Here is a 57,671-nt window from a genome sequence, read left to right as displayed (position 1 = left end):
GGCGACCCAGACCGCGGTGTCCACACCCTCGCGGCCGGCCTGCACCGCGGCGTCGGCGGCGTGCTCGACGGTGTCCGCCGGTGCGATATCGGCGAGCATCGGTACCGATGCCGCGTCCGCCGTCACCGGCAGCACGACGATATGCGGCTGATCGGCGCGCATCGCGAGATCCAGTGCGCGCATGGCGTCGTCGGCGCCGACGGTGCCCATCCCGAGCGCGCCGAGTTGGGCGGCGACGAAGCTGGAGGTCGATCCCATCCCGAGCCCGCGCCAGGCCGTCCAGGCCACGGCGGTGGTGCGGTCACCGAGGCCGCGACGGTGCTGGGCGAACGCATCCAGATATGCGTTGGCGCAGGCGTAGGCGCCCTGGCCGGGGAAGCCGGCCAGATAACCGCACGACGAGAACAGCACCAGCCAGTCCAGCTCACCCGGCGGGAACATCTCGTGCAGGGTCTGGGTGCCGTCCACCTTCGGGCGCATGGCGGTGGCGAAATCCTCGGCCGTGGTGCCGGCCAACAGGGCGCCGGCCTCGACCCCGGCGGCGTGCACCACACCACGCACCGGCGGCAGATCCCGCAGCGCTGCGCGCAGATCCTCGGCGGCGCCCGGGGCGGCGATGTCGACCGCGGCAACCCGGACCGACACCCCGCGTTCCTCCAACGCCAGGATGGTGCGCGCCGGTTCGGCGTCGACATCCCAGGACGCCCGGTCGCCGACCCCGCGCCGCGACAGCAGCACGAGGCGGCGCGCGCCGAGATCGGCCAGCCGTGTCGCCACCCGCGCGCCGAGGGCGCCGGTGCCGCCGGTGATCAGATAGGTACCGGCCGGCGAACAGGTCAACGCCGGACCACGATTGGATTCGGCATGCGTCAGCCGGGCGGTCAGCGCGATGTCGTCGCGGACGACGACGACCCCGTGACCGGCCAGCGATGACAGCACGCCGACGGGCAGGTGATCATCGGCGACGTCGATGACACCGCCCCACAGGCCGGGATGTTCGGCGGCGGCGATCCTGGCGAAACCCCACAGCGGTGAGCCGCTGATATCGCTGCCCTCGTACACACCGCGGGTCAGCGCCCACAGCGCAGCCTGTGCATTGCGTTCCAACAGCGTCATCAGTGTGTGGTGCACGCGGCCCACACCGTCGGCCGGGGACTCGCCGGACTGCGGCAGCACCAGCACGATCGCACCCGCGGCCAGCGCGGTGGGAATCTCATCTGGAGTGCGGCACAACCGATGTGCGATATCGGCAGCGGCGAGATCGCGCATGCACCACGCCAGCATCTCGGCATCACCGCCGACGAGGACCACCTGGCCGGGCACGGCATCGGCGCGCCACGGCGTGGGATGCCAGGCCAGTTGCTGGACCATTCGGGAGACGTCGTTGCCGCCAGGGTTCTCCAGCTCGTCGAAGTACATGCCGCCGATGGATCCCACCGGCACGCCGGCCGGATCGGCGATCGTCACATCCGCCACTGTCCCGGTGCCGCGGCGGATGTGCAGTACCGCCGTCCCGATCGGATTGCCGCGCAGCGACAACCGGTCGATGCGGGCCGGCATCCGCAGCCGCAGCGGGGATTCGAAGACGATCGAAGCGACCGATGTCGCGGCATCGAGCAGTCCCGCCCACGTCGCGGGCGTCGACCCGTCGGGTTCGACGCGCACCACGGCCAGCATCTCGTCGTCGCCGCGGCGCAGTTCGGTCACCTCCCAGGGAAAGCCCATCGCGGCCACCCCGAGACCGGCCAGGGTGTCCACCACGTGCCCGTCGGGCAGCAATTCGGGGCAGCGGTCGCGTACGGCGGCCACATCGACATCGACATCGGCCGGTCGGGGCGCCGGGTCGGCGACGCCGGCCGTGCAGTGGGTCAACCAGCTGTCGCCCTCACCCTCGGCCAGGCGCGACGCCAGGGTCAGTGAACGGTCCTGCAGCACCACCTGGATATCGCGGGCGCGCCCGGGCGCCACCGGGGTGCGCAAACGGACGTCCACGATGTCGCCGCCAGCGGCGGCACGAAAGGTGTTGAGCAGCACCGCCGCCGGGATGATCTCGGTGTCCTTGACCGGATGGTCACCCGGGTAGGGGCGGGTGACCATGTCCAGCTGGGTCTGCCACACCTTGGCCGGTACCGCCGCGGTGACCTCCAGGCGCCCGCCGAGCAGGGTGTTGCTGTCCCGGTCGTGGACGGCGCCGCCGCCGGGCGGGGTGGCCGGGGTGCGCCAGAAGTTCCGGTGCTGCCATTGATTGCCCGGCAGGTCGTGCGCCCAGCCGGTGTGCGCCGGCGCGAGCGTGACGGGCGCCCCGTGACAGTGCAGGGCGGCCATGGCGGTGGTGACCGATCGCACCTCCGGCATGTTGCGGCGATGCAGCGGCAGCACACCATAGGTTTCGATTCCATTGTGCGACAACGTATCCACGATGGAGTGCGAGACGACCGGGTGTGCGGAGATCTCCAGGAACAGCCGGTGGCCGTCCTCGGCGGCCGCGGTCACGGCCTCGGCGAACCGCACCCGCCCACGCAGATTGGCCACCCAGTAGTCGGGACCGCGCACCGCGGTCGAGCGCGGATCGGCCAGCGCGGTGCTGTACAGCGGGATGGTCGGGGCCTGCGGGTGCAACGTGGCGGTCAACCGCGCCAGCTCCGCGGTCAATGCGTCCATCGCCGGGCTGTGAAAGGCGACATCGGTGTTCACCTGGCGGGTGACGATGCCCAACGCCGTCCAGTCCTCGAGCACCCGGCGCACGCCGGCGGTGGTGCCCGAGATGACGGTGGATTCGGGGGAGGCGCTGATGGCGGCCACCACGTCCGGGTTGTCGCGCAGTCGTGCCTCGGCATCGGCGAAGGACACCGACGCCAGCGCCATCGCACCCTGGCCCGCGACCGCACGGAACCCACGGGCCCGGTAGCACGCGACCTTGGCGCCCTCGGTGAGATCGAACACGCCGGTGATGACGCAGGCCGCGACCTCACCGACGGAATGCCCGATGACGGCGGCCGGCGCTGCGCCGCGGGACCGCAGCACGGCGGCCAGGCCGACCTGCATGGCGAAGGTCAGTGCCTGCACCTGATCGGTGCCACCGTGCTCACCGGTGGTCAGGGCGTGGCGGGCCGAGAATCCGAGTTCGGCGGCGAACACCGGCTCGATGGCATCGATCACCGCGCCGAAGGCCGGCTCGTCGCGCAGCAGCTCGGCGCCCATCCCGATCCAATGCGAGCCGTGACCCGAGCACACCCATACCGCGCCGTTCTCGGCACCGGGCAGCACCGAACCGGTCGCCACCGAGAAGTGCCGCTCACCGGCGGCGAGCGCATCGAGCCCGACGATCAGCTCCTTGTGGTCCTCGGCGATGATCGCGGCGCGCACCGGTTCATGGGAGCGCCGCGCCCACAGGGTGGCGGCGACCGCGCCGACCGGATCGTGGGCCGCGCGCAGATGATCGGCCAGCGCGCCGGCGTTGGCCGACAACCGCTTCTTCGACCGGCCGGTCACCGGAATGACCTGCAGCGCAGGAGATTCCCATTCCGGCTCGGGAGTGGTCAGGGGTGCCTCTTCGAGCAGCACATGCGCGATGGTGCCGCCGTACCCATAGCTGCACACCGCGGCTCGGCGCGGCTGGGAGGCCCGCGGCCACGGCTGCGTCTCGGTGTTGACCCGCAACCCGTTGGTGCTCCAGTCGACGGCGGTGGTCGGCGTGCGCACACCGGCGGTCGGGGGCACCTGCTCGTGGTGCAGGGCCAGCGTGGCCTTCACCAGGCCCACCACGCCGGCGCCACCCTCGAGGTGGCCGGTGTTGGGTTTGACCGAACCCACCAGGCACGGTCGGTCCGTCGGCCGGCCGGCGCCGTAGACGGCCGCCAGCGCCGTCAGTTCGGTCGGGTCGCCGGTCGGTGTACCGGTGCCGTGCGCCTCCACGTAGCCGATGGTCGCGGGGTCGATACCGGCGCTGTCGCAGGTGCGGCGGAACATGTCCTCCTGGGCGGCGCCATTGGGCGACATGATGCCCACGGTCCTGCCGTCCTGGGCCACCGCACCGCCGCGCACGATCGCGAGCACCCGGTCGTTGTCGCGCTGGGCGTCGGCCAGTCGCTTGAGCACCACCACCGCGGCGCCCTCGCCGCGGCCGTACCCGTCGGCGGAGTCGTCGAAGGACTTGCACTGCCCGTCCGGGGCCGTCGCGCCGGCGACGTCGAGCACCCGGGTCAGGCCGGGACCGATCAGCGCGCTGACACCACCGGCCAGGGCCAGCGAGGTCTCACCGGCGCGCAGCAACTGACACGCTTGATGCACCGCCACCAGCGAGGCGGCACAGGCGGCGTCCAGCGCCACGCTGGGACCGCGCAGGTCCAGCAGGTGCGACACCCGGTTGGCGATACCGCACAGCGCGGTGCCGATGCCGGTCCAGGCCTCGATTCCGGGCAGGTCCTCCATGACGAGCTTGCCGTAGTCGTCGGAGTTGACGCCCATCAGGACGGCGGTGTCGCTGCCGGCCAGGGAGCGCGGCGGCACCCCGGCGTGTTCCAGCGCCTCCCAGCTGACCTCCAGGGCCAGCCGCTGCTGTGGGTCCATCAGTTCGGCCTCGCGCGGGGACACGCCGAAGAACTCGGCGTCGAAGGCCGGCAGGTCGGACAGGAAGCTGCCCCATGGGGTGGTGGCCTTGAGGATGGCGGAATTGCGGGGGTCGCGGCGCAGATAGGGCTCCCAGCGCTCGGCCGGTACCTCACCGACCGCGCTGGCGCCGTCGAGCAGGAACCGCCAGAACTCGGCCGGGGTGCGCACATCGCCGGCCAGCCGACAGCCGATCCCGACGATGGCGATCGGTTCCAGCGGCCCGTCGATGGCGGCGTCATTCGTCACGGCTGCGGATCCTCTTCTCACGATGTCGTCGCGGCCGGCGATGCCGCTGCGGTTGCGTTTACACAGATCGTGGCACGCACCGACCGGCGGCGGAGGGCTACCTCATGTGCTGCGCAGCACACCCGCGCACGAGATTCGAAGTGGACGAACGCATTAGCGGTCACGACGACCTCAAGGTGGCGATGATCTGCTTCTTGTCCACCTTGCCGACTGCGGTCTTGGGCAGCGTCGGCAGCGCAGCGAGCATGTCGGGTTTCGTGTGCGCGGAGACCCCACGCTCGTCGAGGAAGCTGTTCAGTTCGGCCAGTGTGATCGGCTTACCGGAGAAAACGACTGCGGCGCAGATCTTTTCACCCAGATACTCGTCGGGCATGGCGACCGCCGCGGCGGCATAGATGCCCGGGTGGGCGAACAGATGCTCTTCGAGGTCGGAGGCGGACACCGTCTCTCCGCCGCGATGGATCACATCTTTGATCCGCCCGGTCACCTCGACATAACCGGCCTTCGGACCGTCGGTGAAGATCCGGACCCGGTCCCCGGAACGGTAGAAGCCGTCCGGGCTGAAGGAGCGCGCGTTGGCCTCCTCGGCCCGGTAGTAGCCGTTGATGGTGTAAGGGCCGCGTACCAGCAACTCGCCCTCGTCACCGGGGGCGACGTCGGCGCCGAACTCGTCGACGACGCGCATCTCGTCATGCGGGGACATCGGCCGGCCCTGGGTGTGCAGCAGCACCTCGACCGGGTCACCGGGGCGGGTGAAGTTCAGCATGCCCTCGGCCATGCCGAAGATCTGGCTGAGGCCCGGTGTCAGGTTGTCCAGGATGAACTTGGCCTCCTCGGCCGTCATCCGCGATCCGCCCACCTGCACCGCCCGCAGCGACGTCGGCAGTACCGGCTCCCAGTCACATGCCTGCGCCCACACCTTGGCCAGCGCGTTGACCAGCCCCGTCACCGTCACCTGGTGCTTGTCGATGAGCGCGAACGCGTTCTCCGGGCTCGGATCGGTGGTGAAGACCGTGGTGGCGCCCACGGTCATGGCCCCCAGCAGCCCGGGGCAGCCCAGCGGGAAGTTGTGCCCGGCCGGCAGGGCCACCAGATAGGTGTCCGCGCTGGTCATCGAATAGGCCTGCGCCGAGGCCACGGCGGTATAGACGTAGTCGTCGTGGGTCCGCGCGATCAGCTTCGGCAGCCCGGTGGTCCCACCGGATACCAGCAGCAGCGCCGGTCGGCTCGGATCGAAGTCCGACCGGGGTGTGGGCCGCAGACCCGGCTCCGGGGCGCTCAACTGCGCCCAGGACAGATAGGGGCCGGGCTCGCCGTCGACGATCACATGCCGCAGCGCCGGATGTTCGGCCTGCAGTTGGGCGGCCATCTCACGGAAGTCGAATCCGGCTGCCGTGTCAGGGATCACCAATCCCACCGCCCCGCTGATCGCGGCGAAGTGGCTGAGTTCGGCGGCGCGGTGCCCGGACAGACACATCACCGGCACGACCCCCGCGCGCAGCAGGCCGAACAGCGCGACGGCGAACTGGGTGGTGTTGAGTAACTGCAGCAGCACCCGATCACCGGCGCGCAGGCCCAACTCGGCCAGTCTCACGGCGACCACATCGGCGACGGCATCCAGTTCGGCGAAGGTGTAACTGCGCTGCGAATCGACGACCGCGGTGGCATCGGGCCAGGCGGCGGCGCCGTTGCTGAGAATCGAATCCAGTGGCGCACCCGTCCAATAGCCGGCCTGCCGGTAGGTGGCAGCACGATCGGCCGGAAAAGCGACGAAACCGTCGGTCAGATCGTCGTGTTCCTGCGGAAAAACCGTGCTCATCCTGGAAAAACCGTCTCTCTGGGTAGGTGCGTTGCCGATACGAATATAGGGTAGCCTCACTCCAGTTAGGGCAGCCTGTACTAAATCTTCGGAGGAATAGCGTGGCCGTCGCTGCGACGACATCAGAAACCGTTCGGGCCGAGGTGGCCGAACTGCTCGGCGTCACCGCGGATGCGCTGGACCCGAACGCTGATCTCATCGCCTCCGGTCTCGACTCCATCCGGATGATGTCGCTGTCGGGTCGCTGGCGTAAGCAGGGCATCGAGGTCGGTTTCGCGGCACTGGCCGCCAACCCGACCGTGGCGGCCTGGCAGGAACTGGTCGCCGAGCACGCCCCCGCCGCGCCGGTCGTCGAATCGACCGCCTCGGCCGCCGAGGATCCCGACGCACCGTTCCCGCTGGCTCCCATCGCGCACGCGATGTGGGTGGGGCGGCACGGCGAGCAGGAACTCGGCGGTGTCGCGGCACATCTGTACGTCGAGTTCGACGGTGCCGGGGTGGATCCCGAACGCCTGCAGCGGGCCGCGACCAAACTCGTTGCGCGCCATCCGATGTTGCGTCAGGAGATCCTGCCCGACGGCACCCAGCGGATCGCCGAGCGCGGCCTGCCGGTCACCATCTTCGATCTGCGCGACGCCGCCGATGCCGAGGAGCAGCTGGAGCGGATCCGCGATGCCAAGTCACATCAGTTGTTGGACAACGAAGTTCTGCAGATATCACTGTCGCTGCTGGCAGACGGACGCACGCGTCTGCATGTCGACATGGACATGCAGGCCGCCGACGCCGTCAGCTACCGCAACTTCATGGCCGACCTCGCTGCGTTCTATCGTGGTGCCGATCTGCCCCCACTCGGCTACACCTACCGCGAGTACCGCAACCGGTTGACCTCCTCGACCCCGCCGCCGTCGGCGACCGACCGACAGTGGTGGGCCGAGCGGGTCCCGGAGCTGCCCGAACCTCCTGCGCTGCCGCTTGTTCCGCGCGATCAGCAGGCAAACCCGTTGCGCAACATCAGGTTGTGGCACATCTTCGATGTCGAGACCCGCGACGCGCTGTATGCCGCCGCGCACCGTCGGGGCATCACCCCGGCCATGGCCGTTGCCGCCGCCTACTCGAACGCGCTGGCCCGCTGGTCGACCGACTCGCGGTTCCTGCTGAACCTGCCGATGTTCGGTCGTGAGCCCTACCATCCCGACGTCGACAAACTGGTGGGCTGCTTCACGTCCTCGCTGATGCTCGATATCGACCTGACCGAGACCGCCACGCCGGCGGCCCGGGCGCGCGCCGTCCAGGAGGTGCTGCACCAGACCGCCGCGCACGCGTCGGTGACCGGTCTGGACGTGCTGCGCGATATGAGCCGCCATCGCGGCACCCAGACGCTGGCAACCATCGTGTACACCAGCGCTCTCGGCCTCGGCGACCTGTTCGCCGGTGACGTCACCGACCAGTTCGGTGAGCCGGTGTGGACCATCTCGCAGGGCCCGCAGGTGCTCATCGATGCGCAGGCCACCCCGCTGGTCAACGGTCTGATGATCAACTGGGATGTCCGCGTCGAGGCCTTCCCACCAGGTGTGCCGGAGGCGATGTTCGCCTACGAGGTGGCCGAACTCCAGCGGCTGGCCACCGATGATTCGGCCTGGGACACCCCCGATCCGCCGGCGCTGACGGCGCAGTCGCGTGCCGTCCGCGCCGCGGTCAATGCGACGACGGCGACGCCCAGCGGTGACAACCTGGTCGACGGGTTCTTCCGCCACGCCGCGGCCGAGCCCGACGCGATCGCGCTGATCGCCTCCGGCGGCACACTGACCTACGGCGAGCTCAGGGACCGGGTGCACGCCGTGGCCGGTGCGCTGCAAGCCCGTGGCGTCGGCCGCGGCGATATCGTCGCCGTGCTGGGACCCAAGGGTGCCGAACAGGTTCCGGCGCTGCTGGGCATTCTGGCCGCCGGTGCGGCGTACCTGCCGATCGGCGTCGATCAGCCCACCGACCGGGCCACCCGCATCCTGGACACCGCGGGCGTGAAGTTCGCGCTGATCTGCGGTACCGAAACGCCGGACGTTCTCGCCGCGGCCGGTGTGCCTTCCCTGCGCGTCGCCGAGGCGCAAAGTGAAGCAACGCCTTTCACCACGGTTGCCGGCACGCTCGACGACCTGGCCTACGTGCTGTTCACCTCGGGTTCCACCGGTGAGCCCAAGGGCGTGGAACTCACCCACGATGCGGTGATGAACACCCTGGAGTTCCTGTACCGGCACTTCGACATCGGCGCCGATGCCCGCGCGCTGGCCCTGTCGCACCTGGAATCGGACATGTCGGTGCCCGATGTGTTCGGCACGCTGCGCGTCGGCGGCGCCATCGTGATGGTCGATGAGGCGCACCGGCGCGATCCGGACACCTGGGCCCGCCTGATCGCCGAGCACAAGGTTTCGGTGGTGAACTTCCTGCCGGGCTGGCTGCAGATGCTGACCGAGGTCCCCGGCGACCTGTCCTCGTTGCGGGTGATCCTCACCGGTGGCGACTGGGTGCGCCCCGACCTGGTGCGGGCGCTGCGCGCGCGGGCCCCGCAGATGCGGTTCGCCGGTCTCGGCGGCGCCACCGAAACCGCGGTGCACGGGACGATCTTCGAGATCGGCCCCGACTTCGACCTGCCGGCGCACTGGCCGTCGGTGCCCTATGGTGTGCCGTTCACCAACAACGCGTGCCGGGTCGTCAGCCCGACCGGCGAGGACTGCCCGGACTGGGTGCCCGGCGAACTGTGGTTCTCCGGTCGCGGTATCGCCCGCGGTTACCGCGGACGCCCGGACCTGACCGCCGAGAAGTTCGTCGAACACGACGGGCGAACCTGGTACCGGACCGGTGATCTGGCGCGGTACTGGCCCGACGGCACCCTGGAGTTCATCGGTCGCACCGATCACCGGGTCAAGCTGTCCGGTTACCGCATCGAACTCGGCGAGGTCGAGGCCGCGCTGGCCCGCGTGTCGGGCGTGGGTGCCGCGGTGGCCGCGGTGATCAACGTCGACGGCTCCCGCGATGTGCTGGGCGCCTTGGTGCGCACCGAGGGCGCGGAGGTCGACGCCGACGCCGTCACGGCGGCGTTGGCCGATCTCGTGCCCGCGCACATGATCCCGCAGCTCATCGTCACGTGCGAGCGCATCCCGTTCACCCTCGGCGGCAAGATCGATCGCAAGGCCGTGGCGCTGCGCCTGGCCGAGGCCGAACTGCCCGCCGAACGCGGGTACCGCGCACCCGTGAACGCGCTGGAGACCGCGCTGGCCCGCATCATGGCAGATCTTTTGGGGCGCGACGGAATCGGCGTCGACGACGACTTCTTCGGTCTTGGCGGCGATTCGGTGATGGCAACCCAGGTGGTGGCCCATGTCCGGGACTGGCTGGACACCCCGACCATCATGGTTCCCGACGTCTTCGCCACCCGGACCGTCGCGGCGCTGGCCCAGCGACTGATCGAGCGCGAGACCGACGCCGGGCGTCTGGAGTTGGTGGCCGAGCTCTACCTGGAGGTCGCCGGCATGGACGAGGCCGCCGTCGAATCCGAGCTGCAGACCGCGGGTCCGTCGTGAGCCTGCAACCCTGGATCAAGCGTTACCCCGGAACGGATCCCGACGCCGCGGCCACGCTGGTGTTCCCGCACGCCGGCGGTGCGGCGCTGGCCTACCGCAACTTCGGCACCGCGCTGGCCGCCGCCGGCTCCGACGCCTACGTCATGCAGTACCCGCAGCGCGGTGACCGGCTGACCCAACCGGCGCCGCAGACCGTGGGGGAGTTGGCGGCCGACCTGTTCGACGCGGGCAACTGGGCCGATCTGGCTCCGTTGCGGCTCTTCGGGCACTGCATGGGCGCGGTGGTGGCGTTCGAGTTCGCCAGGGTCGCCGAGCGCCACGGCGTGCAGGTCGGTGCGCTGTGGGTGTCGGCCAGCGAGGCGCCGTCGACGGTGGCCGGCGCGCCGGACCTGCCGATGGCCGAGAGCGAGATCCTCGCGGAGATGGTGGATCTGGGTGGCACCGATCCCCAACTGCTCGCCGACGACGACTTCGTGGAATTGCTGCTGATGGCGGTGCGGGCCGATTACGCCGCGTTCAACCGCTATGCGTGCGGTGAGGACATCCGCATCGATGCCGACATCCACACCTTGGGTGGGGAACGCGATCACCGTATCGACGAGAAGATGTTGCGGCGCTGGGAAACCCACACCAGCGGTGCGTTCACGCTCTCGATGTTCGACGGCGGCCATTTCTACATCAACGACCACACCGCAGATGTGGCGGAGCTGGTCAATGCACTCTGAGGACGTCGATCCGGTCGTGATCGTCGGGATGGCACTGGAGGCGCCCGGCGGCGTCGACTCCGCCGACAGCTACTGGGATCTGCTGGCCGGCCGACGCGAGGCGCTCGGTCCCTTTCCCGATGACCGTGGCTGGTCCATCGCCGAACTGCTGGACGGTTCGCGCCGCGACGGTTTCAAGAAGATCCACGATCTCGGCGGATTCCTCACCGGCGCGGCGATGTTCGATCCGGCGTTCTTCGGCATCTCGCCGCGCGAGGCCACCGCGATGGACCCGCAGCAGCGGGTCGCACTTCGGTTGGCCTGGCGCGCATTCGAGCACAGCGGGATCAACCCCGACGATCTCGCCGGCCACGATGTCGGCTGCTACGTCGGTGCATCGGCGTTGGAGTACGGTCCGGAGCTGTCCGAGTATTCCGGCCACAGCGGCCATCTGATCACCGGCACATCGCTGGGTGTCATCTCCGGCCGGATCGCCTACACCCTGGATTTGGCCGGTCCGGCGCTGACGGTGGACACGTCCTGCTCCTCGGCGCTGGCGGCACTGCACACCGCCGTCGGGGCGATCCGCGCCGGCGACTGCGACATGGCACTGACCGGTGGGGTCTGCGTGATGGGCACCCCGGGCTACTTCGTCGAATTCTCAAAACAACACGCGCTGTCCGATGACGGCCACTGCCGGCCCTACAGCACGGCGGCCAGTGGCACCGTATGGGCCGAAGGCGCCGCGATGTTCGTCTTGCAGCGCCGGTCGGCGGCGCGGCGCGACGGCCGGCGCATCCTGGCCGAGGTGCTGGCCACCGGGGTCAACTCCGACGGCCGCACGGTCGGGCTGACCGCCCCCAGCGGGGCTGCGCAGCAACGTCTGTTCGCCCGCACGATGCAACGCGCCGGCGTGGTCCCCGAGGACATCGGCGTCATCGAAGGACACGGCACGGCAACCCGGCTCGGTGACCGCACCGAACTGCGGGCGTTGGCCACGACCTACGGCGCCACGCAGCGGCCCGGTACCGGCGCCCTGCTGGGATCGGTGAAGTCCAACATCGGGCACACCCAGGCCGCCGCAGGTGCGCTGGGGCTGGCCAAGGTCATCATCGCCGCGCAGCGCGGCGCGGTGCCCCCGAGCCTGCACATCGATCAGGCCAGTCGCGAGATCGATTGGGCCGCACAAGGCATACGGCCCGCGACCGAACTGACCGACTGGCCCGCCCGCACCGGCCGACGGCTGGCCGCGATATCGGCATTCGGCATGAGCGGTACCAACACCCACGCCATCGTGTCCGTCCCGGAGTCCGGGGAGGCCGCCTGATGACCGCACGATCACTGCCCGACAACCGGATTCCGGTGCTGCTGAGCGCGCACGCCGAGGACCTGATCGCTGCCGACGCCGCGACGATCGGCGACCATCTGCGCCGCCATCCGGCGGCCGGCGGTGTGACGCGGGTGGCCGCCACGCTGGCGCGCACCCGCCGGGTCCGCAAACATCGCGCGCTGATCCGGGCCGCCGATGCGGGCGAACTCACCGACGCGCTGCGGGCCGTGGCCGTCGGTGACGAACACCCGCTGGTCACCCGATGTGCCCCGAGCAGCGCCGCGCGCATCGCGTTCGTGTTCCCCGGTCAGGGCAGCCAGTGGCCGTCGATGGGCGTCGAAGCCTACGCCCAGTTACCCGTGTACGCCGCCGAGGTCGACCGCTGCGCCGCCGCTTTCGACGAGGCCGGATACGCCTCACCGCTGGCCTACCTGATGGCCGCACCGGACGCGCACACCAACGACTTCACCCAGGTGCAGATCCAAGGTGCACAGTTCGTGCACAGTGTCGCGCTGGCCCGGGTATGGCAGTCCCACGGCATCACCCCCGATATCACCGTCGGGCACAGCCTGGGAGAGATCGGCGCCGCCCATATCGCCGGTGCCATCGGCCTGTCCGACGCGGTCGCGATCGTGCACGCCCGCGCCACCCTGCTGGACCGGCTGACCGGTCCCTACCGGGTTGCCGTACTCGGTATGAGCCCGCAGCAGGCCCAGACCGAGATCGCGGCGACGCCGGGCTGGCTGGAACTTTCGGTGGTCAACTCGGGTTCGTCGGTCGCGGTGTCCGGCGACACCGAGGCGATCGCCGCGGTGGTGCGCCGAGTGGCCCGGGCCGGCGGGTTCGCCCGCGAGATCGAGATGTGGTTCCCCGCGCACACCACGAAACTCGATCCGTTGCGCGCCGAACTCGAAAACCTGCTCCCGCAAGGCACATTCGAGTCCGGCTCGGTGCAGTTCATCGGATCGGCGACCGCGCAGCCCGTGCCGGGCGGGACCGATTTCGCCGACTACTGGTACGCCAACCTGCGCAGTACCGTGCGGTTCGACCGGGCTGTCCGGGCCGCCGTGCAGGCCGGGGCGGAAACCTTCGTCGAGATGTCGGCGCACCCGGCGCTGCTGTACGCGATGGGCGATGTCCTCGACGATCTGCCGCAGACACCACTGGTGGTCGGCTCCGGCCGCCGCGACGAACCGCTCGTCGACCGGCTGTCGGCCAATATCGCCGCAGTGGCGGTCAGCGACCCGGCATATCGCTGGGCGGACTTCCTGGACGGCACCGAGAGGCTGCTGCCCGACTTCCCGTTCGCCCCGATGTTGTCCCAACACCATTGGGCCGCGCCCGATCCGCTGCCGGCGGTGCCCGGGTTGAAGGTGCAGTCCGAGACGTGGGAGCCGGTCACGGCGCACCCGGGCGCCGCCCGACGCGCCGCCGTCGTGGACCTCGGTGACGCCGCGGCGCTGGTGGACACCCTGCACGCGCACCTGCAGAGGGTCGACCCCGCCGAGGCCGACCTGTTGGTCGTCATCGCTCCGGCCACCGACCGGTTCGATGCGACCGACGCCGCCGCGGAACTGGCCGCCCGGATCGACACCGGGTTGCTGCGCTACGTCGATGCCCTCGGCGCACAGGCGCGCGAGGTCTGGCTGATCACCGTCGGTGGCGAGCAGGTGCGCGACGGCGAGCCCGGCCCGCTGCCCGCGCACGCCGCGCTGGCCGCGATGCACCGCAGCATCGGACTGGAGCATCCCGACCACGACTTCGGCCATCTGGATCTGCCGTCGTGGCAGCTCGACGACACGACCGCGGCCCTCGCGGTGGCGGCGCTGCAGGGCCCGGCCGCCGAACTCGCCGTGCGCGATACCGAAACCGGTCCGGTACTGCTGCGGCGCGGCACCCGCGACGCGGACGCCCGCGTCGCCGCGTGGTCCGCCGACATCCTCGACGAGGTCGTCGTGACGGGCGGATCGGGGGCCGTCGGTACCCATTTCGTCCGTCAGCTGGCTGCGCGTGGCGCCCGGCGCATCGTGCTCCTGGGCCGCGGTTCGGTGCAGGTCCCGCAGTTCGACGGTGTCGAGATCGTCGCTCCGCGCTGCGATATCACCGATCTGGCCGGGCTGATCGCCACCGCCGCCGAATTCGGCGGTAGGGGAGCGTCATTGGTCATTCACGCGGCGGCGACGGCCAGTATCACCGGCCACCGCGAACTGAGCGGGCAGGGTCTGGCCGACGCCGTGTCGGCCAAGGTCGGCGGTCTGGCCAACATGGCCAAGGCATGGCCGCTGCGGCCCGAGGCCCGGATGATCGTGTGCTCCTCGGTATCCGGGCTGTGGGGCGGAGCCGGACACGTCGCCTACGCGGCGGCCAACCGGCTGGCCGACGTACAGGCCGCCGTGCTGCGGGCCGAGGGCAGGCACTGCACCGCGGTTCGGTGGGGGCTGTGGCCGGGCGACGGCATCATCGACGCCGACGAGGTGACCCGCGTCCAACGTTCGGGTCTGCGTCCGCTGGACCCGGAACGGGCCGTCGAGGCCTGCCTGCGTGACCTGGCCGGGGACCCGCTGATCTTCACCGCGGACGCGGCACGGCTCGCGCAGTTCCTCGGCACCGCACCGGCGCAACCCGGCACCGCCACCGAGACCCCTGACACGTCACCGGCGGACCTGGACGCCGCCGGCGTGCTGCGGGTGGCGCTGGCAGCGGTGCTGAAGTCGCCCGACGACAGCGCACCGGAACCGTCGGCATCGCTGCTCGACCTCGGTGTCGACTCGCTGTTGGCGCTCGACCTCCGCAAGAAGCTCAAGAAGGCCACCGGCGCCAACGTGCCCCTGGCCCGCATCCTCGGCGGCGCGACCGTCGCCGAGGTCACCGAGCACATCGAACGAACAAGAAGAGAAGAAGGCACGCTTTCGTGACTGACACGACCACCACCACCCCGTCGCTGCGCTCGCCCCAGCCAGACGCCAACCCACGCCTGGAACTGATGCGGCGCAAGCTGGCCGAGCGCGGGCTGGCGGCCACCCTGGCCGAGCCCGTGGGGCAGACCGGTCTGTCCGACGGGCAGCGCCGGATGTGGTTCGTGCAGGCCTTCGATCCCACCGGCGTGCTGCTGAACATCAGTCTGTCCTACCGGCTCACCGGTGCTCTGGACGCCGAGCGTCTGCACACCGCGCTGCAGGCCGTCGCCCGCCGACACCCGTTGCTGCGCACCACTTATGCCGCCGACGAGAACGGTGAACCGCAGGAGACGGTGCACGAGGATCTGCAGCCGGCCTGGGCGTTCCACGACCTGTCGGCAATGTCCGAGCGGGCCCGCGGTCTGCGCCTGGAGGTGCTGGCCCAGCGCGAGTTCGGCACCGCCTTCGATCTGAGCGCCGATGCACCGTTGCGCATCACCCTGGTCCGGCTGACCGCCGATGAGCACATGATGCTGCTGGTCGCCCACCACATCGCCTGGGACGACGGCTGCTGGCGGATCTTCTTCGACGACCTGACCCGTGCCTACGGCGGCGCCGACCTCGGACCGACGCCGCCCGTACCGGTCGTGCCCGCCGATACCGGTGACGAGGAACTTGCGCACTGGCGGGCCGTGATGACGGATCCGCCGGAGCCGCTGGAACTCCCGGGACCGACCGGCTCGGCGGTGCCGACGACGTTCCGCTCCCAGCGCAGCACGCTGACCCTGGCGCCGGACACCGTAACCAGGGTGAGCGAACTGGCCCGCGACACCGGGTCCACCCCGTACATGGTGCTGCTGGCCGCCTTCGGCGCACTGATCCAGCGCTACACCCACACCGACGACTTCCTGGTCGCCACCCCGGTGCTCAACCGCGGTTCCGAGGACGCGCTGGGCTACTACGGCAATACCGTCGTCATGCGGTTGCGCCCGCAGGGCAGGCAGAGTTTCCGGGATCTGCTGCTGGCCACCCGGGACACCGCCCTGGGCGCGTTCGCCCACCAGCGGATCAACCTGGACCGCGTGGTGCGCGAGATCAACCCCGACCGGCGCCACGGCGCCGAGCGGATGACCCGGATCAGCTTCGGATTCCGCGAACCCGACGGCGGCGGTTTCCGCCCCGACGGCGTGCGGTGCGTGCGCGGCGAACTGCGCGGGCACGTCACGCAACTGCCGCTGGGTTTCATGGTCGAATGGGACGGGTCCGAGGACGGCGTGGTCACCGTCGAGGCCGAACATCTCACCGAGGTGCTCGGTGCCGATCTGGCCGGGCGCATGCTGAACTCCTTCGCCGTGCTGCTCGAGGGTGCGCTGGCCGAACCGGAGCGTCCGCTGGCGCGGCTGGACCTGCTGGCAGCCGAGGACGCCGAGTGGCTGCGCGCGGTGTCGACCGGCGAGCACTTCCAAACCCCGCCGCTGACGTTGACCGAGGCCGTCGAGAACCAGGTGGCGCAGACCCCGGACAACACGGCGGTGGTCTACGAGGGCCGGCATTACAGCTACCGCGAGCTCAACGAGATCTCGAACAGGTTGGCGCACTGGTTGATCCAGCAGGGTATCGGTGCCGAGGACCGGGTCGCGGTGCTGATGGACAAGTCACCGGAACTGGTGATCTGCGCGCTGGGCATCGTCAAGGCCGGCGCCATCTATCTGCCCGTCGACCCCAGCTATCCCGAGGACCGGCTCAACTACATCCTGGCCGACTCCGATCCCAAGGTCGTCCTGCGCGCACTGCCCGGCGATCTGGACGCGCACCGCGCCGACAACCCCACCGACGCCGACCGGGTGCGTCCGCTGCGCCCCGAGAACACCGCGTATCTGATCTACACCTCCGGCTCGACCGGTCTGCCCAAGGGCGTCCCGGTACCGCATCGGCCGGTGGCGGAGTACTTCGCCTGGTTCGGTGACGAGTATCAGGTCACCGAGGCCGACCGGCTGCTGCAGGTGGCCTCGCAGGGCTTCGACGTGTCGATCGGCGAGATCTTCGGCATGCTGGCCGCCGGTGCGCGACTGATCATCCCGAAACCCGACGGGCTCACCGATATCGGCTATCTGACCGATCTGCTGCGCACCGAGGGTGTCACCTCGATGCACTTCGTGCCGTCGCTGCTCGGACTGTTCCTGTCCCTGCCCGGGGTCAACGAATGGCGCACGCTGCAACGCGTCCCGATCGGCGGGGAGGCCCTGCCCGGCGAGGTCGCCGACAAGTTCCACGCCATGTTCGACTCGCTGCTGCACAACTTCTACGGGCCCACCGAGACGGTGATCAACTGCTCGCGGTACAAGGTCGAGGGCAAGCAGGGTTCGCGCATCGTGCCGATCGGCACCCCGAAGATCAACACCACCATCCATCTGCTCGACGATTACCTGCAGCCCGTCCCGGTCGGGGTGATCGGCGAGATCTACATCGGTGGAACGCATATCGCGCACGGCTACCACCGGCGCTGGGGTCTGACCGCCGAGCGTTTCGTCGCCGACCCCTTCAACCCGGGCGGGCGGATGTACCGCTCCGGTGACCTGGCCCGCCGAAACACCGACGGGGACATCGAATTCGTCGGTCGCGCCGACGAGCAGGTCAAGATCCGTGGCTTCCGTATCGAACTCGGCGAGGTGGCGGCCGCCATCTCGGTCGACCCGTCCGTCGGTCAGGCCGTCGTCGTGGCCGGTGATGTGCCCGGGCTCGGCAAGTCGCTGGTGGCGTATGTGACCCCGGCCGCCGACGGCAGCGCCGTGGAGATCGACCGCATCCGCGCCCGCGTCGCCGCCGCGCTGCCGGAGTACATGATCCCGGCCGCCTATGTCGAGATCGACGAGATCCCGATCACCGCGCACGGCAAGATCGACCGCAAGGCGCTGCCGGAACCCGAGATCTCGGTCGCCACCGAGTATCGCGAATCCGAAACCGACACCGAACGGCAGATCGCCGCGCTGTTCGGCGAGCTGCTCGGTCGTGACCGGGTGGGCGCCGACGATTCGTTCTTCGAACTCGGCGGGCACTCGCTGCTGGCCACCAAGCTGGTTGCCGCGGTCCGCTCACAGTGCCGGGTCGACATCGGTGTGCAGGAGATCTTCGAACTGGCCACCGTGACCGGTATCGCCGGGCATATCGACGCCATCGCCGCCGCCGGCGGCCGGTCCGACCGCCCGGCCATGGCGGTGATCGACCGCGACGGTCCGCTGCAGATGTCGGCCGCCCAGCTGCGTCAGTGGTTCCAGTTCCGCATCGACGGTCCGAACCCGGTGAACAACATCCCGTTCGCGGCGCGCCTGACCGGTCCCAACGACCCGGCCGCGTTCGTCGCCGCCGTCAACGATGTGGTGGCCCGGCACGAGATCCTGCGCACCACCTACCGCGAGATCGACGGTGCGCCATACCAGATCATCAACCCGGTCGCCGATGTCCCGGTGCGCCGGGCCCGCGGCGACGGTGAACAGTGGCTGCAGGCCGAGCTGACCGCCGAGCGCCGATACTGTTTCGACCTGGAGAACGACCGCCCGATCCGGGCCGCCGTGCTGAGCACGCCGGACAGTCACGTGCTGTCCCTGGTGGTGCACCACATCGCGGCCGACCACTGGTCGGCCGGGGTGCTGTTCACCGATGTCCTGACCGCCTACCGGGCCCGTTGCGCCGGAAAGGCACCGGAATTCGAGCCGCTGCCGGTGCAGTACGCCGACTACGCCGCCTGGCAGGCCCAACTGCTCGGCGGGCAGACCCCGAGCATCGAGGCGCAGCGCGACTACTGGGTGTCCCAGCTGTCCGGGCTACCCGAGGAGAACGGGCTGCGCCCGGACTTCCCGCGCCCGCCGGTGCCCGACGGCGAGGGCGACGCGCTGCCGTTCCGCATCGACACCGACACCAGGGCACGGCTGGCCGAGCTCACCCGCGAACTGGGCATCACCGAATTCATGCTGCTGCAGGCCGCCGTCGCGGTCGCGTTGCACAAGGCCGGTGAGGGCACCGACATCCCGCTGGGCACCCCGGTGGCCGGACGCACCGAACCCGAACTGGACGGCCTGATCGGGTTCTTCATCAACATCCTGGTGCTGCGCAACAACCTCGACGGCAACCCGACGGTGCGCGAGGTGTTGCGCCGCGCCCGCGAGATGGCACTCGGCGCCTACGCCCATCAGGATCTGCCGTTCGACCGGGTCGTCGAGGCGGTCGCCCCGGTGCGGTCGCTGTCGCGCAATCCGCTGTTCGGTGTCGTCGTGCACGTGCGCGAGGAACTGCCGGCCGACCGCGTCATCGACTCCGGACCGGACGGGGAAACCCGTTTCACCGCAATGGAACCCACCTTCGATGTCGCGCACGCCGACCTGTCGCTGAACTTCTTCGCCGAAACCGCCGCCGACGGCACGCCCGCCGGCTATCAGGGCACGGTCATCTACCGCACCGAGTTGTACCGGCCCGATACCGCGCAGCGGTTGGTCGACTGGCTGGGCCGGGTCATCGAGGCGTTCGCCGCCGATCCCGATCGCACGCTGCGCGATATCACCATCGACGGCGGGGAGCAGACGGCCGCATTCGGCCACAGCGTCGCACCGGCGACCGGGCTGCCGCAGACCGCCGGTGCAGACCGGGTCTACGTGCTCGACGAGTGGCTGACCCCGGTGCCCGTCGGCGTCACCGGCGATGTCCACTACGCCGGCGGCGGTATCGACGCCGCCGCCGAAAAGGCGCCGGCCGCAGCGGCGTTCCGGTACCCGGCGAACCCGTTCGACGAAGGCACACACCTGTACCGCACCGGTGACCGGGCGCGCTGGACGCCTGAGGGCACGCTCGATCACGTCGAGCGTGGTGACCTGCAGGTGCAGGCCGACCTGGAGAAGCTGCCCGGGGTGGCCGCCGCGGCCACCCGATACTGGGAAACCCGTAGCGGCACCGTGCTGGGCGGCTATCTGGTGCTCACGGGCGCCGAGCCGCCCGTCATGCCCGAACATCTTGCGTCCCTGCCGATCACCGTGCTGGACAGGCTCGACGATGCACTGCCGCGACCGGTCGTCACCACCACCGCGCCGAGTGAGCCGGCCCGCACCGACACCGAACGTGCGCTCGCGGCGATGCTGACCGACCTGCTGGCGGTGACCGAGTTCGGCCGCAACGAGGACTTCTTCACCGTCGGCGGGGACAGCATCCTGGCCGTGCAGTTGGCGGCGCGGGCCCGCGACGCGGGGGTGCCGCTGACCGCCCGGATGGTGTTCGAACACCCGGTGCTGGCCGAACTGGCCGCCGCCGTCGACGCCAAGGCGGGTCAGGCTGTCGCGGCCGATACCCACCATGCGCCGATGGCGGCCTCGGGCCTGTCCCCGGACGAGTTGGCGGCGCTGACCGCCGGATGGGGCAGCGACCAGAAATGAGCCAGACTCCGGCCATCCTCGATGTGATGGCACTCAGCCCCCTGCAGCAGGGGCTGTACTCGCTGGCCGGTCTGACCGACAGCGAGGCCGGAGCCGACCCGTATTTCATCGCGATGGCCGCCGACGTGCACGGCGGCCTGGATGTGGAACTGCTGCGCTCCTGTGCCGAGGCGATGCTGCACCGGCACCCCAACGTCCGGGTCAGCTTCTTCCAGGGCAACCTGAGCCGGCCCGTGGCCGTCGTTCCCGCCGAGTTCGAACTGCCCTGGCAGCACGTGCGAGTCGCCGACGACGAGGAAGCCGCCGAACTGGAGGCCCAGGCACGCAGCCGACCCTTCGACCTCGCGCACGGACCGGCCATCCGGTTCGTGTTGGCCCAACTTCCCGGTGACCGTTGGCGTCTGGTGGTCGTCGCGCACCACATCGTGATCGACGGCTGGTCGCTGCCGGTGTTCGTCAGCGAACTCATCGCGTTGTACGGCGCAGGCGGAAACGATGCGGTGTTGCCCGCCGCGCCTAGGCCCTACCGCGACTACATCGGCTGGCTGGCCGCCCGTGACCCGGACCAGAGCCGGCAGCGGTGGCGGATCCATCTGGACGGCCTGGACGGGCCGACGATGTTGACCCCGGCGCTGTCCGGGGAGGCCGTTGCCGGACTCCCGGCGCGTATCGAGGCCGACCTCGACGAGAGCGCCACCATCGAGCTTTTCGACGCCGCCCGCACCCGCGGTGTCACCGTCAGCACCCTTTTCCAGATGGCTTGGGCGACAATCCTGTCCGCGTTCACCGATCGCGACGACGTGGTGTTCGGCGTCACCGTTTCCGGGCGCCCGGATGAGCTGTCCGGTGTCGAGACGATGGTCGGCCTGTTCATCAACACCGTGCCGCTGCGGATCCGGCTCAAGGCCGCCGACCGGGTCGGCGTGCAATGCCTGGCCGTGCAGCGCGAGGCGGCCGAACTGCGCGACCACAGCCATCTCAGCCATTCCGAGATGCGGGCCGCCGGCGGGATCGGGGAGTTGTACGACACGCTGCTGGTGTACGAGAACTTTCCGCCCGGCGGACTGGTCGGCAGCGGCGAATTCGATCTGGGCGGCGCGGTGATCCGACCGGCGGCGCTGGAAAGCCTGTCGCATTTCCCGGTCACCATCGCCGCGCACCCCACCCACGGCCGCCTGACGGTGCTGGTCGAAACTCTGACCGGCGCACTGGGTCTACTGGACCCGGCGACCCTGGCGCACCGGGTGCTGACGGTCGTGCAGCGGCTGCTGGCCGGCTGGGACAGGCCGCTGCGGGATATCGCGGTCACCCTCGACGGCGAGGTACGACCGGTGACGGCACCCGAACCGGTGTTGGCCGGCGGCGGATTCCACACCGCGGTTGCCGCCGTCGCCGCGCAACGCCCCGACGCCCCCGCGCTCAGCTGGGACGGCGGCACCCTGACCTACCGCGAATTCGACGCGGCCGCCGACCGCGTGGCCGCCGAACTGCAACGCCGCGGAGTCCGCGACGAGATCCCGGTGCCGATCCTGCTGCGTCGCGGACCGGACTACGTGGTCGCGATGCTCGCGGTGCTCAAGGCCGGCGGGATGATCGTGCCGCTGGATCCCGGCATGCCCGACGAGCGCGTGACCGAGATCGTCGGGCAGACCGGCGCCGCGCTGATCCTCGACGACACCGTGCTGGCGGCAGCCGCTGACAGCGGCGCGGATCACCGACCCGCACCGGTCCGGCCCGGCCAGGGCGCCTACGTCGTGTTCACCTCGGGCACCACCGGAAAACCCAAGGGCGTCATCGGAACCCATCAGGCGCTGCTGGCGTACGGAGCCGATCACACGCGGCAGGTGCTGCGGCCCGCGCAACAGCGGCTCGGGCGCGACCTGCGCATCGCGCACGCCTGGTCGTTCACCTTCGACGCCGCCTGGCAGCCGCTGGTGGCCTTGCTGGCCGGGCACAGCGTGCACATCATCAGCGACACCGTGCAGCGCGATGCCGAGGCGCTGGTCGCCGAGATCGGTCGGTTCGGCCTCGACATGATCGACACCACCCCGTCGATGTTCAGTCAGCTGCGGGCCGCGGGCCTGTTGTCGACGGTGCCGCTGGCGGTGCTGGCCCTGGGCGGCGAGAACATCGACACCGCGGCCTGGCAGGGCATCCGCACCGAGTGCGAGCGCACCGGCATGCGCGCGCACAACTGTTACGGGCCCACCGAAACGACCGTGGAGGCCGTCGTAGCGGCCATCGCCACGCACCCCCAACCCTGTATCGGCGAGCCGACCGGGCCAACCCGCGCCCACGTGCTGGACTCCTGGCTGCGCCCGGTTCCCGACGGCGTCGCCGGCGAGCTGTACCTGACCGGCGGGCAGCTGACCCGCGGCTACCTGGGCCGGCCGGGGGAGACCTCGGCGCGGTTCATCGCCGACCCGGCGGATCCCGGAGCGCGGATGTACCGCACCGGTGACGTGGTGCGCCGGCTGCCGGGATCCGGTGCGCTGCAATACCTCGGCCGCAGCGATGATCAGGTGAAGATCCGCGGATTCCGGGTGGAGCCCGGCGAGGTTGCCGCGGCGCTCTACCGTCACCCCGATGTGCGCCACGCCCACGTGGCGGTGCGTCGTCACCGCAGCGGCCCGCGGCTGACGGCGTATGTCGTCGGCGCCGTCCCGACATCGGAGCTGCGTCGCATGCTCACCGCAACGCTGCCCAGATACCTGGTACCGCATCACATCATCTCCGTCGACGCGATCCCGCTGACCTCACACGGCAAGGTCGACGACAAGGCGCTGGCCGCACTGGATGCCGGGCGCGGTGTCGATGCCGCGACGGAGTTCGCCGCGCCGAGCACCGAGACCGAGATCGCCATCGCCGAGGTGCTCGGTGAACTGCTGGACACCCGCGATGTCGACGTCAACGCCGACTTCCTGGATCTCGGACTGGACAGCATCGTCGCGCTTTCGGTGGTGCAGGCCGTGCGCCGGCGCGGAATCTCGTTGCGGGCCAGGCTGATGCTGGAATGCGCCACCGTGCGTGAGTTGGCCACCGCGATAGACACCGACGTGGCCGCCGAACCGGTCGACGTCGACGACACCGGTCCGATCCCGCTGCTACCGGCGGCGCATTGGCTGCTGGCGCACGGGGACGCGCGCCGGCTGGCCCAGACCGAGGCGATCCGGCTGCCCGCCGATGTCACCCGCGAACGGCTGGAACTGCTGCTGGACAACGTGATCGACGGCCACGAGGTGCTGCGCAGCCGGCTGGACCGGCCCACCATGAGTTTGGTGGAGCATGCCCGCGCCGATCCGGTGCTCACCGAGGCGACGGTGACCGGGGACCTGGCCGCCGCGGTCGCCGCGCACACCGACGCGTCGATCCAGCGACTGGATCCCGAGCGCGGCGCGATGTTGGAGGCGGTATGGCTGCACCACGACAGTGGCGCGCAGGTGCTGGTGCTGACCGCGCATGTGTTGGCGATGGACCCGGCATCCTGGCAGATCGTGCTGGGTGAGCTCGAAACCGGTTGGCACGCCTTGGCCGCGGGCCACAATCCGGCGCCGGTGCGCGAGCACACCTCGCTGCGGCAGTGGTCCCGACTGCTCGCCGAACGCGCGTTGAAGCTGGACAGCTGCGAGTACTGGGAGTCGGTGCTCGACGGGCCCGATCCCGATCTCGGCGCCCGCCGGGTGCAACTGGACACCGACCGGGCCGCCGACGTCGTCGTCTCGCTGGCGTTCGTCGGGCGTGCGGTGACCGCGCAGGTAGTGGCCGCGCCCGTCGGGGTGCCCGAGGTGCTGGCGGCCGCGACCGCCCGCACCATCACCGCGTGGCGACGCAGCCGCGGGCAGGACACCCCGACCCCGCTGCTGGCCATGGAGACCTACGGGCGCGCCGATGCCGTCGTGTCCGCCGGATTGGCCGACGATTCGCGCCAGATCGACACCGGCGACACCGTCGGGCTGCTCAGCGCCATCTATCCGGTGCGGCTGGACGGGTCCGATGCCCGCTCGGTGGCCGCGACGCTGGACGCGATTCCCGGTGACGGTATCGACTACGCCCTGCTGCGCTATCTGCGCGCCGACACCGCCGAACGGCTCGGGGCGCATCGTGACCCGCAGATCCTGCTGAACTACCTGGGCCGGCTGCGCCAGGTCCCCGGCCGGTCCGCGCTCACGGTGGACCGCTCGCTGCTGGACCAGGTGTCCCGGATACCCGAGCCCAACCTCGCTGTACGGCACGAGATCACACTCAACGTGCTGATGGTCGAGAAGGACGGTGCACCGGTGCTGGGCACGCAGTGGCGCACCGTGGCCGACATTCTTTCTGCCGATGACGTCGCCACCTTGCAGGCGCTGTGGCAGGACGCTCTACGAGAGGTGATTTCATGACAACGACACTTGCCGTCATCGGCGCCGGGGTGAAGGCCATCGCGGTCGCGGCCAAGGCCGCCGAACTGCGCGCGATGGGCGTGCCCGCACCGGATGTGGTCGCGATCGAGCGCACCGCGGTGGCCGCCAACTGGCAGGCCGCCGGGGGATGGACCGACGGCCAGCACCGGCTGGGCACCGGTCCGGAGAAGGACATCGGCTTCCCGTACCAGTCCGCGCTGGTGGCGCGGCGCAACGCCGAACTCGACGAGCGGATGATGCGGCACAGTTGGCAGTCCTATCTGGTGTCCACCGGACAGTTCGCCGAGTGGATCGATCGGGGCAGGCCCGCCCCGACGCACAAGCGCTGGAGCCAGTACCTGAAGTGGGTGGCCGACAACACCGGCATGACGGTGCGCACCGGCGAGGTCTCCGAGATCGGGCTGCAGTACACCGATGACGGCACCCGCTGGGAACTCGGCACCCATGAGGGTCCGGTGCACGCCGACGCACTGATGATCACCGGGCCCGGGCAGGCCGAACGCTCGATCCTGCCCGGTAACCCGCGGGTGCTCTCGATCGCCCAGTTCTGGCACCGCGCCGCGCAGCACGAACTGATCGCCGCCGAGCGGGTCGCCGTCATCGGTGGCGGCGAGACGGCCGGCACCATGCTCGATGAGTTGTTCCGGCACCGGGTTTCGACCATCACGGTGATCTCGCCGCAGGTCACCCTGTTCACCCGCGGCGAGGGATTCTTCGAGAACTCGCTGTACTCCGACCCGATCCACTGGGCGGGCCTGACGCTGGATGAGAAGCGCGATGCCATGAACCGCACCGACCGCGGGGTGTTCTCGGTGCGCGTGCAGGACGGCCTGCTGGCCGATGACCGGATCCGGCACCTGCGCGGCCGGGTGGCCCATGCGGTGGCCCGCGACGAGCGCATCCGGCTGACCCTGCAGACCGAGCGGGGCGGCGAGCGGTTGGAGACGGTGCACGGTTTCGACCTGGTGATCGACGGATCCGGCGCCAATGCCATGTGGTTCGTGCCGTTGCTGCGCCAGGAGGCGCTCGACGTGCTGGAATTGGGGCTGGGCGGACCGCTGACCGCCAACAGCATCCAGGAGTCGATCGGCTACGACCTGTCGGTCAACGATGTCGATCCCAAGCTGTTCCTGCCGGGCCTGGCCGGGCTGACCCAGGGCCCCGGCTTCCCCAACCTGAGCTGCCTGGGCCGGCTGTCCGACCGGGTACTGGGCTCCGATATTTTCGCCACCACCGGAAAGAGGATCGATGAGCAACAACCCGTTCGATGACGAGGACGGCGTCTTCTACGTCCTGATCAACGACGAGGAGCAGTACAGCCTCTGGCCGACGTTCGCCGAGGTGCCGCAGGGTTGGCGCGTCGTGTTCGGTGAGAGCACCCGCGCCGACTGCCTGGCCTACGTCGAGGAGACCTGGGCGGATCTGCGGCCCAAGAGCCTGCGCGACGCGATGTCCTCCTGATATCCCTCGGCGAGCAGACGTGAAGGGCCCTCATTTCCCGGGTTTTGGGGGCCCTTCGCGTCTGCTCGCGGCGGTGCTGTGGGTGCTGGGCGCGGTCGGCTTCTTCGCCGCCGAGGCACTGGCTGCGGCGGCCCTGCCCGGATACGGCTACGACGCCGACTACATCAGCACCCTCGGTGAACCCGCCGTTTCACCGCGCGCCGCGCTGATGAACGCGGCGTTCGTGCTGCAGGGCGTGTGCTTCGCCGCCGCGGCCCTGCTGATCGCGCGGAACCGGTTGTGGTTCATGGTCTTTGCGCTGTGCAACGGTATCGGCAACATCCTGGTGGCGGTGGTGCACAGCGGTCAGGGCAGCGCCTGGCACGGTGTCGGTGCCGCGCTGGCGATCGCCGGCGGCAACTGCGCGGCCATCGCCGGGGCGACGCTGGTGTCCGGGTCGCGGGGCCACCGGGTGGCCTCGATGACACTGGGCGGCGTCGGCCTGCTGTGCCTGCTGGTCACGGCGACCTCGCCGGCCTGGGTGGGTGCCTGGGAGCGCGCCGCGGTCTACCCGATCTTCGCGTGGCAGCTGCTGACCGCGGTGCAGGTGTTGCGCCGTGGCGGTCAGGCCGGCAGCGGATTGTCCATGTCGTAGACCCGGGCGTGCAGCACGGTCCGGTTGCGCAGGGCGGCCCGCACGGCGCGGTGCAGACCGTCCTCGAGGTAGACGATCCCCTTCCAGCGCACGGCGTGCGGGAACAGATCGCCGTAGAACGTCGAGTCCTCGGACAACAACCGATCCAGCGCCAGCACCGTGGTCGTGGTGACCAGTTCGTCGAGCCGGATCTGACGCGGCGGGATCTGTGCCCACTGGCGGTAGGACAGCCCGTGTTCGGGGTAGGGCTTGCCGTCGCGGACACCTTTGAAGATCACCGGCGGGCTCCCATGCACGTGAGGTTAACCGCAAACAACTGCCGATGTCGGTGATGTCGTTGCAAAAGGAACCACGACGTCGCCGCGGATGGCCGCCGAACACGCCGCCTGCCGCCGTCGGAGTGAATCCGCGCAGTTGGTGCCCGTAAAATGGTGAGCAGATCCACGGCAACGCACAGATGAACTGACGGAGGTGAAAGGTGGGTAGTGCTGACGACCGTCGCTTCGAGGTGCTGCGCGCCATCGTCGCCGATTTCGTCGCCACCAAGGAACCGATCGGTTCCAAGACGCTCGTCGAGCGGCACAATCTCGGCGTCTCGAGCGCGACCGTGCGCAACGACATGGCCGTGCTGGAGGCCGAGGGCTACATCACCCAGCCGCACACGAGCTCGGGTCGGGTGCCCACCGAGAAGGGCTACCGCGAATTCGTCGACCGTCTCGACGATGTGAAACCGATGTCCTCCGCCGAGCGCCGGGCGATCATGACGTTCCTGGAGTCCGGCGTCGACCTCGACGATGTGCTGCGCCGCGCGGTGCGGCTGCTGGCCCAGCTCACCCGGCAGGTCGCCATCATCCAGTACCCGACGCTGTCCACCTCGACGGTGCGCCACCTGGAGGTGGTGGCACTGAACCCGGCCAAGTTGCTGCTGGTGGTCATCACCGACAGCGGCCGCGTCGACCAGCGGGTGGTCGAGCTCGGCGACGCCATCGACGACCACGAACTGTCCCAGCTGCGGGAGCGGCTCGGATCGGCGCTGGAGGGTAAGCCGCTGTCGGCGGCGTCCATCGCGGTGGCCGATCTGGCGGGCACCCTCGACGGGCACGGTGGGGTCGGTGATGCGATCGGCCGCGCCGCGACGGTTCTGGTGGAGACCCTCGTCGAACACACCGAGGAGCGGCTGCTGCTGGGCGGCACCGCCAACCTCACCCGCAACACCGCCGACTTCGGCGGATCGCTGCGGTCGGTGCTGGAGGCCCTCGAGGAGCAGGTGGTGGTGCTGCGGCTGCTCGCGGCGCAACAGGAGGCCGGTAAGGTCACGGTGCGTATCGGGCACGAGACCGAGGCCGAGCAGATGTTGGGGACGTCGGTGGTCAGCACCACCTACGGCAGCTCGGGCAAGGTCTACGGCGGTATGGGTGTGGTCGGTCCCACACGGATGGACTATCCGGGAACCATCGCCAATGTCGCCGCAGTTGCTCTCTACATAGGTGAGGTTCTGGGCACCCGGTAATCGGGGCTCCCACAGCATGGGTATGCCGCCGGCAGGCGGTACGAGAGAGGTTTCAAGCGTGGCACGCGACTATTACGGCCTGCTCGGCGTGAGCAAGGGCGCCAGCGATTCCGAGCTCAAGCGCGCCTACCGCAAGCTGGCCCGGGAACTGCATCCCGACGTCAATCCCGACGAGGCGGCACAGGCCAGGTTCACCGAGATCCAGCTCGCCTACGAGGTGCTCTCCGATCCGGAGAAGCGCCGCATCGTCGATCTCGGCGGCGATCCGATGGAGAGCGCGGCGCCCGGTGGCGGCGGATTCGCCGGTGGCTTCGGCGGCCTGGGTGATGTCTTCGAGGCGTTCTTCGGCGGCGGCGCGGGATCGCGCGGGCCGATCGGCCGGGTCCGGCCGGGATCGGACTCGCTGCTGCGGATGCGCCTGGACCTCGCCGAGTGCGCGACGGGCGTCACCAAGCAGGTCACCGTCGACACCGCCGTGCTGTGCGATATCTGCCAGGGCAAGGGCACCCACGGCAACTCCAAGCCCCAGACGTGTGGCACCTGCCACGGCCAGGGCGAGGTGCAGACCGTGCAGCGCTCGCTGCTGGGCCAGGTCATGACGTCGCGTCCCTGCCCGGTGTGCGGCGGCGTCGGTGAGGTCATCCCGGACCCGTGCCACCGCTGCGGCGGCGACGGACGCGTGCAGGCCCGCCGCGAGATCAGCGTCAAGATCCCGGCCGGTGTCGGCGACGGCATGCGGGTGCGGTTGGCCGCCCAGGGCGAGGTCGGTCCCGGCGGTGGCCCCGCCGGCGATCTGTACGTCGAGGTGCACGAGCAGCAGCACGACGTGTTCGTGCGCGACGGTGACGACCTGCACTGCACCGTCACCGTGCCGATGTTCGACGCGGCGCTGGGCACCACTGTCACCGTCGACGCCATCCTGGACGGTCCGATCGAGTTGGAGATCCCGGCGGGCACCCAACCCGGCGCGGTGACCACCCTGCGCGGGCACGGGATGCCGCACCTGCGTTCCGGGGTGCGCGGCAACCTGCACGCCCATGTCGAGGTGCTCATCCCGACCCGGCTGGACCACACCGACACCGACCTGCTGCGCAAGCTCAAGGAGCACCGTCCGCGCGATGTGGCCGAGGTGAAGTCCGTCAACGGTTCGGCGTCCGGGGCCACCGGGGGATTGTTCAGCCGGCTGCGCGAGACGTTCTCCGGCCGCTGACCGACGTGCGCAGCCTGTTCTACGTCGACGCGCTGGCCGAAGTCGGCGGCACCGTCGTCGTCGACGGTGACGAGGGGCACCACGCCGCGACCGTCCGGCGCACCCGCGTCGGTGAGGAACTCGACCTCGGCGACGGGTCCGGCGCCGTCGCGCACGTCGTCGTGCAGGATGTCGCCAAGGGCCGACTGCAGGCTCGGGTGCTGGCCGTGACGCAGGTGGCCCGTCCGACGCCCACGGTGACCGTCGTCCAGGCGCTGCCCAAGTCCGAGCGCTCCGAACTCGCCGTCGAGCTGGCCACCGAGGCAGGCGCCGATGCCTTCCTGGCCTGGCAGGCCAAGCGGTGCGTGGCCCGCTGGGAAGCCCCGGCCAAGATCGACAAGGGCCTGGCCCGATGGTCGGCCGTCGCGCGTTCGGCCGCGCGGCAATCCCGGCGCCCGCACATCCCGACCGTCGACGGGCTGGTGTCCACCAGGGACCTGCCGGCCCGGATGAGCGGTACGCGCACCCTGGTGTTGCACGAGTCGGCGACCGTCGGCATCGCCGAGGCCGGGGTCGGTGCGGCCGAGTCATTGATGCTGCTGATCGGGCCCGAGGGCGGGATCGCCGCCGACGAGTTGGCCGAACTGACCGCGGCGGGCGCCCAGCCGGTGCGGCTGGGACCCGCGGTGCTGCGGACGTCGAGCGCCGCGGCCGTCGCGCTCGGGGCCATCGGGGTGCTGACCGGCCGCTGGGATGTGCCGAACTAACCAATGGAACAGGTCGGTGCCCAGCGGTAAACTTGCTGTACACCAGTTTCGAAGAACCAGAAAGCAGGCACGAAACCCCACGTGACGCCCCGCGAGACGACCGCTGGCCCGATCACCGGACCGGTACGAAGCAGCATCACAGTTCCGCCCGACACCATCGTGGGCCTGCTCGGCTCGGCCGACGAGAACCTGCGTGCCCTGGAAAAACTGCTGACCGCCGATATCCATGTGCGCGGCAACGCCATCACCTTCAGCGGCGAGCCCGCGGACGTGGCGCTGGCCGAGCGGGTGGTCAGCGAGCTGGGCGCAGTGGTCAGCAGGGGACAGCCATTGACACCCGACGCCATCCGGCACAGCGTGTCGATGCTGACCGGCGCCGCCGACGCGTCCCCGGCCGAGGTGCTGACGCTGGACATCCTGTCCCGGCGCGGCAAGACCATTCGGCCCAAGACGCTGAACCAGAAGCGCTATGTCGACGCCATCGATGCGCACACCATCGTGTTCGGCATCGGCCCGGCCGGTACCGGCAAGACCTACCTGGCGATGGCCAAGGCGGTCGCTGCGCTGCAGGCCAAGGACGTCAATCGGATCATCCTGACCCGACCTGCGGTGGAAGCCGGTGAGCGCCTTGGTTTTCTGCCCGGCACGCTGACCGAGAAGATCGATCCGTATCTGCGCCCGTTGTACGACGCGTTGCACGACATGATGGATCCCGCGGCGATCCCGAATCTGCTGGCGGCCGGCGTCATCGAGGTCGCGCCGCTGGCCTTCATGCGCGGCCGCAGCCTCAACGACGCGTTCATCATCCTCGACGAGGCGCAGAACACCACCCCCGAGCAGATGAAGATGTTCCTGACCCGGCTCGGGTTCGGCTCCAAGATGGTCGTGACCGGCGACGTCACCCAGGTCGACCTGCCGGGTGGTGCGCAATCCGGTCTGCAGGCCGCCTCGACCATCCTCGACGGTATCGACGATATCCACTTCGCCGAGCTGACCAGTGCCGATGTGGTGCGTCACCGGCTGGTGTCGGCAATCGTGGACGCCTACTCGCGGCACGAGGGCCAACCCGAATTGGTCAACCGGGCGCAGCGCCGCTCGTCGGGTGGTCGGCCCAGAAGATGAGTATCGAGGTCTCCAACGAGTCGGGCATCGACGTGTCCGAACAGGAACTGATCAGCGTGGCCAAGTTCGTCATCGGCCAGATGGACGTCAACCCGGCGGCCGAGCTGTCGATGGTGCTGCTGGATGAGGCCGCCATGGCCGATCTGCACATGCGCTGGATGGACCTGCCCGGTCCGACCGATGTGATGAGCTTCCCCATGGACGAGCTGGAACCGGGCGGTCGGCCCGATGCCGCCGAGCCCGGACCCTCGATGCTCGGCGATATCGTGCTGTGCCCCGAGTTCGCGGCCAAACAGGCCGAGAAGGCCGGACATTCGCTGGGCCAGGAACTCGCGCTGCTGACCGTGCACGGCGTGCTGCACCTGCTGGGCTATGACCATGCCGAACCCGACGAGGAGAAGGAGATGTTCGCGCTGCAGCGCCGCCTCCTCGAGGAATGGGTGGCCGACCAGGTGCAGGCCTACCGCCAGGACCTGCAGAACGAGAAGGATCGCCGACTGCTGGACAAGTCGCGATACTTCGACCAGCAGTGACCGGTATGACGCCGCTGCTGGGCGCAGTGGTCCTGATCGCGCTCGGTGGCCTGTTCGCCGCGGTCGATGCCGCGATCAGCACCGCGTCGCTGGCCCGGGTCGAGGAGATGGTCCGCGATGAGCGGCCTGGCGCCATCCGGCTGGCCCGCGTACTGGCCGACCGGCCCCGCTATATCAATCTCGTTGTGCTGCTGCGGATCACGTGCGAGGTGACCGCCACCGTGCTGCTGGTGTCCTATCTGGACGGCCCGCTCGGTGTCGGCTGGGGACTGTTCACCGCGGCGGCCACGATGGTGGTGGTCAGCTTCGTCGCCATCGGCGTGGGCCCGCGCACCGTCGGACGACAGAACGCGTACACCATCGCGCTGACCTCGGCGGTCCCGCTGCACGCCATTTCGGTGCTGCTGACCCCCATCAGCCGGCTGCTCGTGCTGATCGGTAATGCGCTCACTCCCGGCCGCGGTTTCCGCAACGGCCCGTTCGCCTCCGAGATCGAACTGCGCGAGGTGGTCGATCTGGCCCAGCAGCGCGGTGTGGTGGCCGATGACGAGCGGCGGATGATCCAGTCGGTCTTCGAACTCGGCGACACCCCGGCGCGCGAGGTGATGGTGCCCCGCACCGAGATGGTGTGGATCGAGAGCGACAAGACCGTCGCGCAGGCCACGTCGCTGGCGGTGCGCAGCGGGCACTCCCGGCTGCCGGTGATCGGCGAGAACGTCGACGACGTCGTCGGCGTCATCTACCTCAAGGACCTGGTGCAGCAGACCCGGCTGGAACAGGGCCGGATGGACATCCGCGTCGGTGAACTGATGCGTCCGGCGGTGTTCGTGCCGGATTCCAAGCCGCTGGACACCCTGCTGCGCGAGATGCAGCGCGACCGCAACCACATGGCCCTGCTGGTCGACGAGTACGGCGCCATCGCCGGTCTGGTCACCATCGAGGATGTGCTGGAGGAGATCGTCGGCGAAATCAACGACGAGTACGACTCCGACGAGGTCGCGCCGTGGGAAGAACTGGGCGACAAGCGCTTCCGGGTGTCGGCCCGGGTGGCCATCGAGGACCTCACCGAGCTGTACCAGGACCTGGAGATCGACGAGGACATGGAGGTCGACACCGTCGGCGGCCTGCTGGCCCACGAACTGGGCCGGGTGCCGTTGCCCGGGGCGCAGGTCAGCTGGAACGGGTTGCGGTTGCGCGCCGAGGGCGGGCCGGACCATCGTGGCCGGGTGCGCGTCGGCACCGTGCTGATCAGCCCGGAAGAACCCAGCCCCGAAAGCCAGGAGGACCCAACATGACCTTGCCGGACGAGGACGCCAAGCTGGTGACGCTGGCCCGCGGTGCGATGGGCCGGGCCGAGGCCGCCCAGGGCGCGGCGGTGCGCGATCTGGACGGCCGCACCTACGCAGGCGCGCCGGTCACGCTGGCGGCGCTGCATCTGACGGCGCTGCAGGCCGCGGTGGCCGCCGCGGTGTCCAGCGGCGCCGCGGGTCTGGAGGCCGCGGTGCTGGTCGGCGGATCGGCCGAGGACGCCGGCGTCGCCGCCGTGACCGAGCTGTCCCCGCAGGCCCTCGTCATCGTCACCGACCGGGCCGGCAATCCGCTGTGAGCGACGAATTCCGGTCCGGTTTCGTCTGTTTCGTCGGTCGCCCGAACACCGGCAAGTCGACCCTGACCAACGCCCTGGTCGGCCAGAAGGTGGCCATCACGTCGAACCGGCCGCAGACCACCCGGCACACCATCCGCGGCATCGTGCACCGGGAGAACTTCCAGATCGTGCTGGTCGACACGCCGGGGTTGCACCGGCCGCGCACCCTGCTCGGTCAGCGGCTCAACGACCTGGTCAAGGACACCTACTCCGAGGTGGATGTGATCGGTTTCTGCATCCCCGCCGATGAGGGCATCGGCCCCGGTGACCGCTGGATCTTCGAGCAGATCTGCGCGGTGGCGCCGCGGACCACACTGGTGGTGATCGTCACCAAGACCGACAAGGTGTCGCGGGAGAAGGTCGCCGCCCAGCTGGTCGCCGTGCAGGAGGCGTTCGGCGACAAGGCCGCCGATATCGTGCCCGTCTCGGCGACCGCCGGTCAGCAGATCGACGTGCTCACCGATGTGCTGGTCTCGCATCTGGAGCCGGGCCCGGCGTTCTATCCCGACGGCGAACTCACCGACGAGCCCGAGGAAGTGCTGATGGCCGAGCTGATCCGCGAGGCGGCGTTGGAGGGGGTGCGCGATGAGCTGCCGCACTCGCTGGCCGTCGTCATCGACGAGGTCGAACAGCGCGAGGGCCGCGATGACCTGCTGGACGTGCACGCCATCCTCTACGTCGAACGCGACAGTCAGAAGGGCATCGTCATCGGCAAGGGCGGGGCGAGGTTGCGCGAGGTGGGCACCGCGGCACGCACCCAGATCGAGAAGCTGTTGGGCACCAAGGTGTTCCTGGATTTGCGCGTCAAGGTCGCCAAGAATTGGCAGCGCGACCCCAAACAGCTTGGGCGACTGGGCTTCTAGGGCGTCCAGCCGGGGACCTGGCCGAAGTCGCGGATGTCCGAGGGCACCGGCGGCGCGCCGTCTCCCTTGCCGTACACCGCGACGACGACGGTGCGGTCCAGCAGGCTCTCCGACCACACCCCGATGTCGACGTTGGTGCAGTCGGCCATGATCGCGTAATAGTCGGGCCGGTGATACCACTGGTTGATCAGCTCGATACCGCTGATCGCCAGCGCGGGGTTGATGGCCACCGTCTCGGCGACCGCGCCGGCGTATCCGGCGTTGCGCGCCCGGTCGGCGACCGTCGTCCCGTCCGAACCGATATCGCCAGACAGGGCCCGGTTGTGCAGCACGTCGTTGGTGTGCCACTGCGCGGCCAGTCGCAGCTTCGGGTTGATCTTGACGTCGTTGCTGCAGCCGGCCTTGTGCTGGACGGTGTACACGTTGGCTACCACGCCGTCGTTGAGACGCCGGTTGTCGGCGTGGGCGGCGGGCGCGGTCAGCACCGCCCCGGCGGCCAGGGCGAGCGCGCCGAGGGTGGTCACACAGCGGCGGGCGTTCGTCATAACCGAGGACCTTACGTCAGCGCCGGACTCTGCCACCAGGGTTCGGGTTGGGCGGCCATCCAGCCGTTCATCGCCTCGAGCTGCCCGGCCAGTGAGATCAGCAGCGGTTCGCTGTCGGCCGGACCCATCAGCTGCACACCGATGGGCAAGCCGTCGGAGGTGAACCCGGCCGGCACGTTGATCGACGGCCAGCCGAGCAGATTCCACGGCCAGGTCACCGGGCAGGAGCGGATCATGGCCCGGTCGGTGGCCCATGGGCCGCGGTCGTCGTACTCGTCGACCAGCGAGGGCGGCTGGGCGGTGGTCGGGGCCAGCACGACGTCGGCGATGTTGAAGATCCAGCCCACCCGGCGCTGCGCGGCGGCCTCGGCGGCGCGGGCCTTGCGCAGCGTGTGCTGTGACAACAGCCAGCCGGTTCGGATGTTGCCCACGGTGCGCTTGTCCAGCGCCACCCCGGAGCCGAACCGGTGCGACCACTCCGTCAACCCGGAGGTGGACCGGGACAGAAAGTTCCACGACATCTTCACGCCGTAGTCGGGATCGGCGCGGGTGATGCTGTGGCCGAGCTGTCCGAGCTGGTCGGCGACACCCTGCAGTGCGGCGGCGATCTCCGGGTGCAGCGTGGATCGGAAGAAGTTGAACGGGAAGGCCGTGGACACCGCCACGCGCAACGCGCCCGGCGCGCGGCCCACGTGATCGGCCACGCGCACCGGTGTCGGCTTGTGCAGGTCGCCGGGGGCGTTGCCGGAGGCGGCATCGAGCACGATCGCGGCGTCCAGCACGGTGCGGGCCAGCACCCCGTTGACGGTGATGCCGTTGAACGCCTCGGGCAGCGGCCAGGTCGAGATGCGACCGCGTTGCGGCTTGATGCCGACCAGATGCGTCCATGCCGCGGGGATGCGCACGCTGCCGGCCCCGTCGGAGCCGATGGCCGCGGTCACCAGGCCGGCGGCCACGGCGGCCGCGCTGCCGCCCGAGGACCCGCCGGGGCTGTGCCGCTGGGACCAGGGATTGCGCGTGTGACCGAAGCCGGGGCCGCTGGTGAAGGGCCATTGACCGAGCTCGCAGGTGTTGGTCTTGCCGACGATCACCGCTCCGGCGGCCCGCAGCCGGCGCACCACCTCGGCGTCGGCGGTGGCCGGGGGTGGGTCGCCGACGGTGCCGAAGCGCGTCGGTACCCCGGCGACATCGACATCGTCCTTCACGGCGATCGGAATGCCCAGTAGCGGAAGCTGTTGTCCGGCAGCGCGTTTGCGGTCGGCGGCAACGGCGTCGGTGATGGCCTGCTCAGTGAGGACCACCCGGAACGCGTTCAGCGTGGGCTGGCTGGCCTCGATGGCGTTCAGGGACTGTCGTACCAATTGTTCGGAGGTCACCGCGCCGTTGGCGAGCCGGTAGAGCAGCTGGGTGAGGGAGGGGAATTTCGGGGAAGGAGCCATGCTGGGTTCGAGGATATCCGGCGTTGCGGTGCGGCCGATGTCACCGCGCGGTGAGACACTGGTGCGATGCGGTTGTACCGGGATCGAGCGGTCGTGCTGCGCCAGCACAAGCTCGGCGAGGCCGACCGGATCGTGACGCTGCTCACCCGAGAACACGGCGTGGTGCGCGCGGTGGCCAAAGGGGTGCGCCGTACCCGCAGCAAGTTCGGCGCCCGGCTGGAGCCGTTCGCGCACATCGACGTTCAGCTACACCCCGGTCGCAATCTGGACATCGTCACCCAGGTGCAGTCCATCGACGCCTTCGCCGTCGACATCGTCAGCGACTACGGTCGCTACACCTGCGCCTGCGCGGTGCTGGAGACCGCCGAGCGCCTCGCCGGTGAGGAACGCGCGCCCGTCCCGCAACTGCACGGGCTCACCGTGGCTGCGCTGCGGGCCGTCGCGGAGGGGCGGCGACCGCGTGAACTGGTGCTCGACGCCTACCTGCTGCGGGCGATGGGCATCGCGGGCTGGGCGCCCGCGTTGACCGAATGTGCGCGGTGCGCCGCCCCGGGCCCGCACCGCGCCTTCCACGTCGCCGCCGGTGGCAGCGTCTGCGTGCACTGCCGGCCGTCGGGATCGGCGACCCCACCGCAGCCGGTGCTGGATCTGATGTCCGCCCTGCACGACGGCGACTGGGAGTTCGCTCAGGCCTCCACCTCCTCGCAGCGCAGTCAGGCCAGCGGTCTGGTGGCCGCGCACCTGCAGTGGCATCTGGAACGTCAGCTGCGGACATTGCCGCTGGTGGAGCGTGTTTACCGGGTAGATAGCGCGGCCGTTGAACGCCGGGCGGAAGTGTTCGGGCAGGATATGGCACATGGCAACCAAACGGGGAAAGACCACCTTCCCGCAGCTGCCCCCGGCGCCTGAGGACTATCCGGAATTCCCGGACACCTCGACGTGGCCGGTGGTGTTCCCGGATCTGCCGCCGAAGACCAACGGCCGGTTCTCCCGCCCGCCGCAGCATCCGTCCAAGGCGGTGCCCCCGCAGATCCCCGCCGACCAGGTGCCCAATCATGTCGCGGTGGTGATGGACGGCAACGGCCGGTGGGCCACCCAGCGGGGCCTGGGCCGCACCGAGGGCCACAAGATGGGCGAGGCGGTGTTGATCGACATCACCTGCGGTGCCATCGAACTGGGTATCAAGCACCTCAGCGTGTACGCCTTCTCCACCGAGAACTGGAAGCGCAGCACCGAGGAGGTGCGCTTCCTGATGGGCTTCAACCGCGAGGTGGTGCGCCGGCGCCGGGAGAACCTGGACGCGATGGGTGTCAACATGCGCTGGGTGGGCTCACGGCCGCGCATGTGGAGCAGTGTCATCAAGGAGTTCGACATCGCCGAGCAGATGACCGTCGGCAACGACGTCATCACCGTGAACTACTGCGTGAACTACGGCGGGCGCACCGAGATCGTCGAGGCCGCACGGAAACTGGCCGAGGAGGCGGTGGCCGGCAAGATCAACCCGAGCCGGATCAGCGAGGCATCCTTCGCCCGCAACCTGCACCGACCCGACATCCCCGATGTCGACCTGTTCATCCGGACGTCGGGGGAGCAGCGGGCCAGCAACTTCCTGTTGTGGCAGGCCGCCTACGCCGAGTACGTCTTCCAGGACAAGCTGTGGCCGGACTATGACCGCCGCGACCTGTGGGCGGCCTGCGAGGAGTACGTCAACCGCAACCGGCGCTTCGGGCGGGCCTGATGGGTCTGGAAGAACGGTTGGCGGTGGTGGCCGAGGCGCTGTTGCCCGCCACCCGCGAGGACGACGGCGCGCTGACGGTCCATCACGACGGCACCTTCGCCTCGCTGCGGGTGGTGTCGGTCGGCGAGGGCCTGGACATGGTGTCGCTGAATCAGATCCTGGTGTGGGACCAGCCCCTCGACGACGCGCTGCGGGCGCGGGTGGCGGTGCACACCCGGGAGACGCTGCTGGGCACGGTGTCGTTGGCCGAGAAGGACGATTCCACGGCAGATGTGCTGCTGCGCTACAACTTTCCGGCGTCGGGGCTCGCCGACGATGCGCTGGGGACACTGATCATGATGGTATTGGCCACCGGCGCCGACGTGCGGCGCACGCTGGTTTCGTGACACCTGTCATCCGTGTCGTCGCGGCCGTCGTGCTCGACGAACGCCACCACGTGCTGGTGGTCCGCAAACACGGCACGACGGCGTTCATGCAACCCGGCGGAAAGATCGAACCGGGGGAGACGCCGGTTCAGGCGCTGCACCGGGAGGTCGCCGAGGAACTCGGGGCGGGCATCGTTGCGGGCTCGGTGCGACCGCTCGGACACCATGACGCGGTGGCGGCCAACGAACCCGGCCATCGGGTGGCGGCCGAGTTGTTCGCCGTCGAACTCGACCGCGCGCCGACCCCGGCCGCCGAGATCGCCGAGATGGCGTGGATCGACCCGCACGCCCCCGGTGATGTCGAGCTCGCCCCGTTGACCCGGGACACCGTGCTGTCGCTGGTCAGCTGACCGCGCAGGATCCGCACAGTCCGAAGATCTCGATGGTGTGGCTGACATCGGTGAAGCCGTGCTTGGCGGCCACCTCGTCGGCCCACACCTCGGCGGCGCCGCCGTCGACCTCGACGGTGCTACCGCACACCCGGCAGACCAGGTGATGGTGGTGGTGCGCCGAGCAGCGGCGGTATACGGATTCGCCGGTGTCGGTGCGCAGGGTGTCCACCTGTCCGGCGGTCGCCATCGACTGCAGGGTGCGGTAGACGGTGGTCAGTCCGATGCCTTCGCCCTGCTTGCGCAGTTCGTCGTGCAATTCCTGCGCGGACCGGAAGTCCTCGATGTTCTCCAGCAGGGCGGAGATCGCCGCGCGTTGCTTGGTGGATCGCACCGGTGTGTTCACGGCCGGTCCTCCGAGGCGTGGGTGACCGCGGCGATGACGATCTCGGCCAAGTGATGGTCGACCAACCGGTACATCACCTCGCGGCCGCTGCGCTCGCCGGCGACCACCCCTGCGGACTTCAGGATCCGCAGGTGTTGGCTGACCAGCGGTTGCGGCACGTTCAAAGCGTCGACCAGTTCGTGCACACAGCGCTCGGACTCGCGCAGCTGCAGCACGATGGCGATGCGCAGCGGCGCGGCCAGCGCACGCAGCAGGTCGCCGGTGGTGTCCAGGATCTCCCGCGAGGGGAGTTCGGGGAACGGCGCGCCGAGGTGGGAATGCGCGGCGTGATCCTCGGCAGTGGCAGAATTGGAAATCATTTTCATTACGGACCAGAATACATGCAGATCCATGCATGTCAACGTCTGGCGGGTACCGGCCCCACCTCAGGCGTGCGCAGGTCATCGCTACGCTGTTGACCCGTGGCTTCCATCATCGACACCGTTGCAAACCTGGCGAAACGCCGTGGCCTCGTCTATCAATCGGGCGAGATCTACGGTGGTACCAAGTCCGCCTGGGATTACGGACCACTCGGGGTGGAGCTCAAGGAGAACATCAAGAAGCAGTGGTGGCGATCGGTGGTCACCGGCCGCGACGACGTCGTCGGCCTGGACTCCGCGATCATCCTGCCGCGTCAGGTGTGGGTGGCCTCCGGCCACGTCGCGGTGTTCAACGACCCCCTCGTCGAATGCCTGAACTGTCACAAGCGGCACCGGCAGGACCACCTGCAGGAGGCCTACGCGGAGAAGAAGAGCACGCGCGACACGGTTGTGGATCCGGATTCGGTGCCGATGACCGAGATCGTCTGCCCGGACTGCGGCACCAAGGGGCAGTGGACCGAACCGCGTGACTTCAACATGATGCTCAAGACCTACCTCGGCCCGATCGAGTCCGAGGAGGGGTTGCACTACCTGCGACCGGAGACCGCGCAGGGCATCTTCGTGAACTTCGCCAACGTGGTGACCACCTCGCGCAAGAAGCCGCCGTTCGGTATCGGCCAGATCGGCAAGAGCTTCCGCAACGAGATCACCCCGGGCAACTTCATCTTCCGCACCCGCGAATTCGAGCAGATGGAGATGGAGTTCTTCGTCGAGCCCTCGACCGCGCCGGAATGGCACAAGTACTGGATCGAGACCCGGCGGCAGTGGTACGTCGACCTCGGGATCCGGCCGGAGAACCTGCGCCTGTACGAGCATCCGCTGGAGAAGCTGTCGCACTACAGCGCCGGCACCACCGATATCGAGTACAAGTTCGGCTTCGCGGGCAGCCCGTGGGGTGAGCTGGAAGGCATCGCCAACCGGACCGATCACGACTTGTCCAGCCACGCAAAGGCATCCGGGGTCGACCTGACCTACTACGACCAGGCCTCCGACACCCGCTACACGCCGTACGTGATCGAGCCGGCCGCCGGGCTGACCCGGTCGCTGATGGCGTTCCTGGTGGACTCCTATCACGAGGACGAGGCGCCCAATGCCAAGGGTGGCGTCGACAAGCGCACGGTGCTCAAGCTCGACCCGCGGCTGGCGCCGGTCAAGGCCGCGGTGCTGCCGTTGTCGCGCCATGCCGACTTGTCGCCCAAGGCAAAGGATCTGGCCGCCGAACTGCGGCAGAACTGGAATGTCGAGTTCGACGATGCCGGTGCGATCGGCCGTCGCTACCGCCGCCAGGACGAGATCGGCACGCCGTTCTGCGTCACGCTGGACTTCGATTCGCTGGAGGACCACGCCGTCACGATCCGCGAGCGCGATGCCATGACCCAGGAGCGCGTGGCGATCTCGGAGGTGTCGAACTACCTGGCGGTCCGCCTCAAGGGCTGCTAGTCCCCGCTTGGTCACCTTCCCCGGCGAGCGTGCGTGTCTGCAGGTCAACACGCCGCTCCCAGGTGGGAGTTTGCGCACGTTCGCGGGGCGCTGGTTGTCCACAATGGCCCGTTGATCCACAGATGCGGTGACGGGGGTCGCCACGGTCGAGGCGTCGGTCGACGATCGATGCCATGTCAGATCGCGTCGCCGAATTGCTCGAACGGCAGGGCGGAGTGGCCGGCACCGGGCAACTTCTCGGTGTGGTCAGCCGCAGCCGGCTCGACGCCATGATCCGCACCGGCGAGCTCGTGAAGGTGTGGCCGGGCATCTACTCGGCCGAGGAACCCGACAACTACACCCGACTGCGTGGGCTGGATCTTCGGGCGGGGGAGTCGGTGGCCATCTGTCTCGGCACCGCCGCAGCCGCCTACGGATTCGATACCGAAGACGTCGTCGACCTGCACGTGCTCAACCCGAGTGGCCACCAACTGCGCGCGTCCGACGGCCTGATCATCCATCGGCGCGACGGTGCGCCACTCGCCCAGGTCGAGGGCCGACTCGCGACGACCGCGGCGTGGACTGCGGTCGAGGTCGCGCGTTCGCTGCGCCGTTCCCGTGCCCTGGCTACCTTGGACGCCGCGTTGCGCAGTGAAACGTGCTGTCGCAACCAACTTCTGGATGCGGTGATCGGCCAGTATGGCCGGCGCGGAATAGTCCACGTACGAGAGTTACTGCCCCACGCTGCGCCCGAGGCGGAGTCGCCGATGGAGAGCGAGGCCCGACTCGTCATGGTCGATGCGGGTCTGCCGATGCCGGAGTTGCAGTACGAGGTCGTCGATCTCTCCGGTCGGCTGTGGCGACTGGACTTCGCATGGCCGTCCTGCAAGCTGGCGGTCGAGTACGACGGATTCGACTGGCACAGCGATCCGGTCAGCTTCGCGAAGGACCGGCAGAAGCGTGCCGCCCTGCAAGAGCTGGGCTGGATCGTCATCTCGATCGTTGCCGATGATGTCCGGCGATACCCGGAGGACTTCATCCGGCGGGTGGAGGCCGGCCTGGCACGCTCCCGAGCGGCGTGAGCGTGCGGAAACTCCGCTGCTGAGGTGGCGTGTCGGGGCGCAGACACGCACGCTCGCCGGGAAGGTGACGTGAACGTATTCCTTGACGGGAATATGTCGTGCGGCTTATGGTGGCTGGCATGCAGGCGGCGGTGTTCGTGGCGCTGGGGGAGCCGAGTCGCCTGCGGATCGTAGATCTGCTCAGGGCAGGGCCGCTCTCGGTGGGCGCCATCGCCGAGGCGCTCGGGATCCGGCAGCCGCAGGTGTCCAAACACCTTCGGGTGCTTGGTGATTCCGGAATCGTCAGCAGCCATGCCGTCGCGCGGAAGCGGATCTATCAGCTCGAAGCCGCGCCGTTCGAAGATATCGGACAGTGGGTCGAGTCCTTCGAACGGTTGTGGGACGACCGGCTCGACTCACTCGGCGACTTCCTGAATTCGATTGCACACGAGGAGAAATGATGATCCTGCAGTTGTTCAAGAAGAAGCAGTTCTCCCTGGAACGCACCTACCGCGCTCCGATCGCGACGGTGTGGGACGCCTGGACCAAGGCCGAGATGGTGCAGCAGTGGTGGGGTCCCAAGAACACCTTCGTCCCCGAATGCCGAATCGATGCGCGGGTCGGCGGCGAGGTCCACATCGTGATGGAGGCCGGCGCGGGGATGGGCAAGTATGCCGGCACCCGCTGGCCGATGACCGGCACCTTCACCCGGGTCGACCCGGTGACCCGGATGACCTACGACGCGCGGTCCTGGACGGATGGCCAGGAGGCGACCTCGACCATCGAGCACACCAACGACATCACGCTCACCGAACGCGACGGGCAGACCACGATCACCCTCGACGTCAGCATCAGCAAGATCGGCGACAAGGCCAAGATGGCCGCATTCGGCATGAAGATGGGTTACAAGGCGCAGCTGGACAAGCTCGGCGAGCAGCTCTCGGCCGAGACAAGGGGCTAGTCCGCGCGGCGTGAGCGTGCGCAAACTCCGCTGCGAAGGCGGCGTGTCGGGGAGCAGACACGCACGCTCGCCGGGAAGGCGGGAACGGCTAGAAGCGGCCGCCGCCACCGCCGAAGCCACCACCCCCGCCGCCGCCGAAACCACCGCCGCCGAAGCCGCCGCCGGAGCCGCCGAACGTGGTGGAACTCCATCCGCCGCCGGAGCCGCCACGCAGTGCGCCGGACAGGATGTTGCCGATGATGATGCCTCCTAGCATCGCACCGGTATTCGAGCCGCCGCCACCACCGAAACCGCCGTAGTTGTTGTACTGCTGCTGTGTCCTGGCGACATCGTCGTTGGCCAACTGCTGGGCCTGCATGGCCAGCGCCGTCGCACCATTGGCGTGCGCGATCGCCGCGGGCAGGTCGGTCGCCTGCTTGTCCTGGGCGGCCTGCAGTTGGCGCACCGCCTCGGCCAGCCGGGTGCGGGCGTCGGGGCCGACGCTGCCGCGCCGGGTGTCGATGAAATCGCTGACCCCGCGCACCCGGGACTGCGCGGCCGACAACGCCTGCTCGTAGGCCCGGCGCAGCCGCTGCTGTGCCTGGAGTTCCTCGGCGACGACCGCCAGCAGCCGGTCCAAGTCGGCATCGGCCTGCGTCAGCTCGGTGAAGGCGCCCAGCGGATCGGCGTTCCCGGACTCCTGCGCCGTCGTGACCGCCTGTGCAGCGGCATCACGGGCTGACTGCAACTCGGCGGCCTCGTCGAAACCGCCGCGCGCCAGTTGCGCGTCGGCGGCCGCGATACCGGCCTGCACATCGGCGATCTCCTCGGGCAGCGCGGCGACAGCCCGGCTGATGTCACCGGCGGCGCTGTCGATCGCGTCGAGCATCGTGCGGGCCTGGCCGAGTGCGGATTCGGCGGCGCGCACCGAGTCCACCAGACCGCCCTGCTGCCCGGCGGGCCGGGCCACCAGGGCGCGACCGTTGTCGATGTTCTGCTCGGCGAATGTCAGCCGCTGCTTGGCGCTCTCGACATTGTCGGCCACCGAGTGCAGCGCGGTCTGCGAGAACTGCTGATGCAACCCGGCAAGGGTCTGCTCGGCCGGCACGATACGGGCGCTCAGATCCACCATCTGCTGGGTGAGCGTGTCCAGTCGGCTGGGCGCGTTGATCACCAGATCACGCAGCGCCGCGAAAGCCTCGCGCTGCTTCTCGAGTTCGTGATCGGCCTTGGCGGCCGCGACGATCACCCGGGTGAGCAGATCGCGGCGCTGCTGGGTGGTCTCGGGCACCGAATCGCCGAGGATCTGACGGACATTGAACGCCTGGTTCAGCGTGGTGCGGGCCGCGGTGACGGCCGTCGTGAACGGCGCCGTCCGCGTGTCCCCGAATTCCTCGACGGCCAGCGTCAATTCGTTCTCACTGGTGCGCACCGCGTTGTCGACCTCGACGACGATGGAGTGCGCCAGGTCCTCCAGGGCATCGAGGGGGACCGCGGCCAGGGCGGACGGATCGGTCGGGTCGACGCGCTGCGCGGCAGCGAAATCGGCTTCCCGGCGCTTGCGTTTACGCCGGCGCGACCACACCACCAGGCCCAGCACGGCCAGGGCCAGCACGGCCAGGATGACCAGCACGCCGAACCAGTTCAGCCCCGAGCCCGAGTCGGATCGGGCATTGAGCCCGTCGGCCGCGGCGACCGCCGCCTGCGCCCAGTTACCGGCGCGCAGCGCGGGTTCGATCTCATTGCGCCGCAGCGCGTTCGCCTCCGACGAGTCGGCGACCTCGGCACCGGTGAGGAAGGCGTACGCCCGGTCGGCGGTGGCCACCGCCAGCAGCGCGTCGTACTCGCCCAGGTCGCTGGCCTGCAGGGTGGCCCGCGCCCACGGCTCGGCGGCCGCACCGGAGAAGGTGTCGACGTAGACCACCCACAGGCGCACCTGGCGATCGTCATACAACCGATCGATCGCCTGGCTCACCTGATCCCTGCCCGCGCCACCCAGCGCGTTGGCCTCGTCGACGATCTGGCCGGGCAGCCGGAACGGCGGTTTGGCCGTCGCGGCGGGCGCGATCGACAGGCCCGCGGTCAGGACCACGAGCAGCACGCTGAGCAGACGGGCGATGCGCATGCCCGTCAATCTAGTGACTCCGTCGGCTTCCCGGCGCCAGTCATGTCCGAACCGGCCACCGCGTGCTGGCAGACTGTCGGGCGGTGGCCACGCAACGCAACACATCCGACTACGACGACTTCGACCGGCAACGGCTGGTACCGGAGTCGCCGAAGGGATCTGCGTTGCCGGGAACCGACACCGAGCACCGCACCGATTTCGCCAGGGACCGCGCCCGGGTGCTGCACTGCGCCGCGCTGCGCCGGCTCGCCGACAAGACCCAGGTGGTGGGGCCCCGGCACGGCGACACCCCGCGCACCCGGTTGACGCACTCCCTGGAGGTCGCGCAGATCGGCCGCGGGATGGCCGTCGGGCTGGGCTGCGATCCCGACCTGGTGGACCTGGCCGGGCTGGCCCACGATATCGGGCACCCGCCGTACGGACACAACGGGGAACGCGCCCTCAACGAGATCGCGGCCGCCTTCGGCGGATTCGAGGGCAACGCCCAGAATCTGCGCATCCTGACCCGGCTGGAACCGAAAATACTTGACGAGCAAGGACGTTCGGCCGGCCTGAACCTGACCCGCGCGGCGCTGGACGCGGTCACCAAGTATCCCTGGTCGCGGGCGGAGAACCCCAGAAAGTTCGGCTTCTACGACGATGACATGGTCGCCGCGCGCTGGCTGCGCGACGGTGCCCCGGCGAACCGCCCGTGCCTGGAGGCCCAGGTGATGGACTGGGCCGACGATGTCGCGTACTCGGTGCACGATGTCGAGGACGGTGTCATCTCCGGACGCATCGACCTGCGGGTGCTGGCCGACCAGGACGCCGCCGACGCGCTGGCCCGCCTCGGAGCAGGGGCCTATCCGGCCGTCTCGCATGATGATCTGCTCTCGGCCGCACAGCGTCTCTCCCAGATGCCGGTGGTGGCCGCGATCGGCAAGTACGACGGCACCCTGGCGGCGTCCGTCGCGCTCAAGCACCTGACCAGCGAGCTCGTCGGCCGCTTCGCCAACGCGGCCATCACCGAGACCCGGGCCACCGCGGACGGCCGACCGGTGCTCAAGCGGTTCACCACCGACCTGCACGTACCGGATCTGGTGCGCGCCGAGGTGGCGGTGCTCAAGATGCTGGCGCTGCAGTTCATCATGTCCGACCACCGGCATTTGCAGATCCAGACCGACCAGCGCACCCTCATCGAGGAGGTCGCGCTGGCCCTGTGGGCGCAGGCCCCCAGCAGCCTGGACCCGCAGTTCGCGGCCGAATTCAGCATTGCCGCCGACGACGGCGCCCGGCTGCGCGTGGTGATCGACCAGATCGCCTCCTACACCGAGTCCCGGTTGGAGCGAGTGCACGAGGTGCGCTCGCCCCGACCACTAGACTGACCCGATGGCCACAGAAGCGACGCGGGGCGGCCGGGGCCGCATCCCGGATCGCGATATCGCGGCCATCCGGGAACGCGTCCGCATCGAGGACATCGTCGGCGACTACGTCCAGTTGCGCCGCGCCGGGGTGGATTCGCTGAAGGGGCTGTGCCCGTTCCACGACGAGAAGTCCCCGTCGTTCCACGTGCGGCCCAACCATGGTCACTTCCACTGCTTCGGTTGCGGTGAGGGCGGCGACGTCTACGCCTTCCTGCAGAAGATCGAGCACGTCAGCTTCGTCGAGGCCGTCGAACTGCTCGCCGACAAGGTCGGTTACACCGTCACCTATTCCGGCGGCGCGGCGACCAATGTGCAGCGCGACCGCGGCAGCCGCAGCCGGCTGATCGCGGCCAACGCCGCCGCGCAGGAGTTCTACGCCGAGCAGTTGCGCACCGACGAGGCCGCACCGGCCCGCCAATACCTGATCGACCGCAATTTCGACGCCGAGGCCGCCGCCCGGTTCGGCTGCGGTTTCGCCCCGTCGGGGTGGGACAAGCTGACAAAACACCTGCTACGCAAGGGGTTCGAGTTCAAGGAGCTCGAAGCCGCCGGGCTGTCCCGGGAGGGCAAGCGTGGCCCGATGGACCGTTTCCACCGCCGCCTGCTGTGGCCCATCCGGGTGTCGTCGGGGGAGACCATCGGGTTCGGCGCGCGCCGGTTGTTCGACGACGACCACATGGAAGCCAAGTACGTCAACACCCCGGAAACGGTGCTGTACAAAAAGTCTCACGTGCTGTTCGGCTTGGATCTGGCCAAACGTGACATCGCCAAGGGGCATCAGGCCGTCGTCGTGGAGGGCTACACCGACGTGATGGCCATGCACCTGGCCGGGGTGACCACCGCGGTGGCCGCCTGCGGCACCGCCTTCGGTGACGAGCACCTGTCGATGCTGCGTCGACTCATGATGGACGACAACTTCTTTCGCGGCGAACTGATCTACGTCTTCGACGGTGACGCGGCCGGTCGCGCCGCCGCGGTGAAGGCCTTCGAGGGCGAGCAGAACCTGGCCGGGCAGTCCTTCGTGGCGGTCGCCGCCGACGGGATGGACCCGTGCGATCTGCGGCTGCGCTCCGGTGACGGAGCGCTGCGCGATCTGGTGGCCCGCCGCGCCCCGCTGTTCGAGTTCGCCATCCGCACCGCGCTGGGCGAGCACGATCTCGACAGCGCCGAGGGCCGGGTGGCCGCGCTGCGCCGGTGCGTGCCGATGGTGTCGCGGATCAAGGACCCGACGCTGCGTGACGAGTACGCCCGACAGCTCGCCGGCTGGGTCGGCTGGGACGATGTCGGCCAGGTGCTCGGCCGGGTGCGCGAGGAGGCCGGTCGCAAGGGGCCACGTCAGGTGCGCGGTTCCGCGCCGGGCAATCGGCGCGCCGAACCGGCGGCACGCCCGCAACCCGCCATCGCCCGGCCCAATCCGCTGGACCCGACCCTGCGACCGCAGCGCGAGGCGCTCAAGGCGGCATTGCAGTATCCCGGGCTGGCCGGTCCGGTTTTCGACAGTCTGGGCCCGGAGAGCTTCACCCACCCCGCGTACGCGGCCGTGCGCGCGGCGATCGCCGCGGCAGGTGGCGTGGCGACGGGACTGTCCGGTGCGCAGTGGATCGAGACGGTGCGCGATCTGGCCGGCGACGCCGCCGGACTGGTCAACGAACTCGGCGTCGACGGTATCGGGATCGACGACGACGACCGGCTGGCCCGCTACATCTCCGGGGTGCTGGCCCGGCTGCAGGAGGTATCGGTGGGCCGGCAGATCGCCGAGGTCAAATCCAAGTTGCAGCGGATGTCGCCGGTGGACAACAGCGACGAATACCACGCCCTGTTCGGCGACCTGGTGGCCATGGAGACCTACCGCCGCAGCCTGCTGGAGCAGGCCAGCGGTGATGACTTGACTGCATGATCGTGACGGACGCGTTATGGTGGTTGCGCAGCTAACCGTCGAGAAAGGCATCACCGTGGCATTTCTGAGCGATCAGGCGCGCAAGTTCGTCGTGGTCGGCGCCTTCGCGGCCGCCGCCGTGGCGGCCCCGGTGCTGGCCTTCTCCACGGTTCCCGAGGCCTCCGTCGACGCCAAGCCGTGCCTGGCCTGGTTCGGTAACAAGGAGGACGGCCACTGCCTGTCCTACTCCAACGGCAACGGTGTGGCCGTGGGCACCCCGGGCATCGGCTTCGGCTCCGGTGGTATCACCACCGGCCCGATCTTCCCGGGTAACACCTGGTCGGGCAACATCCCGATCGGCTGATCGGGTCCACCTTCCTTGCGCCGCGTCTTCTCGCGGACGGCTCGTCGAAAATTGTGAGCCGATCTGTGCTGCCCTGAAACGGGACGCAGAACCCCGCCGATAGTGTGCGAATGGTCATCGTGTCGCGTCGCTTTCGTTATCTCGCGGCGCGAGACTCAAAGCCTTGTCCACCCAACATCGTTGGCGGTCGCCGACATGCAGGAGGAAGGCGCGGCATGTGAGCGCGGAAGAGGGCTACGGCGTCATCCCGGCGACCAAGGGCGTGGGTGTGCTGGCCACCGCAGTGGTCACCACGCTCGGGATCGCGCTCTACGGCGGTGCGGTGGAGAACTCCGAATTCCGGACCCCGCAGGCCACCGTCGAGTTGACTCCCGACCAGACCCCGATGACCGGAGCCGACCTACCCGGCGATATCGCGGCACTGCGGTCCGAGGATGCTCCCTAGCGCCGGATCAGCGCGTGGTGCCGTTCTGCGGCCGCACATCGGCGGGTTCGGGCGACAGCACCGATGTCTCGGCGTCGATGGCGGTCAACCGCACCATCGCCGGATCGGGGGAGACCCGGTCGGCGACCTTGCGGCGCCCGGCGTCCAGCACGGCCTTGGTGGCCGGGTTCTCGGTGACGGCCCTGTAGGTCGCGGCGATCTGTTCGTAGCGGCGGCGGCCGGCTTTCGCGCCCAGCACGTAGCCAACCCCCAGTACGAAGACGAACCGGAACACGAGGCTCCCTCCACGGTGACAGCAGAACTCTCCCCATCCTGCCTCACGCGCGACCGGCGGCGGCGGCCGGGCGTCTGACCAGTCGATTCGAACACCACGGGGTGCATGCGCTAGAGTCTGTCCTCGGTCATTCCCCTGTAGCTCAATTGGCAGAGCTCCCGACTGTTAATCGGGCGGTTATTGGTTCGAGTCCAATCGGGGGAGCTTTTCTTCTCAGCGCCGCTCGTCGGCGCATTCCCGTCCCTGACCCGCAGCCCCCGCAACGGGCACCCGATCTACCTGATTTCAGTCACGCGAAGAGTTTGCCCACCAGGCTGACGTCAGGTACACGATCTGGCGTCCGGGCCTACCTGTGTTCAGTGTGAAGAGAGGTACGCCTCGCCGGGCTGAAGCCACGCAGATGCTCGCGCGCTGCCCCGCCCTTCGGACCGCGGAACGTAAGCTCGCCCCATGCGGCCATCGCGGATTTTCCCGGTAGCGGGCACGGTGTTGTTCCTGGCGGCCTGCGGCTGGAGCCCGGAGAACTCCGCGCCGCCGTCCGCCGCGGACTGTTCGGCCGAGGACACCCCGAGCGTGGAGACGGTGCGCACCGCCATCGCGGGCGTGGGCGACGGGTGGACTGAGACCGCACGGGGCCATACCGGTGACTGCCGACTGCACTGGGTCGTCATCGGCGCCGGAGACCGGGCGCCCGACGCGGCGGTGCAGGTGCTCTTCTTCGACCGCAACAACCCGCTCGGACCGCCGACGCCGCGGCCGCGTCCCTACACCACGGTGGTGCCGCTGAGCGACACCACCGCGACGGTGCAGTACCAGTGGCGCCAGGGCGAGGACGAACCGTGTTGCCCGACGGGGATCGGTCAGGTGCGCTTCCAGATCGGCGAGGACGGCACGCTGCAGGCCCTGGACCCGATACCGACGCCGACGCCGTAGCGCGCTACTTCGGCTCGATGGTGCCGGAGCTGACGGCGTCCTGCTCCTGATGCTCGTCGGCGTCCGGGATGTGCTCGGGGTGCAGCATCTCGGCGTAGCGCAACGGTTCCGGGACGCCGAAACCGTCGACCAGCAGTTCGGCATGCGGACGCAGTCTGCGGCACCGGTCGTTGATGCCGCGGGTGACGGCCTTGGCGCGCTCGGTGGACAGGAACTTGTGTTCCATGAACCACGCCTTGTCCTCCTCGATGACGCTCAGCGCGTACAGGTCGCACACCATGCCGAGGATCTCGCGGGCCGCCTCGTCCTCGCACGCGTCGATGCCCGCGACGAACGCCTCCAGGATGATGCGGTCGATATGCGCCTGCGCGGTGTGCAACACGTGATCCTGCACCGAGTTGAAGGCGTCGAACGGTGACATCTCCTTGGCCTTGCCCTGCAATCGGCGCGCCACCGAGGCCAGCATGTACTCCTCGCGGTCCTCGAACATCTGCACCTGGGTGCCGCGGTTGAACAGCGAGCCTTCCTCCTCGTTGTCCTCGCGGGTGTCCAGGATGGTCTGCATGATCGTCTGCGCCGCCGTGCGCTTGAGTACCCGTTCGCCGGCGAAGTTGGCGGCAAAGCGCACCCATTCCACCGGGCTCATGCCCTTGATGTCATCGGCGTAGGCGGTCAGCAGTTCCTTGGCCACCAGCTGCGTCAGCACGTGGTTGTCACCCTCGAAGGTGGTGAACACGTCGGTGTCCGCCTTCAGTGCGATCAGTCGGTTCTCGGCGAGATACCCTGCACCACCGCATGCTTCGCGGGCCTCCTGGATGGCCCGGGTGGCATGCCAGGTGTTGGCCGCCTTCAGGCCCGCGGCACGTGACTCCAGCTCGCGCTGCTCCTCGGCGTCGGGGTTGTCCGAGGTCTGCAGTTCATGGCACTTGGCCACCAACTCGTTCTGCGCGAACTGCAGCGCGTAGGACTTCGCGATCAGTGGGAACAGCCGGCGCTGGTGCACCAGGTAGTCCATGATCAACGTCTCCTGCTCGGAGCCCGGCGCGTCGAACTGCCTGCGCTCCAACGCGTACCGGGTCGCGATGTCCAGCGCGACGCGGGCGGCCGCGGCCGCGCTGCCGCCGACGGTGACGCGGCCACGGATCAGCGTGCCCAACATGGTGAAGAAGCGGCGTCCCTCGTTCTCGATGGGCGAGGAGTACGTGCCGTCCTCGGCGACGTCGGCGTATTTGTTGAGCAGGTTCTCCCGCGGGATGCGGACCTGATCGAACTGGATGCGGCCGTTGTCGACGCCGGGCAACCCGCCCTTGTAGTGACAGTCCGACGTGGTGACGCCGGGCAGGTCGTTACCGGCGTCATCGCGGATGGGCACGATGAAACAGTGCACACCGTGCCCTTCTCCCTTGGTGATCAGCTGAGCGAACACCGCTGCCACCCTTGCCGTTTCGGCTGCGCCACCGATGTAGTCCTTGCGCGAGGACGGGGTGGGGGAGTCGATGACGAATTCTTCGGTATCCGGGTCGTAGGTGGCCGTGGTCTCCAGGGACTGCACATCGCTGCCGTGTCCGGTCTCGGTCATCGCGAAACAGCCCAGCAGTTCCAGGCTGATGATCTTGCGGACGTAGGCGTTGTGATGCCGCTCGGTGCCCAGGTTCTCGACGGCGCCACCGAACAGGCCCCATTGCACACCGGCCTTGACCATGAGTGACAGATCACTCATGGCCAACATCTCGATCTGCGTCACCGCGGCACCGACGTCGCCGTTGCCGCCGTGTTCCTTCTTGAAGCCGTCCTCGGCCGCGCCGTGGGCGGCCATGATCTTGAGCTGTTCGGCGACCTTGGTGCGGGCGATCACGGTGTTCGGGGTGTAGTGCGGCCGGAACACCTCGCCGGACAGTTCGGCGCGGACTGCGTTCTTCACGTCGCGCCAGCGACCGTCGAGCGCGTTGCGGAGATGATCAGCGGTAGTGGTCATAGTGGACGGTAACGTGCCCAGGCGCGCAGCAAGGTAAACCTGAGTCAAACTTGCCGAAATGCGCAGCGTTGAATGGCGCCATGACCGATCCGGTATCGCCCACCGGCCTGCCCCATGTGCCCAGCCACCGGCACGCCGACGTCTCCGGCGGTTGGTTGCGCGCGGCCACGTTCGGGGCGATGGACGGTCTGGTGAGCAACACCGCATTGATCGCCGGGGTTGCCGCCGGCGCCAGTGCGCAGGCCGTCGTGTTGGCCGGTATCGCCGGACTGCTCGCGGGAGCGTTCTCGATGGCGTTGGGCGAGTACACCTCCGTCACGACGGCCAACGAACAGATCGAGTCCGAGGTGCGGGTCGAACGCCGGTCGTTCCGCAACGATCCGGAAGCCGAACGAAGCGAACTGACCGCGATGCTGATGGACATGGGCATGACGCGGCAGACGGCCGAAGCGGCGACCACCGAGATCCACCGTGACGAAAATCGCGCACTGAACTTCCATCTGGTCCAGGAACTCGGCGTGGATCCGCGGGAGAAGCCGTCACCGTGGGTCGCTGCCGGCTCGTCGTTCCTGCTGTTCGCCGTCGGGGCGGTGATCCCGTTGCTGCCCTATCTGGTGGGCTATGACGCGCTGTGGCTCGGCCTGTCCTTCGGCGGGGTCGGTCTGCTGGTGGCCGGCGCGGCCGCCGCGCACTTCACCGGTCGTTCCCGGGTGGCCGGTGCGGTGCGGCAGCTGGCGCTCGGCTCGGCGGCGGTGGCGGCCACCTATCTGGTGGGGCACCTCATCGGTGTGTCGGTCGCCTGAACCGGTTCGGCGAGTCGCGCGCAATGGTCGTGAATCCCGCTCGGGATACGACCATTTCGCGCGACTCGGCAGCGCTCAGTTGCCGACGGTGACGGCGGTGGCCTCGTCGGTCAACTCGTCGATCTCGTCCTCGTCGGCGTCGATTCCGGAGAGGTGGCCGCGGGCGGCGTACAGCAGCCCGGCGCCGGCGAGCACCGCGGCAGCGCCCACCCAGTAGGGCAGGTGCACGCTGATCTGCTCGCCGAGGACACCGGCCAGCCACGGCGCGACCGCCGCGCCGCCGAAGCGCAGGAAGCTGTAGGCCGCCGAGGCCACGCCACGCTCCACCGGGGCGGCCTTCATGACCGTCTCGGTGATCAGGGTGTTGTTGATGCCGATGAACAGACCGGCCACCACGACGCAGGTGGCCAGCACCGCCTTGTTCTCGGTGCCGATCGCCATCACCGCCAGCGTCGCCGTGAGTGCCAGCAGGTTGACCACCAGAGTGGGCACCGTGCCGAAGCGGTGCTGCAGCCGCGGTGCGACGACCACCGAGGTGAACGCCAGCGCCACACCCCAACCGAAGAAGATCAGCCCGATCTGGTGGGCGTTCATGTCCAGCGGGAACGGCGTGAAGGCCAGCAGCGTGAAGAACCCGAAGTTGTAGAGCAGCGCGGTGAACGACACCGCCAGCAGGCCGCGGTGCCGCAGCGCGCGGAACGGGTCGATGACGCTGGTGGCCTTCTGCGGCCGCGGCGTCGACGGCAGCAAGAACACCGTCACCACGAGCGCCAGAGCCATCAACGCCGACACCCCGAAGAACGGCCCGCGCCAGGAGATGGAGCCGAGCACGCCGCCCACCAGCGGGCCGACGGCGATACCCAGGCCCAGAGCCGCCTCGTAGAGGATGATCGCCTGGGCCACCGATCCGCGGGCCGCGTTGACGATGGTCGCCAGGGCGGTGGCGATGAACAGCGCGTTGCCCAGGCCCCACAGCGCGCGCCAACCGACGATCTCCATCACGGTCTCGGACAGGCCGGCCAGTCCCGCGCCGGCGATGATGATCACCAGCCCGATCAGCAGGGTGTTCTTCGGTCCGATCCGACTGGACACCACACCGGTGATCAGCATGGCCACGCCCATCACCGCCATATAGGAGGTGAACAGCAGCGACACCTGCGACGGCGAGGCGTTCAGGTTGTCGGCGATCGGCTTGAGGATCGGGTCGACCAGGCCGATGCCCATGAAGGCGACGACGGAGGCGAAGGCAACGGCCCAAACGGCTTTCGGTTGACGCCACATGGCGAGAGACTCCTTTGACTACTAGCGGTCCTGCTGGGCGTCGTCGAGCAGCCCACGCAGCACCCGGATCGCGTCGACGAGCGCGGCGCGTTCCGCGTCGTCGAGATGTTCCAGATAGGGGTTGATCGCGGCGCTGCGATCGGCGCGCACCCGTGCGAGGACGCGGCGGCCCTCGTCGGTGATGCCGATGAGGACCGCCCGGGCGTCGCCGGGATCCTCGGTGCGCGATACCAGGTGCGCCTCTTCGAGGCGGCGCACCTGGGTGGTCATCGTCGGTTGTGAGCAGTGATCGATGGCCGCCAGATCGGAGATGCGGCTGCTGCCCTGGTCCTCGATGGTGGCCAGCAAGCGGGCCTGGGCGAACGGCAGCGGCAACTCGATGCGCTGGTTGGCCAACCGGTTGATGCGCGCGACGACGGCCAGCAGGTCGGCGCCGAGTGCGGTGTGGTCCGGACGATTCACTCCTAACAGGTTACATAGGCATACTATGCAAACGCAAACGCCTCCGGGTAAGAACCGTCACAGCAGGGGCGACGGAAGCGTTCTGTTCAGCTGGCAGAATCGTGTGATGCCTCCCGGTCCGCCGCGCCCTCGACGGGCCGGCTCGTTGTTGCCGGGGGAGTTGGCGCAAGCCTCGGTGATGGCCGCACTGTCGGCCGCCATCGCGATCATCGCCGTCGTCGTCCCGTTCGCGGCCGGCCTGTCGCTGCTGGCGACCGTGCCCATGGGGCTGCTGGCCTACCGCTACCGGTTGCGGGTGGTACTGGCCGCCACCATCGCCGCCGCACTCGTCGCATTCATCATCGCCGGGATCGGCGGTTTGATGACCGTTCTGAACTGTGCCTACATCGGTGGTCTGGTCGGCATCGTCAAACGTCGCGGCCGCGGTCTGCCCACCGTGCTGACGGTGTCGGTGGCCGCCGGTGCGGTGTTCGGCGCCGCCGTGGTGCTGGCGCTGACCATCGCCACCCGCATGCGCGAACTGGTCTTCACCGCCATGACCGCCAACGTCGACGGCACCGTCGCGATCCTGAGCTACGTGCCCGATCTGCAGCCGTTGGCGCAGGAGGTGCGGCGCGTCTTCGGGGTGTTGCTGGACCACTGGCCGGTGCTGATCTTCGGCTACGGCGTGATCGCCATCGTGGTGGTCGGCCTGGTGGGGTGGTGGGCGCTGTCCCGCGTGCTGGCGCGCCTGGCCGGCGTCCCCGACGTGCACAAGCTGGAATCCCTCGAGGAGTCGCAGGCGGTCGCCCCGGTCCCGCTGCAGTTGCGTGATGTGGTGTTCCGCTACCCCGACACCGACCGGGACGCGCTCGGGCCGGTGTCGATGACGGTGCAAGCCGGCGAACACATCGCGGTCACCGGGGCCAACGGCTCGGGCAAGACCACGCTGATGCTGGTGCTCTCGGGTCGTCCGCCGACCCGGGGCTGCGTCGAACGGCCCGGCGCGGTCGGGCTCGGCAAGCCCGGCGGCACCGCGGTGATCATGCAGCACCCCGAGAGTCAGGTGCTGGGGACCCGCGTCGCCGACGATGTGGTGTGGGGTCTGCCCGTCGGCACCGCCGTCGACGTGCCCGCGCTGCTGGCCGAGGTCGGCCTCGACGGGCTGGCCGAGCGCGACACCGGCGGCCTGTCCGGCGGCGAATTGCAGCGGCTGGCGGTGGCCGCCGCGCTGGCCCGCACGCCGTCGCTGCTGATCGCCGACGAGGTCACCAGCATGGTCGACCAGCAGGGCCGCGACGGCCTGATGTCGATGCTCGCCGAACTGACCCGGCGCCGGAACATGGCGCTGGTGCACATCACCCACTACAACGGTGAGGCCGAGGCCGCCGAGCGGGTGGTCAACCTGACCGGCGGATCACCGATGGTGCAGTCGGCCGAACCGCCGGCCCCCACCGGCGAGGTGCACAACGACCTCCCGGTGCTGGAGCTCACCGGCGTCGGGCACCGCTATGGCGACGGAACACCGTGGGCGACAACCGCACTGCGCGATATCGATCTGGTGGTCCACGAGGGTGACGGGGTGCTCATCCACGGGCTCAACGGTTCCGGAAAGTCGACGCTGGCCTGGATCCTGGCCGGTCTCACCGAACCCACCACCGGCACCTGCCTGCTGGACGGCCGGCCGGTGTCCGAACAGGTCGGTGCGGTGGCGCTGTCGTTCCAGGCGGCCCGGCTGCAGCTCATGCGCAGCCACGTCCACCGCGAGATCGCCTCGGCGGCGGGTTTCTCGTCGAAGGACCGGGCCAAGGTCGTCGCCGCGCTGGCCACCGTCGGGCTGGCCCCCGAGATCGCCGACCGCCGCATCGATCAACTCTCCGGCGGGCAGATGCGTCGGGTGGTGCTGGCCGGGCTGCTGGCTCGCTCACCGCGCGCCATCGTGCTCGACGAACCGCTGGCCGGGCTGGACGCCACCAGCGCCCGCGGGCTGCTGCGCCTACTGGAGGAATTGCGTCGGGGCGGGTTGACCATCGTGGTGATCTCGCACGATTTCGCCGGCCTGGAGGACCTGTGCCCGCGCACGCTGCACCTGCGTGACGGAGTGCTGGTCCCGGTGCCCACCAGCACATCGGGGACGCCGTCATGAGTGAGCTTGCGAACGAATCATCGAGCACGGAATGCGGCACCCGAGCCTGCGAGGGGGCCGCATGAGTGAGCTTGCGAACGAATCATCGAGCACGGAATGCGGCACCCGAGCCTGCGAGGGGGCCGCATGAGTGAGCTTGCGAACGAATCATCGAGCAC

The 57,671-nt window shown here is 69.3% G+C and carries 44 protein-coding genes and 1 tRNA gene (1 of these 45 cut by a window edge); 33 read left to right on the top strand and 12 right to left on the bottom strand.

Annotation, left to right across the window (positions count from 1 at the left end):
• Nucleotides 1-4,857 carry the 5' portion of a type I polyketide synthase gene (locus ACWDUN_RS14400; protein WP_449929676.1) on the bottom strand. The gene continues 261 nt to the left of window position 1, outside the view, so only the first 4,857 of its 5,118 coding nucleotides appear in the window; its start codon is at nt 4,855-4,857; its stop codon lies off the left edge, out of view.
• A 160-nt stretch (nt 4,858-5,017) separates the two neighbouring features.
• Nucleotides 5,018-6,676, bottom strand: a complete 1,659-nt coding sequence (locus ACWDUN_RS14395; RefSeq protein WP_449929675.1) for a (2,3-dihydroxybenzoyl)adenylate synthase — start codon at nt 6,674-6,676, stop codon at nt 5,018-5,020.
• Nucleotides 6,677-6,777: 101 nt separating this feature from the next.
• Here ACWDUN_RS14395 and ACWDUN_RS14390 point away from each other — a divergent pair, with 101 nt between their 5' ends.
• The 9 genes from ACWDUN_RS14390 to ACWDUN_RS14350 are packed head-to-tail and all read left to right on the top strand — an operon-like array spanning nt 6,778 to nt 27,097.
• On the top strand, nt 6,778-10,251 hold the full coding sequence (locus tag ACWDUN_RS14390) for a non-ribosomal peptide synthetase (RefSeq protein WP_449929673.1): 3,474 nt from the start codon (nt 6,778-6,780) through the stop codon (nt 10,249-10,251).
• Nucleotides 10,248-10,976, top strand: a complete 729-nt coding sequence (locus ACWDUN_RS14385) for a thioesterase II family protein (RefSeq protein WP_449929671.1) — start codon at nt 10,248-10,250, stop codon at nt 10,974-10,976. Before ACWDUN_RS14390 ends, ACWDUN_RS14385 begins: the two co-directional genes overlap by 4 nt.
• Nucleotides 10,966-12,282, top strand: coding sequence for a beta-ketoacyl [acyl carrier protein] synthase domain-containing protein (locus ACWDUN_RS14380; RefSeq protein WP_449929669.1), 1,317 nt, complete (start codon nt 10,966-10,968; stop codon nt 12,280-12,282). Before ACWDUN_RS14385 ends, ACWDUN_RS14380 begins: the two co-directional genes overlap by 11 nt.
• Nucleotides 12,282-15,200 carry a mycobactin polyketide synthase MbtD gene (gene mbtD / locus ACWDUN_RS14375; RefSeq protein WP_449929667.1) on the top strand — a complete coding sequence of 973 codons (2,919 nt, stop codon included), beginning with the start codon at nt 12,282-12,284 and terminating at the stop codon, nt 15,198-15,200. Before ACWDUN_RS14380 ends, mbtD begins: the two co-directional genes overlap by 1 nt.
• Nucleotides 15,197-20,599: an amino acid adenylation domain-containing protein gene (locus tag ACWDUN_RS14370; protein ID WP_449929665.1), complete on the top strand. Its 5,403-nt coding sequence runs from the start codon at nt 15,197-15,199 to the stop codon at nt 20,597-20,599. Before mbtD ends, ACWDUN_RS14370 begins: the two co-directional genes overlap by 4 nt.
• Complete coding sequence (locus ACWDUN_RS14365) at nt 20,596-24,981, top strand: amino acid adenylation domain-containing protein (RefSeq protein WP_449929663.1); 4,386 nt, start codon at nt 20,596-20,598, stop codon at nt 24,979-24,981. The genes ACWDUN_RS14370 and ACWDUN_RS14365 overlap by 4 nt, the downstream gene beginning before the upstream one ends.
• The gene (mbtG, locus tag ACWDUN_RS14360) at nt 24,978-26,273 is read left to right on the top strand and encodes an NADPH-dependent L-lysine N(6)-monooxygenase MbtG (protein ID WP_449929661.1); all 1,296 of its coding nucleotides are present in this window, start codon (nt 24,978-24,980) and stop codon (nt 26,271-26,273) included. Before ACWDUN_RS14365 ends, mbtG begins: the two co-directional genes overlap by 4 nt.
• Nucleotides 26,251-26,463 carry an MbtH family protein gene (locus tag ACWDUN_RS14355; RefSeq protein WP_449929659.1) on the top strand — a complete coding sequence of 71 codons (213 nt, stop codon included), beginning with the start codon at nt 26,251-26,253 and terminating at the stop codon, nt 26,461-26,463. The genes mbtG and ACWDUN_RS14355 overlap by 23 nt, the downstream gene beginning before the upstream one ends.
• Nucleotides 26,464-26,482: 19 nt before the next feature.
• Nucleotides 26,483-27,097, top strand: a complete 615-nt coding sequence (locus ACWDUN_RS14350) for a DUF998 domain-containing protein (protein WP_449929657.1) — start codon at nt 26,483-26,485, stop codon at nt 27,095-27,097.
• Here the strand turns inward: ACWDUN_RS14350 and ACWDUN_RS14345 are convergent.
• Entirely contained in the window at nt 27,067-27,375 is a 309-nt protein-coding gene (locus ACWDUN_RS14345; RefSeq protein ID WP_449929655.1) for a type II toxin-antitoxin system VapB family antitoxin, read from the bottom strand. The two genes, ACWDUN_RS14350 and ACWDUN_RS14345, sit on opposite strands and share 31 nt — an antisense overlap.
• 200 nt (nt 27,376-27,575) lie before the next feature.
• Here ACWDUN_RS14345 and hrcA point away from each other — a divergent pair, with 200 nt between their 5' ends.
• From hrcA to era, 8 genes are all read left to right on the top strand, one after another.
• Nucleotides 27,576-28,607, top strand: coding sequence for a heat-inducible transcriptional repressor HrcA (gene hrcA, locus ACWDUN_RS14340; protein ID WP_449929653.1), 1,032 nt, complete (start codon nt 27,576-27,578; stop codon nt 28,605-28,607).
• 58 nt (nt 28,608-28,665) lie between these two features.
• On the top strand, nt 28,666-29,817 hold the full coding sequence (dnaJ, locus tag ACWDUN_RS14335; RefSeq protein WP_449929651.1) for a molecular chaperone DnaJ: 1,152 nt from the start codon (nt 28,666-28,668) through the stop codon (nt 29,815-29,817).
• A 5-nt stretch (nt 29,818-29,822) separates the two neighbouring features.
• Nucleotides 29,823-30,563 carry a 16S rRNA (uracil(1498)-N(3))-methyltransferase gene (locus ACWDUN_RS14330; protein WP_449929649.1) on the top strand — a complete coding sequence of 247 codons (741 nt, stop codon included), beginning with the start codon at nt 29,823-29,825 and terminating at the stop codon, nt 30,561-30,563.
• An 81-nt stretch (nt 30,564-30,644) separates the two neighbouring features.
• Entirely contained in the window at nt 30,645-31,685 is a 1,041-nt protein-coding gene (locus tag ACWDUN_RS14325) for a PhoH family protein (protein WP_449929647.1), read from the top strand.
• Nucleotides 31,682-32,218 (top strand): rRNA maturation RNase YbeY, encoded by a 537-nt coding sequence (ybeY, locus tag ACWDUN_RS14320; RefSeq protein WP_449929645.1) that lies wholly within the window; start codon nt 31,682-31,684, stop codon nt 32,216-32,218. Before ACWDUN_RS14325 ends, ybeY begins: the two co-directional genes overlap by 4 nt.
• Nucleotides 32,215-33,513 carry a hemolysin family protein gene (locus ACWDUN_RS14315; protein WP_449929643.1) on the top strand — a complete coding sequence of 433 codons (1,299 nt, stop codon included), beginning with the start codon at nt 32,215-32,217 and terminating at the stop codon, nt 33,511-33,513. Before ybeY ends, ACWDUN_RS14315 begins: the two co-directional genes overlap by 4 nt.
• The gene (locus ACWDUN_RS14310) at nt 33,510-33,824 is read left to right on the top strand and encodes a cytidine deaminase (protein WP_449929641.1); all 315 of its coding nucleotides are present in this window, start codon (nt 33,510-33,512) and stop codon (nt 33,822-33,824) included. The genes ACWDUN_RS14315 and ACWDUN_RS14310 overlap by 4 nt, the downstream gene beginning before the upstream one ends.
• Nucleotides 33,821-34,726, top strand: coding sequence for a GTPase Era (gene era, locus ACWDUN_RS14305; protein ID WP_449929639.1), 906 nt, complete (start codon nt 33,821-33,823; stop codon nt 34,724-34,726). The genes ACWDUN_RS14310 and era overlap by 4 nt, the downstream gene beginning before the upstream one ends.
• Here the strand turns inward: era and ACWDUN_RS14300 are convergent.
• Nucleotides 34,723-35,271: a CAP domain-containing protein gene (locus ACWDUN_RS14300; RefSeq protein WP_449929637.1), complete on the bottom strand. Its 549-nt coding sequence runs from the start codon at nt 35,269-35,271 to the stop codon at nt 34,723-34,725. The two genes, era and ACWDUN_RS14300, sit on opposite strands and share 4 nt — an antisense overlap.
• Before the next feature lie 11 nt (nt 35,272-35,282).
• A complete protein-coding gene (locus tag ACWDUN_RS14295) occupies nt 35,283-36,710 on the bottom strand; it encodes an amidase (protein ID WP_449929635.1) in 1,428 nt (475 codons plus the stop codon).
• A 66-nt stretch (nt 36,711-36,776) separates the two neighbouring features.
• On the opposite strand from ACWDUN_RS14295, the gene recO reads away from it, so the two are divergent.
• Genes recO through ACWDUN_RS14275 form a run of 4 tightly spaced genes read left to right on the top strand, consistent with a single transcriptional unit; the run spans nt 36,777 to nt 39,223 of the window.
• Nucleotides 36,777-37,619, top strand: a complete 843-nt coding sequence (gene recO, locus ACWDUN_RS14290; RefSeq protein WP_449929633.1) for a DNA repair protein RecO — start codon at nt 36,777-36,779, stop codon at nt 37,617-37,619.
• Nucleotides 37,567-38,448, top strand: a complete 882-nt coding sequence (locus tag ACWDUN_RS14285; RefSeq protein WP_449929631.1) for a decaprenyl diphosphate synthase — start codon at nt 37,567-37,569, stop codon at nt 38,446-38,448. The genes recO and ACWDUN_RS14285 overlap by 53 nt, the downstream gene beginning before the upstream one ends.
• On the top strand, nt 38,448-38,834 hold the full coding sequence (locus tag ACWDUN_RS14280; protein ID WP_449929629.1) for a hypothetical protein: 387 nt from the start codon (nt 38,448-38,450) through the stop codon (nt 38,832-38,834). Before ACWDUN_RS14285 ends, ACWDUN_RS14280 begins: the two co-directional genes overlap by 1 nt.
• Nucleotides 38,831-39,223 carry an NUDIX hydrolase gene (locus ACWDUN_RS14275; protein ID WP_449929627.1) on the top strand — a complete coding sequence of 131 codons (393 nt, stop codon included), beginning with the start codon at nt 38,831-38,833 and terminating at the stop codon, nt 39,221-39,223. Before ACWDUN_RS14280 ends, ACWDUN_RS14275 begins: the two co-directional genes overlap by 4 nt.
• On the opposite strand, the gene ACWDUN_RS14270 is transcribed toward ACWDUN_RS14275, so the two are convergent.
• Nucleotides 39,216-39,608, bottom strand: a complete 393-nt coding sequence (locus ACWDUN_RS14270; protein WP_449929625.1) for a Fur family transcriptional regulator — start codon at nt 39,606-39,608, stop codon at nt 39,216-39,218. The two genes, ACWDUN_RS14275 and ACWDUN_RS14270, sit on opposite strands and share 8 nt — an antisense overlap.
• Nucleotides 39,605-39,967, bottom strand: a complete 363-nt coding sequence (locus tag ACWDUN_RS14265; protein WP_449929623.1) for an ArsR/SmtB family transcription factor — start codon at nt 39,965-39,967, stop codon at nt 39,605-39,607. The genes ACWDUN_RS14270 and ACWDUN_RS14265 overlap by 4 nt, the downstream gene beginning before the upstream one ends.
• A gap of 102 nt (nt 39,968-40,069) precedes the next feature.
• Here ACWDUN_RS14265 and ACWDUN_RS14260 point away from each other — a divergent pair, with 102 nt between their 5' ends.
• The 4 genes from ACWDUN_RS14260 (at nt 40,070) to ACWDUN_RS14245 (ending at nt 43,468) form a co-directional block, all read left to right on the top strand.
• Nucleotides 40,070-41,467, top strand: a complete 1,398-nt coding sequence (locus ACWDUN_RS14260; RefSeq protein ID WP_449929621.1) for a glycine--tRNA ligase — start codon at nt 40,070-40,072, stop codon at nt 41,465-41,467.
• Between the two features lie 173 nt (nt 41,468-41,640).
• A complete protein-coding gene (locus ACWDUN_RS14255; protein ID WP_449929619.1) occupies nt 41,641-42,528 on the top strand; it encodes a hypothetical protein in 888 nt (295 codons plus the stop codon).
• A 119-nt stretch (nt 42,529-42,647) separates the two neighbouring features.
• Nucleotides 42,648-42,968 carry an ArsR/SmtB family transcription factor gene (locus tag ACWDUN_RS14250; protein ID WP_449929617.1) on the top strand — a complete coding sequence of 107 codons (321 nt, stop codon included), beginning with the start codon at nt 42,648-42,650 and terminating at the stop codon, nt 42,966-42,968.
• Nucleotides 42,968-43,468, top strand: a complete 501-nt coding sequence (locus ACWDUN_RS14245) for an SRPBCC family protein (RefSeq protein ID WP_449929615.1) — start codon at nt 42,968-42,970, stop codon at nt 43,466-43,468. Before ACWDUN_RS14250 ends, ACWDUN_RS14245 begins: the two co-directional genes overlap by 1 nt.
• Before the next feature lie 88 nt (nt 43,469-43,556).
• Here ACWDUN_RS14245 and ACWDUN_RS14240 read toward each other — a convergent pair whose 3' ends face one another.
• Nucleotides 43,557-45,572 carry a TPM domain-containing protein gene (locus ACWDUN_RS14240; protein WP_449929613.1) on the bottom strand — a complete coding sequence of 672 codons (2,016 nt, stop codon included), beginning with the start codon at nt 45,570-45,572 and terminating at the stop codon, nt 43,557-43,559.
• A gap of 83 nt (nt 45,573-45,655) precedes the next feature.
• Between ACWDUN_RS14240 and ACWDUN_RS14235 the strand changes: the two genes are divergently transcribed.
• The 4 genes from ACWDUN_RS14235 (at nt 45,656) to ACWDUN_RS14220 (ending at nt 49,660) form a co-directional block, all read left to right on the top strand.
• Nucleotides 45,656-46,936 (top strand): deoxyguanosinetriphosphate triphosphohydrolase, encoded by a 1,281-nt coding sequence (locus ACWDUN_RS14235; protein ID WP_449929611.1) that lies wholly within the window; start codon nt 45,656-45,658, stop codon nt 46,934-46,936.
• A gap of 4 nt (nt 46,937-46,940) precedes the next feature.
• The gene (gene dnaG, locus ACWDUN_RS14230; RefSeq protein ID WP_449929609.1) at nt 46,941-48,872 is read left to right on the top strand and encodes a DNA primase; all 1,932 of its coding nucleotides are present in this window, start codon (nt 46,941-46,943) and stop codon (nt 48,870-48,872) included.
• A gap of 55 nt (nt 48,873-48,927) precedes the next feature.
• Nucleotides 48,928-49,215, top strand: a complete 288-nt coding sequence (locus tag ACWDUN_RS14225; RefSeq protein ID WP_449929607.1) for a DUF7155 family protein — start codon at nt 48,928-48,930, stop codon at nt 49,213-49,215.
• Between the two features lie 217 nt (nt 49,216-49,432).
• Nucleotides 49,433-49,660 (top strand): hypothetical protein, encoded by a 228-nt coding sequence (locus ACWDUN_RS14220; protein ID WP_449929605.1) that lies wholly within the window; start codon nt 49,433-49,435, stop codon nt 49,658-49,660.
• A gap of 7 nt (nt 49,661-49,667) precedes the next feature.
• On the opposite strand, the gene ACWDUN_RS14215 is transcribed toward ACWDUN_RS14220, so the two are convergent.
• Nucleotides 49,668-49,934, bottom strand: coding sequence for a hypothetical protein (locus tag ACWDUN_RS14215; protein WP_449929603.1), 267 nt, complete (start codon nt 49,932-49,934; stop codon nt 49,668-49,670).
• A 131-nt stretch (nt 49,935-50,065) separates the two neighbouring features.
• Here ACWDUN_RS14215 and ACWDUN_RS14210 point away from each other — a divergent pair.
• Together ACWDUN_RS14210 and ACWDUN_RS14205 are read left to right on the top strand one after the other, a co-directional pair.
• Nucleotides 50,066-50,138 (top strand) — tRNA-Asn (locus ACWDUN_RS14210).
• 246 nt (nt 50,139-50,384) lie between these two features.
• The gene (locus ACWDUN_RS14205) at nt 50,385-50,867 is read left to right on the top strand and encodes an LppP/LprE family lipoprotein (RefSeq protein ID WP_449929601.1); all 483 of its coding nucleotides are present in this window, start codon (nt 50,385-50,387) and stop codon (nt 50,865-50,867) included.
• A 4-nt stretch (nt 50,868-50,871) separates the two neighbouring features.
• Here ACWDUN_RS14205 and ACWDUN_RS14200 read toward each other — a convergent pair whose 3' ends face one another.
• The gene (locus ACWDUN_RS14200; RefSeq protein ID WP_449929599.1) at nt 50,872-52,842 is read right to left on the bottom strand and encodes an acyl-CoA dehydrogenase family protein; all 1,971 of its coding nucleotides are present in this window, start codon (nt 52,840-52,842) and stop codon (nt 50,872-50,874) included.
• Nucleotides 52,843-52,922: 80 nt separating this feature from the next.
• On the opposite strand from ACWDUN_RS14200, the gene ACWDUN_RS14195 reads away from it, so the two are divergent.
• Nucleotides 52,923-53,645, top strand: coding sequence for a VIT1/CCC1 transporter family protein (locus tag ACWDUN_RS14195; RefSeq protein WP_449929597.1), 723 nt, complete (start codon nt 52,923-52,925; stop codon nt 53,643-53,645).
• A 75-nt stretch (nt 53,646-53,720) separates the two neighbouring features.
• Here the strand turns inward: ACWDUN_RS14195 and ACWDUN_RS14190 are convergent, their stop codons facing one another.
• Nucleotides 53,721-54,926: an MFS transporter gene (locus tag ACWDUN_RS14190; RefSeq protein ID WP_449929595.1), complete on the bottom strand. Its 1,206-nt coding sequence runs from the start codon at nt 54,924-54,926 to the stop codon at nt 53,721-53,723.
• 21 nt (nt 54,927-54,947) lie between these two features.
• Nucleotides 54,948-55,388, bottom strand: coding sequence for a MarR family winged helix-turn-helix transcriptional regulator (locus ACWDUN_RS14185; protein ID WP_449929593.1), 441 nt, complete (start codon nt 55,386-55,388; stop codon nt 54,948-54,950).
• A gap of 106 nt (nt 55,389-55,494) precedes the next feature.
• Between ACWDUN_RS14185 and ACWDUN_RS14180 the strand changes: the two genes are divergently transcribed.
• Nucleotides 55,495-57,513: a DUF2232 domain-containing protein gene (locus tag ACWDUN_RS14180; protein WP_449929591.1), complete on the top strand. Its 2,019-nt coding sequence runs from the start codon at nt 55,495-55,497 to the stop codon at nt 57,511-57,513.
• The last annotated feature ends 158 nt before the right edge of the window (nt 57,514-57,671 follow it).

The sequence above is a fragment of the Mycobacterium sp. NPDC003323 genome (assembly GCF_053589535.1).
This window is presented reverse-complemented; position numbering and strand designations above follow the sequence as displayed.

Bases quoted from the DNA above. Each gene is read 5' to 3' on its own strand.
- ACWDUN_RS14395 (WP_449929675.1), bottom strand. From the start codon at position 6,676: ATGAGCACGGTTTTTCCGCAGGAACACGACGATCTGACCGACGGTTTC.
- ACWDUN_RS14380 (WP_449929669.1), top strand. From the start codon at position 10,966: ATGCACTCTGAGGACGTCGATCCGGTCGTGATCGTCGGGATGGCACTG.
- mbtD (WP_449929667.1), top strand. From the start codon at position 12,282: ATGACCGCACGATCACTGCCCGACAACCGGATTCCGGTGCTGCTGAGC.
- ACWDUN_RS14365 (WP_449929663.1), top strand. From the start codon at position 20,596: ATGAGCCAGACTCCGGCCATCCTCGATGTGATGGCACTCAGCCCCCTG.
- mbtG (WP_449929661.1), top strand. From the start codon at position 24,978: ATGACAACGACACTTGCCGTCATCGGCGCCGGGGTGAAGGCCATCGCG.
- ACWDUN_RS14355 (WP_449929659.1), top strand. From the start codon at position 26,251: ATGAGCAACAACCCGTTCGATGACGAGGACGGCGTCTTCTACGTCCTG.
- ybeY (WP_449929645.1), top strand. From the start codon at position 31,682: ATGAGTATCGAGGTCTCCAACGAGTCGGGCATCGACGTGTCCGAACAG.
- ACWDUN_RS14310 (WP_449929641.1), top strand. From the start codon at position 33,510: ATGACCTTGCCGGACGAGGACGCCAAGCTGGTGACGCTGGCCCGCGGT.
- ACWDUN_RS14300 (WP_449929637.1), bottom strand. From the start codon at position 35,271: ATGACGAACGCCCGCCGCTGTGTGACCACCCTCGGCGCGCTCGCCCTG.
- ACWDUN_RS14295 (WP_449929635.1), bottom strand. From the start codon at position 36,710: ATGGCTCCTTCCCCGAAATTCCCCTCCCTCACCCAGCTGCTCTACCGG.
- recO (WP_449929633.1), top strand. From the start codon at position 36,777: ATGCGGTTGTACCGGGATCGAGCGGTCGTGCTGCGCCAGCACAAGCTC.
- ACWDUN_RS14285 (WP_449929631.1), top strand. From the start codon at position 37,567: ATGGCAACCAAACGGGGAAAGACCACCTTCCCGCAGCTGCCCCCGGCG.
- ACWDUN_RS14280 (WP_449929629.1), top strand. From the start codon at position 38,448: ATGGGTCTGGAAGAACGGTTGGCGGTGGTGGCCGAGGCGCTGTTGCCC.
- ACWDUN_RS14265 (WP_449929623.1), bottom strand. From the start codon at position 39,967: ATGATTTCCAATTCTGCCACTGCCGAGGATCACGCCGCGCATTCCCAC.
- ACWDUN_RS14255 (WP_449929619.1), top strand. From the start codon at position 41,641: ATGTCAGATCGCGTCGCCGAATTGCTCGAACGGCAGGGCGGAGTGGCC.
- ACWDUN_RS14250 (WP_449929617.1), top strand. From the start codon at position 42,648: ATGCAGGCGGCGGTGTTCGTGGCGCTGGGGGAGCCGAGTCGCCTGCGG.
- ACWDUN_RS14245 (WP_449929615.1), top strand. From the start codon at position 42,968: ATGATCCTGCAGTTGTTCAAGAAGAAGCAGTTCTCCCTGGAACGCACC.
- ACWDUN_RS14240 (WP_449929613.1), bottom strand. From the start codon at position 45,572: ATGCGCATCGCCCGTCTGCTCAGCGTGCTGCTCGTGGTCCTGACCGCG.
- dnaG (WP_449929609.1), top strand. From the start codon at position 46,941: ATGGCCACAGAAGCGACGCGGGGCGGCCGGGGCCGCATCCCGGATCGC.
- ACWDUN_RS14205 (WP_449929601.1), top strand. From the start codon at position 50,385: ATGCGGCCATCGCGGATTTTCCCGGTAGCGGGCACGGTGTTGTTCCTG.
- ACWDUN_RS14200 (WP_449929599.1), bottom strand. From the start codon at position 52,842: ATGACCACTACCGCTGATCATCTCCGCAACGCGCTCGACGGTCGCTGG.
- ACWDUN_RS14195 (WP_449929597.1), top strand. From the start codon at position 52,923: ATGACCGATCCGGTATCGCCCACCGGCCTGCCCCATGTGCCCAGCCAC.
- ACWDUN_RS14190 (WP_449929595.1), bottom strand. From the start codon at position 54,926: ATGTGGCGTCAACCGAAAGCCGTTTGGGCCGTTGCCTTCGCCTCCGTC.
- ACWDUN_RS14180 (WP_449929591.1), top strand. From the start codon at position 55,495: ATGCCTCCCGGTCCGCCGCGCCCTCGACGGGCCGGCTCGTTGTTGCCG.